Genomic DNA, 54962 nt, shown 5'->3' on the forward strand with positions numbered 1-54962 from the left:
TGCTCGGACACCGACTATTGCGAGAGCCGCCAGGCCGCCGGTCATCACGGCAGCCTCAGCGCCGCGCCGTACAAGGAGAAGGCGCAAGGAGGCACCAATGGTTGATCACGCGGCGCTCGAAAACGATCAGCCGCTGCTGGTCGCGACCTCCCTCAGCAAATCTTTCGGCCGTATCGCCGCGTGCCGTGACGTCTCCTTCGCGCTGTATCCAGGCGAAGTGCTGGCGATCGTCGGCGAATCAGGTTCGGGCAAGTCGACGCTGCTGCAGCTGCTGTCGGGCCAGCTCGCAGCCAGCGGCGGCCATGTGTCCTATCGGATGCGCGACGGTGTCGCCCGCGATCTCGCCACGCTCGGCGAAGCCGAGCGGCGCTTCCTGTATCGTACCGACTGGGGTTTTGTGCATCAGGATCCTGCGCAGGGCCTGCGCATGGCGGTCTCGGCCGGCGCCAATGTCGGCGAGCGGCTGATGGCGGTGGGTTGGAATCACTATGGCCGCATCCGCGAGACCGCGTCCGACTGGCTCACCCGCGTCGAGATCGACACCGCCCGCATCGACGATGCACCGCGGACCTATTCCGGCGGCATGCGCCAGCGTCTCCAGATCGCGCGCAACCTCGTCACCGAGCCGCGGTTGGTGTTCATGGACGAGCCGACCGGCGGCCTCGACGTGTCCGTGCAGGCGCGCCTGCTCGACCTCCTGCGCAGCCTCGTCGCCGAGCTGCACCTCGCGGTCATCATCGTCACCCACGACCTCGCGGTGGCGCGGCTGCTCTCGCACCGCGTGATGGTGATGAAGGGCGGCCGCGTCATCGAGACCGGTCTCACCGACCAGGTTCTCGACGATCCCCGCGAGCCCTATACGCAACTTCTCGTCTCCTCGATCCTGCCGCCATGAACCTTTCAATATGAGCTTTCCAATGACCGCCATGATCGACGTCACCGATGCCAACAAGACCTTCACCATGCACCTGCAGGGCGGCATCGAGTTGCCTGTCGTCAGCGGCGTGACTTTCCAGGTCAACGCGAGCGAATGCGTCGTGCTGTCGGGGCCATCAGGCGCCGGCAAATCGTCGATCCTGAAGATGATCTTCGGCAATTACCGCTGCGATAGCGGTCGCATCGGCATCCGCCACCGCGGCGCGCTGATCGATCTCGCCAGCGCCGAGCCGCGCCAGGTGCTCAACGTCCGTCGCGCCACCATCGGCTATGTCAGCCAGTTCCTGCGCGCGGTGCCGCGGGTGGCCACTATCGACGTCGTCGCCGAGCCGCTGATCGTGAACGGCATGCCACGCGCCGACGCGCAAGCCCGCGCCGGCGATCTGCTGCACCGCCTCAACATCCCCGAGCGGCTGTGGCAGCTTCCGCCCGCGACCTTCTCCGGCGGCGAGCAGCAGCGCGTCAACATCGCGCGCGGCTTCATCTCGGACCTGCCGATACTGCTGCTGGACGAGCCGACCGCCTCGCTGGATGCCGCCAACCGCGCGGTCGTGGTCGAGCTGGTCGCCGAGAAAAAGCGCCAGGGCGTCGCCATGGTTGCCATTGTCCATGACGACGAAATCCGTCATCTGATTGCCGACCGCATCGTCGACGTCACCAGCTTTGCCGCCGCGGCCTGAAGGAAATGGAAATGAACGCCAAGCCGAAGGACATTGTGATCGCCAACGCCAGGATCGTGCTGGCTGACCGGGTGATCGAGCAGGGCTGGCTCGCTCTTGCCGACGGGCGCATCGCCGAGATCGGCGATGGGACTGCGCCTGCGGGCGCCGAGGATGCCGGCGGCGATTTGATCATGCCGGGCCTGATCGAGCTGCACACCGACCATCTCGAAGCCCATTACGTGCCGCGGCCAAAGGTGTTCTGGAATCCGGTTGCGGCCGTGATCTCCTATGACGGCCAGCTCGCGACTTCGGGCATCACCACCGTGTTCGATTCGCTCCGGGTCTGGCGCGAGGACGGCGCCGAAGAGGTCGACGGCCGCGCCGGCGTGCTCGCCGCCGCGATCACGACCGCGCGCGACGCCAGCCTGTTGCGCGCCGACCACTTCCTGCATCTGCGCTGCGAAATTCCGATGCCGAGCGTGGTCGAGGAGGCCAGGGAGCTGATCGACCGTCCCGACGTCAAGCTGATGTCGCTGATGGACCACACGCCCGGTCAGCGCCAGTTCCGCGACGAGGTCAAGCTGCGCGACTATTATCGCGGCAAGGGCGGCGGCAAGACCGATGCCGAACTCGACGAGCTGTTCGCCAAGCGCTTCGAATATCAGAAGCTCTATGCTGCGAGCAACATGCGCGAGATCGTGGCGCTGGCGCATCAGTACAAGATCCCGCTCGCAAGCCACGACGACACCACCGAGGAGAACGTCGCGGATGCCGTGCGCGATCGCGTCTCGGTGGCGGAGTTCCCGACCACGCTCGAGGCCGCGCGCGGCTTGCACGAGGCCGGCATCGACATCCTGATGGGTGCGCCGAACGTCGTGCGCGGCGGCTCGCACTCCGGCAACATCGCCGCGGTCGATCTCGCCCGCGAAGGCCTGCTCGACATCCTGTCGTCGGACTACATCCCGTCGAGCCTCCTGATGGGGGCGCTGCAATTGCCCGATCACGTGCCCGCCATCGGCCTTCCCGCGGCGATCCGCACCGTGACCAAGGCACCTGCGGAGGCAGTTGGCCTCACCGACCGCGGCGAGGTCGCGATCGGCAAGCGCGCCGACCTCATCCGCGTGCATGTCGCAGGCCACGTTCCCGTCGTCCGCAGTGTCTGGCGCGAAGGACATCGTGTCGCATGAGCGAGAGCGCAACCACGGCGGGCGAGCAGACCGGAGCGATCGGACCTGGACGGCTCGTGCTGGTGGTCGGTCCCAGCGGCGCCGGCAAGGACACGCTGCTGCGGCTGGCGCGGGCGGCCTGCGCTGACGATCACGACATTGTCTTCCCGCGCCGAATCGTGACGCGCGAATCCTCCGCCGACGAAGACAATGTCGCGCTCGGTCCCGACGAATTCTGCCGCGCGTGCGAGCATGGCGATTTCGCCGTGCATTGGGACGCGCACGGGCATTCCTATGCGCTGCCGCTCGACATCAACGACGATATCCGCGCCGGCCGCACGGTCGTCGCCAACGTCTCGCGCACCGTGATCGGCGCACTGCGCCAGGCCTATGCTGACATCGTGGTGGTCGCGATCACGGCGCCGCCGGACGTGCTGGCCGCGCGGCTGGCTGCCCGCGCGCGACAAAGCGACGGCAACATCGCCGAGCGTCTCACCCGCAGCGTCGACGACAGGTCGGCGCAGGCTGATGTCACCATCCTCAATGCCGGCGGCGCGGACTATCATGCCCGCCAGCTCGTGCGCGTGATCAGGAATGAAGGCTGGCACGATTAGCCGGTACAGCAAGGAGAACGGAATGTCGGTGATTGAAACGATCGAACAGCTGGAGGCCATCTACGGCGCCACCAACGACGCCTCGACCGTGAAAGTCGCTGACCACGTCACCCCGCTCTACCGCGTCTTCATCGAGAAGGCGCCGTTCGCCGCGCTCGCCACCATCGGCCCCGAGGGCATCGACTGCTCGCCGCGTGGTGACTTGCCCGGCTTCGTCCGTATCCATGATTCCAAGACGCTGATGCTGCCGGATCGTCGCGGCAACAACCGGGTCGATTCCCTGCGCAACATCGTGCGCGACCCGCGCGTGTCGTTGATGTTCCTGATCCCCGGCTCCGGCAATGCGGTTCGCGCCAACGGCCGCGCCCATCTCTCGGTCGATCCCGAGCTGCTGGCCTCGTTCAAGGTCGAGGGCAAGGCGCCGCGCAGCGTCATGGTCATGAGGGTCGACGAGATCTATTTCCAGTGCGCCCGCGCCATCGTCCGCTCCGACCTCTGGAATCCCGACAAGCGCATCGATCCCAAGACGCTGCCGACGCCCGGTCAGATACTCGCCGAGATGAGCGACAACAAGGTCGGCGGCGCGGAGTACGATCGCATCTGGCCCGAGCGCGCCGCTGCGACGATGTGGTGAGACTTTCTTTCCCTCTCCCTTGTGGGAGAGGGTGGCTCGCCGCATAGCGGCGAGACGGGTGAGGGGTTCTCTCCGCGCGCTAGTCTCTCTCATTTGAACCTGCGGAACGAACCCCTCATCCGGCGCTTCGCGCCACCTTCTCCCACAAGGGGAGAAGGAAGAGGAGCGAAGCCGCGCGAGGTAAATCCGGCTGCCACTGCTCACCGCGGGAGAAGCGCTTCAGCGCGCTCACGGCAAATATGGATGGCCATTTCATTGACCAATCGCGGCAATCGCTCGATAGTCGCACATCGAAACTGCTCCTCGAGTCCAAGCCGCACCATGAGAACCGATCGCCAGCGCAATCAGAACGACATGCTCGCATGCATGACGCGGCGCTGTTTCTCGGCGGCGACGGGTGCCTGTTGTTGTTGCTGACCGCGTCCTAGCAACATCCACATCGCAATTGCCAGACAGGAGCGCCGGAATTCCGGCGAACGAGCAGTCATGTCCTACACCCAGTCCAACGCCTATATCATCGAGATCCACGATCGTGCCGCCGGCATCATCACGAGGGATGCCCGCGGCTTCCGCTTCTTCTCCTCCGAGCGCCTGTTCGACAGTCTCGAAGGTCGCCAGTTCCGCTCGGCGCGCGAGGCGGAGCGCGCGGCCCGCGCCGTGTTCTCGGAGCGTCGCAATCGCCTGAGCTGATCAGCTCCGGCGGCGTGCCCTGGTGCGGGCCGCTTTCTTCGCGGCAGCGGAGCGGGTCTTGGCGCCCTTGGTCTGGCTCGCCTTCCGCGCGGCAGCTGAACGCGACGCCGCGGTTCGCCGGCTCGCGGCGCGCTTGCCCTGCTTCGACAGCGCGCTGCGCGATGCGGTCGAGCGCGGCTCCTTCTTCAGGACGTTCTCGACCGCGCGCGACACTTTCGGCCGGCGCTTTGGCGTGCGTTTGCCTTGGCCGACCTCGTAAGCATATTTGGCGCTGCGGCGTGTCGATTTCTTGGTTCGTCCTTTGCGCGGCGGCGGCAGATCGACGCCGGCGCGGCGCGCCTCGGACAGGCCGATCGCAATGGCCTGCTTGGTCGACCGTGCGCCGTGCTTGCCTTTCCGGATCCTGTCGATCTCGTCCTTGACGAATTCGCCGGCCTGCGTGCTTGCCGATTTGCCCGCGCGCTTGTCCCGCTTCGCTTTGCGGATCACTTCTTGTCTTGGCATGGGTGAGTTCCCTCAAGATGTACAGGGATGTCTCACCGCAACGCGCAGAATGATCGATTGATCCTTCTCAGTTCCGCAAGGCCGCAAGCAATTCGTCAGGCCGCTCTGCCATGATCATATGCCCGGCGCCCGGCACCATGACGGTCTTTGCATGCGGGATGGCAGCCGCAAGAGCCTTGCCCGCCTTCGCCGGGGTCATCATGTCCCGTTCGCCGAGAATTAATGTCGTCGGCACCTTCACGCTCGCTGCGGCGGTCAGCGCATTCGCGTAGGCATTGCAGGCCGACAGATCCCTGAACAGCACGCCGGGCTCGCAAGACTTCAGCACCGCCTGCGCGCCGCCATGCATCCACAGGCCCGGCGCGAGGCTGCCGCCAAGCTCGGCGTTGAAGCCGAGGCCCCAGATCGAGACCATGTCGTTGGCATCCTGCGAGTTGGCCTCGGCGGCCTTCAGCAGATCCGGGCCGACCGTCATGGTCGCGGCGGTGCCGATCAGGCTCAGCGCGGAGACCTTGTCGGGGTGACGCGCCGCCGTCTCCAGCGAGATCAGCGATCCCATGGAATGGCCGATCAGATGCGCCTTCGCGGCGCCTGCCGCATCGAGCAGTGCCGCGGTCCAGTCGGCCATCTCGGCGATGCTGCCGAGCGAAGGTCCGCTGGAGCGGCCGTGAGCGGGAAGATCCGGCGCCAGCACGCCAAAACCGTGATGGGCGAACCAGCGCGTATGCAGCGCCCAGGTCGAATGGTCGAAGCCGGCGCCGTGGAGGAAGACGACCGCGGGCAGGGACTTGTCGAAGTCGCGGCCGCCGGTTGCGACGAACACATCAGCGCCGTTGACGGAGAGCTTCATGGTGTCAGACCTTCTGCGAGATGCGCAGCGCCTGCGCGAGATCGTCGATGATGTCGCTGGCGGTCTCGATGCCGACCGACAGCCGCACCAGCTCCTCGCCGATGCCGGCCGCCTTGAGCTGTTCGGCGTCCATCTGCTGATGCGTGGTCGAGGCGGGATGAATGACCAGCGTCTTGGCATCGCCGACATTGGCGAGATGACTGATCATGCGCAGCGATTCGATGAACTTGCGGCCCGCAGGGCGGCCGCCCTTGATGCCGAAGGAGATGATCGAGCCGGCGCCGCGCGGCAGCAGCTGTTTGGCGAGCTGATAGTCCGTGTGCGTCTCCAGCGAGGGATGCAGCACCCAGTCGACGGCCTTGTTGGACTTCAGGGCTTCCAGCACGAGATGCGTGTTCTGCATGTGGCGGTCCATGCGCACGCCGAGCGTTTCGACGCCCTGCAGCAGCTGGAACGCGTTGGTCGGCGACAGGCAGGCGCCGAAATCGCGCAAGCCCTCGGTCCGCGCGCGCATGATGAAGGCGGCAGTGCCAAACTGCTCGTCGAAGACGATGCCGTGATAGCCGCCATAGGGCTCGGTCAGCACGCCGAACTTGCCCGAAGCGCGCCAGTCGAAGCGGCCGCCGTCAATGATCGCGCCGCCGATCGCGATGCCGTGGCCGCCGATCCATTTGGTCGCCGAATGCATGACGATGTCGGCCCCGAGCTCGATCGGGCGACTGAGATAGGGCGTGGCAAAGGTGTTGTCGATAAGCAACGGAATCTTTGCCTCATGGGCGATCTGAGCGACCTTGGGAATGTCGAGCACCTCCAGCCCGGGATTGCCGATGGTCTCGCCGATCACGAGCTTGGTGTTCGGCTTGATCGCCGCGCGGAACGCATCGAGATCGCGCGGCTTCACAAAGCTGGTGGTGATGCCGAAGCGCGGCAGCGTGTGTGCCAGCAGGTTGATGGTGCCGCCATAGAGCGAGCTCGACGCCACGATGTGGTCGCCGGCATTGAGCAGCGTCGCGATGGCCAGGTGCAGCGCGGCCATGCCGCTCGCGGTGCAGATCGCTCCGACGCCGCCCTCTAGCGCGGCCAGCCGCTCCTCCAGCACGCCGGTGGTCGGATTGGAGATGCGCGTATAGATGTGGCCGGCGCGCTCCAGATTGAACAGTGCGGCGGCGTGATCGGAATCCTGGAACACGTACGACGTGGTCTGGTAGATCGGCACCGCGCGGGCCCCGGTCACGGGATCCGGATGCTGGCCCGCATGCAGGCTCAGGGTCTCGAAGGCGGGCGGTTTCGGCGCGGGCATGCGGGGGCCTCGTTGGTCGGTCGGCGGAGGAGGCGTTGTGCCATAAAAATGCACACGAAGTTAGCCCATTGATAGCCGCGATGACGGTGCGCTCCCTCTCCCGCTTGCGGGGGAGGGCTGGGGAGGGGTGTCTCCGCGTCGGGATTGTTGCTGATTGCGGAGAATGTCCCTGCGTGGCGAGAGCCCTCACCCGCCGCGCTTCGCGCGTCGGCCTCTCCCGCAGGCGGGAGAGGCGAAGGACTAGCACCGTCTGCGCTTCATCCCCCGATCGCTTGCTCGATACTCCGCGCCTCCCGTAACAAGATCTCCGCGACCTCCTGCTCGCGGCGGGGGCCAAGCCTCGTTCGCACCGCGGAGACGGTGATGGCTGCGGCCGGCCGCCCATCCGGGGTCTTGATCCAGGTCGAGATCGATTTCGTGCCCTGCACGAGGCCGATCTCCCTCAGGCCGTATCCCAACCGTCGCGCGGCGGTGACCTCGCCGAGGACCGTCGCCACATCGGTCTTGTAAGCCTCGAACCGCTTCTCGTTCGCCGCGACGATCTTTCGCGCCTCCGGCGCCGGCATCGCCGCGAGGATGGCGACGCCGGCACTGGAGACGCCGAGCGGCCGGCGCGCGCCGATCTCGATCGACAACACCTGGATCGGATAGATTCCGATCCTGCGGTCGACGCATAGCGTGTCGTTGCCGGTGCGCACCGTCAGGAACATCGTGTCGCCGATTTCGGTGGATGCGCGTTGCAGCGATGGATTGGCGGCGATCAGCAGCCGCGACGGCCGTGGCCGTGCCAGCGCCAACTCCGGAACCTGGTTGCCGATCGCGTAGCGGCCGGTCCGCTCGTGCCGCTCGACGATGCCTTCCTCGATCAGCACGTGGACGATGCGGTGCACGGTCGGACGGGTGAGGCCGGTCGCCCGGATCACTTCGGCCAATGGCACACCGTCCTCGCGGCCTGCGGCAAGAATGCGCAGCACTGCGAGCGCGCGCCGGATCGCCTGCGCGCCCTGCCGCGGGGATATCGCGTTGCGGGCGATTTTCGTCTTGTCCATAATATGGACAAGAACGCCACAATTCGCTCGACAGGACAAGCGCGCGTCTGGAGATTGCGCCCCGGTCGATCTGCCGCGCGCATCGCCGCACTCGACGTGAATTTGGAAGCGCTGCCGGGAGGTTAACATGAGATTAATCTGGATTGCCATAGCTGCCGCCACCGCGATGCTGGCAGGGCCCGCGTCGGGCCAGCAATGGCCAGCCCGCAGCGTCAAGCTGATCGTGCCTTATCCGGCCGGCGGCAACGTCGACAGCGCCGCGCGCATCGTCGCCGACAAGCTTCAGGAAAAGCTCGGCCAGCCCTTCATCATCGAGAACAAGGCCGGCGCCGGCGGCATGATCGCGGGCGAAGCCTTCGCGAAGTCCGCGCCCGACGGCTACACGCTGTTCGTCGGCGCCAACGGTCCGGTGCTGTTCGCAACCGAGATCAACAAGCGTGAAGCCTATAACTGGAAAAAGGACTTCATGCCGATCTCGACCATCTCGATGACGCCGCTGGTGCTCGAGGTGCATCCGTCGGTGCAGGCGACGACGCTGAAGGAATTCCTCGATCTCGCCAAGCGCGAGCCCGGCAAGCTGACGATGGCCTCGCCTGGCCCCGGCACCACCAACCATCTGCTCAGCGAGCTGATGCAGTCGAACCTCGAGCTGCAATGGGTCACCGCGCATTACCGCGGCAACGCGCCGGCGATCAACGATCTGCTCGGCGGCCAGGTGCAGTTCGCATTCGACCAGCTCACGGTCAGCCTCCAGCACATCAAGGCCGGCCTGTTCCGCGCGCTCGCCGTGACCAGCCCGCACCGGCTGAAATCGCTGCCCGACGTGCCGACCTTCGCCGAGCTCGGCTACAAGGATTTTGACGGCCAAACCTTCACCGGCCTGTTCGCGCCTGCCGGCACGCCGGCGCCGATCGTGGACAAGCTGCACGAGACGCTGGTTGCGATCCTGAAGGATCCTGCCGTGGTCGACAAATTCGAAAAGCTCGGCGGCGAAGCCACGCCGATGACGCCGGACGAGTTCAAGGCCTACCTCGAGCGCGAGGACGCCAAGTGGATTCCGGTGGTGCGCAAGGCCAACATCAGGGCGGATTGATCGATGCGGATCGATCCGACCGAGCTCGGCGCCGAGCGCATCTACCGCCTGATGACCGGCATCGTGGTGCCGCGTCCGATCGCCTGGGTCACCAGCCTGTCGAGCAAGGGCGTGCTCAACCTCGCGCCGTTCAGCGCCTTCACCTTCGTCTCGCAGAAGCCGCCGATGCTCGCCATCAGCGTCGGCCGCAAGGGCGCCGACTACAAGGACACCGCGCACAACATCCTCGATACCGAGGAATACGTCATCCACATCGCCGATACCCCGCTGATGTCGGCGGTGCACGACTCATCGGTCGAGCATCCGCCTGAAATCAGTGAGGTCGAGCATCTCGGCCTGGAGACGATTCCGAGCGAGCGCATCAGGGTGCCGCGGCTCGCCGCCGCGCCTGTGGCGATGGAATGCCGCTTCCGGCAGTGCCTCGAATTCGGTGAGGCCAAGAGCCGGCTGATCGTCGGTGAGGTCGTGATGTTCCATTTGCGCGACGGCCTCGTGAACGACGGCAAGGTCGAGACCAAGGCGCTCGACCCGATCGCCCGCATCGGCGGGCCCCGTTACGCCCGCCTCGGCGAGATCGTGACGCTGAACACCGTATTTCAGACGCCCAAATCGAAAGACTGAGCGCGCCGCCCGCCGCGCTGCTCGACACAAATTGGAGAACGACCATGCGACTGGTAAGCTATCTCGTGGACGGAGAGCCGCGCTACGGCGCGGCCGTCGCTGACGGCGTGATCGATCTGACCAGGCGGATCGGCCGCGACTTCTCCGACGTCAAGGCGCTGATCGCGGCCAACGCGCTGTCCGACGCGCAGGAAGCCATCGCGGGCGCGAAGCCGGACTATTCGCTCGACGATCTCGTCCTGTTGCCGCCGGTGCTGACGCCGGAAAAGCTCTGGTGCATCGGCGTCAACTACGCCGAGCGCAATGCGGAATATAAGGACAATTCGGACCTGCCCAAATATCCGAGCCTGTTCGTGCGCAGCATGTCGTCGATGACAGGCTCCGGCCAGCCGCTCGAGAAGCCCAAAGTTTCGGAGCAGCTCGACTATGAGGGCGAGCTCGTCATCGTGATCGGGCAGGGCGGCCGTCACATTCCGCGCGAAAAAGCATGGTCGCACATCTTCGGCATGACGTTGTGCAACGAGGGCACCATTCGCGACTGGCTGCGTCACGGCAAGTTCAACGTCACGCAGGGCAAGAATTTCGATCGCTCCGGCAGCATCGGCCCGTGGATCGTCACGTCGGACGAGCTCGACCCGCGCGGCCCTCATGACATCACCACGCGTGTCAACGGCGAGGTGCGGCAGCAGGACACGACCGAGCGGCTGATGTTCCCGTTCGATTATCTGATCTCCTATCTCTCGACTTTCGCGACGCTGAAGCCCGGCGACATGATCGTCACGGGCACGCCGACGGGGGCGGGCGTTCGCTTCGATCCGCCGCGCTGGCTGAAGGTCGGCGACGTCGTCGAGGTCGAGTCGCGCCGCATCGGCGTGCTGCGCAACACAGTCGCCGCGGAGCAGTAACCATGCTGGATGCCGCCACGATCGAGCGCCTCGCCGCGCGCCTGGATGAAGCCGAGCGCACCAAGTCGCTGATTCCGATGTTCACGAAGGAATATCCCGATTTCAGCATCGAGGATGCCTACGCCGTCCAGCGCGCCTGGACCAAGCTCCAGCTTGGCCGCGGCCGAATCATCAAGGGCCACAAGATCGGCCTGACCTCGAAGGCGATGCAGAACGCGGTCGGCATCAACGAGCCGGATTACGGCGTGCTGTTCGCCGACATGTTCTATGCCGACGCCACGCCTGTTCCGTTCGATCGTTTCCACGCACCGCGGATCGAGGTCGAGCTCGCCTTCGTGCTGAAGGCGCCGCTGCGCGGGCCCGATTGCACCATCTTCGACGTGCTCAACGCCACCGATTACGTCACGCCGGCGCTGGAGATTCTGGAGACGCGCATGCACCGCGTCGATCCCGAGACCGGCAAGACGCGAAAAGTGATGGACACGATCTCGGACAATGCGGCCAATGCCGCGCTGGTGCTCGGCGGCCGGCCGTTCCGCCCGCTCGATGCGGATTTGCGCTGGATCGGCGCGCTCTTGTTCCGCAACGGCGAGGTCGAGGAGACCGGGCTCGCGGCCGGCGTGCTCAATCACCCCGCCAACGGCATCGCCTGGCTCGCCAACCGCCTCGCGCCGCATGACGAGCATCTGAAGGCCGGCGAAGTCGTGCTGGCGGGCTCGTTCACGCGCCCCGTGGACATCCGCCGCGGCGACACGTTCCATGCCGACTATGGCGCCTTCGGCTCGGTGTCGTGCCAGTTCGTCTGAACCAATAACAAAGAGGGAGCGCACCATGAGTGGTCACACGCGGCGCAGGAGCATTCATATCGGCGGCTTCAAGCACGCCAATCCGATTCCGAACGCCTGCCGCATCGGCAATCTCGTGATGTCGGGCGTCATCCTCGGCCGCGATAACGCCGGCGTCATGCCGGAAAGTCTCGATGCGCAATGCGCCAACATGTTCGCGCACATGAAGGCGACGGTGGAAGCCGCCGGCGGCACCACCGACGACATCATCAAGATGACGGTATGGCTGAAGGACCGCACGCAGCGCGGCCCGGTCAATGTCGAGTGGCTGAAAATGTTTCCGGACGAGCATTCGCGCCCGGCGCGCCATGCGCTGCCGATGGACAATATGGACGGCGGCGCGCTGGTGCAGTGCGACTTCACTGCCGTGATCGACTGAAGGAGTTCTAGCGCATGCCGACCTATCTGCCGTTCGATCCCAATCCGCGCCGCCCCATCAAGGCGCCGCCGCCGAAGACGGTCGACAGCCAGTTTCACGTGCTGGGTCCGATCGACAAATATCCGGAACGACCCGGCGCGGCCTACCGCATGCCGACCGCGACCTGGGAGGCCGCGCTGCGCGTCCACAAGGCGCTCGGCATCGAGCGCGGCATCATCGTGCAGACCACGACCTACGGCGCCGACCATGCCGTCGTGCTCGACGGCCTCGCCGCGATGGGCCCGAACTATCGCGGCTGCGCCAACGCACTGGTGTTCGCGGAGGCGAACGACGCCTATCTCGCCAAGCTGCATGACGCCGGCGTGCGCGGCGCGCGCTTCAGCTTCCGCCAGGAGCTCGGCGCGGTGTTGTCGGATGCCGATTTCGCCCGCGCCATCGCCCGCATCCGTGAGCTCGGCTGGTACGTCAAGATCCAGCCGGAGAAGGACGGCATCATATCGAGCGTCGCCAAATACGAGAATCTCGACGTCCCCGTGCTGATCGATCACATGGCGCGCCCCGATCCGGAAGCCGGCAAGAGCGATCCGAATTTGCGCAAGATGCTCGAGCTGCTCAAGAAGGGCAATTTCTGGGTGATGCTCTCGCTCGGCGAGAAGACCTCGAAGGCCGGCGCGCCCTATGACGACGTGATCCCGATCGCGCGCGCCTATATCGAGGCCGCCGTCGACCGCTGTGTCTGGGCCAGCGACTGGCCGCACCCGGTCTCCGTCAAGCAGCCGCCCAACGACGCCGATCTGCTCGAGCTGATGTACCGCTACGCCCCGGACCAGGCGGAGCTGGAGAAGATTCTCGTCCACAATCCGGCCAAGCTGTTCGGCTTTCCGGACTAGTCGGAGCATTCACGGTCGGGGGACCGCATGTTGATCGTTTCGGCACGTAGGCTGCGTCGTCCGGTTTGGCAGGCCGCGCTTGCTTGCATCGCAAGTGTTGCCTCCACCGCAATCGCAGCAGCAAGCGACACCGTCCCGCCCGTGACCGCATGCGATCGGCTCCACCAGGAGTCCGGTCCGACGATGCGCGTCAGCGAGGCGCAGTCACGTCCGGCGGCCGGCGGCCTCGCCGCGCATTGCGAGGTGATCGCTTATCTCGACGAGCGAACCGGCGCCGACGGCCAGAAGTTTGCGATTGGCCTGCATCTCCGATTGCCGGACGCATGGAACGGCCGCTTCGTGTTCCAGGGACAGGGCGGCACCGATGGTGTTCTCGGCAGCGGCGATGCGCAGCCCGGCGGCGGACAGCCGAGCGCGCTCAATCAGGGCTACGCGACGGTTACGACCGACGCCGGCCACGCCAACGCGCCGGGCCCTCTCGGCGGCGCCAGCTTCGGCCTCGATCCGCAGGCGCGGATCGATTTCGGCTATCGCGCCGACGATGTCGTGACGCGGCAGGCGAAGCACTTCATCCAGGCTTACTACGGCCGCTTGCCAAAATACTCCTATTTCCTGGGCTGCTCCAATGGCGGACGGCACGGCATGGCGATCACGCAGCGCTTCCCCGACCATTTCGATGGCGTGGCGGCCGGTGCACCGGCATTTCGAATGCCCGAGAAGGGGCTCTCGGGCGCCGCCGTGACGCAAGCCTTTGCGGCGATCGCACCGAAGGCGCCGGACGGCCGCCCCATCCTGGCGCAGGCCTTGTCCCAGGCCGATATGGACTTGCTCTCCAAGGCGATCGTTCAGTCCTGCGATGCAGCCGACGGGCTTGCCGACGGCATCATCGACAATGTGTCGGCCTGTCGTTTTTCTCCGCGCACGCTGCAATGTCCCGCCGAGAAGACCGCGAGTTGTCTCTCCGCCGCGCAGGTCACAGCGGTCGAGAACTATTTCGAGGGACCGACCACGGCCCAGGGCCGCAGGATCTATGCGCCCTATCCCTATGATTCCGGCATCGCCATGGAGGGATGGCGGCGCTGGATTCTCGGCACCGCACCCGACAGCCGCGTCAACGCCTTCAACGTCTCCTTTGGCGCGACGCTGGCCTATCTCTATATGACGCCGCCCCACGCGCCCTTGGCGGACGAAGCTGAGGCCGTCTACGATTTCTATCGCTCCGTCGATGTGACGGAAGCCCACGCGAAAATCTTCGGCACGAGCGCGGCGATGCCGGAAAGCTCCGTGCAGACGATCTCGGCGAACGCGGTCGATCTCTCGGGTTTCCGTGCGCGGCGCGGCAAGCTGCTGCTCTATCACGGCGTCAGCGATCCCACGTTCTCCGCGCTGGATACGCTCGATTGGTACAATCGCCTCACGAATGCGGTGGGCGGAGAAAAAGAAACGGCCGACTTCGCCCGCCTCTTCCTCGTGCCCGGCATGAACCATTGTTCGGGAGGGCCTGCCACCGACAGCTTCGACGTGCTGACCCCGCTGGTGAACTGGGTCGAGCAGGGCCGCGCGCCTGAGCGCATCCAAGCTCGTGCGGGTGCGAAGACGCCCTGGCCGGAGCGCAGCCGGCCGCTGTGCCCCTATCCGCGCCAGGCGCGCTATCTCGGCCAAGGCAGCATCGAGCAGGCCGATAACTTCACCTGCGCCGTCCCTTAAGCCGCCGCGACGCTCGCGGCGCGCAGGGCTCACGCCGCCGGCTGCTTCGCCAGCCGGTCCCGCACCTCGGCCGCGATCTCGAACGAGCGCAGCCGCGCGGTGTGGTCGTAGATCTGCCCGGTGGTGATCAGCTCGTCCGCGCCGGTATCAGTGATCAACGCCTTCAGCTTCGCCTCAATCACATCGGGTGAGCCGACCGCGGAGCAGGACAGCGACTGGCCGACCATGGCCTTTTCCGCCGGCGACCACAGCGCGTCCATGTCGTCCACCGGCGGCGGCAGCGGCCCCGGCGTGCCGCGGCGCAAGTTGATGAATGCCTGCTGCAGCGAGGAGAACATCCGCTGCGCCTCGGCGTCGCTATCGGCCGCGAACAAATTGACGCCGATCATCGCATAGGGCTTGTCGAGCTGCGCCGATGGCTCGAAGCGCGCGCGATATTCGCGCAGCGCCGGCATCATCATCTGCGGCGCGAAATGCGAGGCGAACGCGAACGGCAGGCCCAGCATCGCGGCAAGCTGCGCGCCAAAGGTGCTCGATCCCAAAATCCAGAGCGGCACCCTGGTCCCCATGCCGGGCACGGCGCGGATCGCCTGGTTCGGTTGCACGTCGCCAAGCAGCGCCTGCAGCTCCAGCACGTCATGCGGAAAGTTCTCGGAGCTGGTGGCGAGGTCGCGCCGCAGCGCCCGCGCGGTGAACTGGTCGGTGCCGGGCGCGCGCCCAAGCCCGAGATCGATCCGCTCGGGATAGAGCGATTCCAGCGTGCCGAACTGCTCGGCAATGACCAGCGGCGAGTGGTTCGGCAGCATGATCCCGCCAGAGCCGACGCGGATCGTCTTCGTTCCGCCCGCGATATGCCCGATCACCACCGACGTCGCCGCGCTCGCGATGCCCGTCATGTTGTGATGCTCGGCCAGCCAGAACCGCTTGAAGCCCCAGCCTTCCGCGTGCCGGGCGAGATCCAGCGAGTTGCGGAACGCCTGCGCGGCGTCGCCGCCCTGGCAAATCGGCGCGAGGTCGAGCACGGAGAAGGGGATCATGGGGAGGGTACCGGCGAGAAGGAGCTGTGCCACCACATGTAGTGTCCGTGCGCAGGAAGGGTAGAGCACTTGCGAACCCATCATCCTTCGCCGCCGAACGAGCCAGATGAGTTTCGCTCCGCTTGACCCATGCTACGAAGCTGTTCGAGCGGCCGCGCACCCGTTCACAACACTGTTATTGCGACCCGTTGCGCCCTGCGTCGTAACTGGGCGTTTCAGGCCTGTTGTTGTATCGTTGAAGCAGCAATTGCCCGCTAGTCGCGTGTCCCGGACGCGGTGCAGCGTGAAACGCTGCTCCGCAGAGCCGGAACCCATCAGGCTAGGCCCCGGCTCTGCAGCGCATCACTGCGTGCTGCACCGCGTCCGGGGCACGAGAAATCATCGTACGGCGCGCCATCGCGCCGACCGCCCGGAGGAACTGACATGACCACGGTCGTATTCAACCGCCGCAATCTTCTCGCCGCCGGCGGCGCCGTTCTGGCAACCGGCGTGTCCGGCCTCCTGCTGCCGGCCCGTGCGGCAGGCCTCGCGCCGACCGAAACGATGTCGGGTGGTGCGAACAACTACCGCAAGGGCGCGGCGATCGTGGATCGCATCGGCAAGGGCGGTTTCTGGATGAGCGGCACCGTCCGCCGCGCCGGCGACGGCGCGCCGCTCGGCGGGCAGCGTATCCAGATCTGGGCGCATACGGTCGAAGGCCAGGAGCACGAGCCGCAGAGCCACGGCGCCACCCTCACCGACAAGGACGGCAAGTTCCGGCTCGAGATGCCGCAGATCATTCCGATCTTCGGCCAGCCGCATGGACACCTTGCCTATGACAGCGGCGAATTCAAAACCGTCTTCCTGCGGCCGGTGATGCGGAGCGCCAAGGAAACCAGCCTCGAAGCGCATTTCGTCCTGCAGCCGGCCTGATCGGGCCAGCGAATGACGGGGTGGAGATTGGCCCGGGCGATCCTGATCTGGGTTGCCCTCGCCCTGGCCATCGGCGTTCCGATCGCAGCTGCTGCGACGAGCGAGCAGCTCGCATGGCGTGGACCGGTTTATATCCTCGCAGGATTCGCCGGGATTATCGCGCTCGGTCTCGTGCTGGTTCAGCCGCTGCTGATCGGCGGATATCTGGCGCCGCTGTCGGCCTATCGCGGGCGGCGTGCCCATCACTGGATCGGCGGCACGCTCGCCTTCGCGGTGGTGATCCACGTTGCCGGCCTCTGGATCACCAGCCCGCCCGACATGATCGACGCTCTCACCTTCTCATCGCCGACGCCTTTCTCCCCCTTCGGCGTGGTCGCCATGTGGGCCATCTTCATTGTTGCGCTGCTGGCGTCCCTGCGCCGGCGGTTGGAACTGCGACCGCGAACCTGGCGCATCATTCATATTCCGCTGGCGATCGTCATCGTCGCGGGCAGCGTGGTCCATTGCCTCCTGATCGAGGGCACGATGGAGACGATCTCGAAGGTCGTGCTGTGCATGTTGGTCCTTGCGGTGACGGTGAAAGTCATGATCGACCTGCAGGTCTGGCGAAAGCGACGGACGCTGCGCGGGGAGAGTGGCGCGCGGTCCGCGGCCGAGGGCCCCGGATTACTCTAACGCTCTATTCGGCTACGGCGCTCTGCTTGCCGCTGATGGCGACGGGGCGTATCCTTGCGCAATGGCTGTCAGTGCTCCCGATCTGGAAGCGTTCCTGCTCGCGACGCCGTTCTTCGGCGGTCTTCTGGAGCCAGGTCTCGACCTCCTGATGTCCATGCTGGTCGAGCGCAGCTTCGACGCCGGCGCAACCGTCGTGGCGGAAGGCGAGCCGGGGCGCTCGATGTTCATCGTCAAATCCGGCCGGCTCGCGGTGAGCAAGCGGGCGAATGCGGGCAGCGTCATCCCGATTTCGATACTGGAGCGCGGCGACTTCTTCGGTGAGATGACGCTGATCGAAATGCAAAACCGCTCGGCAACGGTGGTCGCGGAGGTGCCGACGGTGCTGTACGAGCTGACCGCCCAAAATCTCTACGCCTGCTACAAGGCCGACATCCACGCCTATGTGATCGTCCTGCAGAACATCAATCGCGAGCTGTGCCGGCGCTTGCGCCGTGCGGATGAGCGGTTTGCCCGACGCGCGGCGGGTAACGACAATTGATGGTGCGTCGGATGAGTAGAGCACTCGCGAAACCCACATGCTTAGTCAGCGCCTCGAAAGGATTTGACGGGTTTCGCTTCCGACTTCGCTCATTGAGCTACGGCGGACAAGTCGCTTGACCCATTCTACGGACTTAGGCCGCCCGTCGGCCCGAGTCGTTGAGCCCAGCCCCTAGAAGCGGCTGTGGCGTGCCGTACATGAGCGTTCGCCATAACCATTCGACGGGACCATATCGGTGCCGACCTAACCACCATCCGCTGAAGATGACCTGGGCGACATAGACCACGAGCCCGATCGCGAGCGCTTCGGCGGCGCCGAGAAGACCGAAGAGCCCAAGGCCGTAGCCATAGAAGATCCACCCGAAGATTACGGATTGGGCGAGATAGTTCGTGAACGCCATGCGGCCCAGCGGCGCGGCCCAGCCCAGCAACGCTTTCCCCCTGGCCGAGCTGGCGATAGCGATAATGATGGCACCGTAGCCGAGCGCAAGCAGGATCGTGCCTGCGGGAGTGGCCAGTACGCCGAAACTCGTGCCGGCCATCGCGTTCCCTGCTCTCAGCAGGATAATGGCTGCACCGAGACCAACGCAGCCGGCCCCAGCCGTGAACAGGAGGATGTGATTCGGCTTTTGCAGGACGCCGCTGCGCCACACAAATGCACCCAATAGAAACAGGCCCAGGGTGCGAGGGAAGACATAGATGTGCAGCGGGAGGATCAAAGCGATTTCGCGAAGCCGGAACGCCAGCACCTCACCGAAGTTTCCAGTTGCATAGACGCGGTTCGCCTCTTCCACAATGCCTTGGATCGACGCGAGGCTGGGGAACAGCCCGGGCGGCGACCATACCTGCATCGTCAGGTAAAGCCCGAGAAACGCGGCCGCGCCTGCCAGCAAGAGCCAGCGGGGACCAAACAGGAACGGCAGAACGACGAGACCCGCTATCGCATATTCGGTGAGAATGTCGCCATTCCAGATCAGGCACAGGTGAATCAATCCGAATATCAGCAAGACAAGCACACGGCGAAACAACAGAAGCACGCGACGCGAGTTCGCCGCAAGATGCTCGAACTGGATTGCGAGTCCCACGCCGAACAGGAGCGAGAACAGCGCAAACGCCTTCATGTCCACGGCCAGCATCAAGACCGTCTCGACAGCTCGATCCAGGGACGATGCAGGCTGTTTAGCCGGCAGGAACTGCTGGAAGATCGAGACGCGGAATTCGGTAACCAGGTTGATCGCCAGAACGCCAAGCAGAGCCACGCCACGAAGTGCATCGATGCTTTCAATGCGGTCGGAAGGGCTTATGGGGCCGGGGAGGCTTTCGTGGATCGGAGCCAAGACCATTGTGCCACGACTATAGATTGTAGCACGAATTTGGGTAGCCTCATTTCGCCTATGGACCCCTGCACCGGCACTCTAAGCGCAGAACTCTTCGCGCGTGGGATGGGTAGAGCCCTTGCGAAACCCATCACGTTTCGTCACCGCCTCGAAAGGATTTGATGGGTTTCGCTTCCGCCTTCGCTCATTGAGCTAAGGCGGACAGGTCGACACCCATCCTGCGAGCCCGCGCCCTGATACGGTTACAGCAACGCCATCGCGTGCAGTGAGTTTCTATGAAAGCCGAAGGCAACGACGCCGGAGAGAAGCAACGCAATCCCGGTCACGATCAGGCAACACGCAAACACTATCGGAGCCCCTGGTTCATCATCCACGACAAAGACGATAATAGATAAAATTTTACCGACAATCGAAAGGAAGAATTAACCTTACCTGCGCAGCCAAACCGGCCGGAGCTCGGTATCAGCGCGTAGGATGGGCGGAGCGCAGCGATCGTGCCTTGGCCTGAACAAACGGCTGCGCGGGCGGATGAGCGGTTCGCGGCACTGCAGATGAATGGCCGAAAATTGATGGTGCGCAGGGGACAGAGCCGTGCGAAACCATCATGTTTTGCCGCTGAGATCGGCCTCGAGGATCTTGGCAGTCACGACTTGTCGTGCGCGTACTTCTCCAAGACCAGTCGATTATACTCGTCCCTGACGGCTCTGCGGGAAATATGTCCCTTCCGGTCCTTGGCGATTTTCAGAAGATCAGGGTCGGTCGGTGCCTTCGATTTCCGCCGAAATCTCGCAAAGAGAGGGGTCGTCGGCTCCGACATCCTTACAAACAGGCGGTCGAACCATCCCATTGTGTCCTCCCGGACAGGCTGCGAGCCAAAGATTATCACCATGAAACGAGGGGTCAACGTGCAGTGCAACGGCATCTTATAAGCCGCCCGGTTCACCCCGAGCGGCCGCGCCCAATCGGACGGAGAGCCATCAGTTCTTGTGGCTCGCTTGATGAGATGCGAACCAACTGGCGCCATTGTTCCGAAGCATTCGGCAAATGAATTTGGTCTATGGCTGAGGCGCAGGAATTGGAAGGATGCTTGTTATCTTCCAACCGTCGCCCGTTTTCACCAGCACTTGATTCATCAGGAACCGTGTCGGCTGCGCAGTCTGCCCAGGCGGTGAAATCATAAAGGTTATTGGCACATAGAGTTGCGCCACCCCCGTCTGCAATTCGATGACCTTCAGTTCGTCCATTTTCGGGTCGAGGGACCAAGTGCCTTGATACAGGGTCTCAAAGCGCTTGATGGCTGCGGCGTGACCCCAGACGGGGGCGCCACGGGTGATCCACAAGAACTGAGCTGAATCTTGCAAAAGCTCACCAACCTCCTTGAGGTCATGAGCGTTTTGTGCGGCAACAAATCTTGCGAAAAGAGCCTTCACCTCGTCCTCGCTGCCCGCGCGAACCGCGTCAGCCGTAGTCAGGAGCAGGAATGAAGCGAAGAGAGCCAGATGGCTTCGTGCGCGGAAGGTCATGATCGTCCTCCCTCGATGTCGCGGCGAAGAACCGCTCGCGGTTATCCGTCGCAACAGAAAATTACCCCAACGATGGTCCAAATACCACGTGATTTAGGACGCCATGGCCGGTGGGTAGGAGTCCTGCATCGGGCCAAAACCCGATATTGACCGCAACGCTTCTGACCCGTCGGGCAAAACACCCAAATCCCGTCAACCCCTTCCCGTAAATATATTCCACTTTACCGAAATTCGGAATTGCGGCATATTCCCGCCATCCCGGCCCGAGGAGAGGGGCGATCGTACGTCGCAACGAACGTGGGCCGGGGTGCGATGGACGCGGCTGCGTCGGGCACGGGAAGGCGGGACCAGGGCGGGTGAACCTCGTGAGGTCCTTCTCCGTGTGACGAACGAAGCAGTCGCGTACGGCTAAACCATGTGGTCCTGGCTGTCGTTGCTACAGCCAAGCTTTCGCGAAGATGCATCGGCCGACCGGACGCGGTGCATCGGTTTTCGCGAGGTGACGGAGGCCAGAAGGAATTCGGCTCCGGGGAGAGCAGGCATAGGCCGTCAACCCATCGCGCAGGGAAGGCCGGGTGTTTTCCGGCCCACCTGTTGTCCGCTTGCGCATTTGCGTGTGCAAATTCTTCGCGCAGCGGGTCATGGGTGCCAGCCGGCACCCGGTCTTCCCTGCGCCCTCTTCAAGGAAGAGGGTCAAGGAAAACAGCAAAACTCGGACGCTTCGCGCCGCGAGAACGTTGCTTGATGTGTGAACACTGGAATGACCGCGCGCTCTCGCCTCGCCCGTGTCGCTCCAGTCAGCGGCGGGCGGCGATCGCCGTCAGCTCCAGCTTGATGCCCGGGCCGAGATCCGCAACGCCAACGGCCGCACGCGCCGGCAGATGGTCCGCGGGGAAATAGCGCTTCCACACCTGGTTGAACGCCGCCTTGTCGGCGAGATCAGCCACAAAGATCGTCACCTGCAGAACGCGGGAGAGATCGGAGCCGGCCCCCTCGAGCAGGGTCTTCATCTGGCGCAGCACATCGTCGGCCTGGCCCGTCATATCGAGCCCCGCATCCTCGGGGACGATGCCGCCGAGATAAAGCACGCCATTATGCTCGACGATCTCGTGGAGCAGTCCTTCATAGGGCAGGGAACGTGTGATCACGATCGCATCCGGGTGTTGCGGGCTCGCTGGCCAGGCGCAAGGCTTGTTCAACAGGGCTCGCTGCAATGGGGAAAATGGTGCTGCCAGACAGGATTGAACTGTCGACCTCTCCATTACCAATGGAGTGCTCTACCACTGAGCTACGGCAGCATGTGCTGGTGAAGAATCGAGCGCCCGAGGGGCGCTACCAAGCGGGCCGATATCTGCCACAAGCCCCCCTCCTGTGCAAGCTTGCTAGGCCCGTCAAACCGAGAAAATCGGGCCGATATCGCGGCCAAAATGCCCATTTTGACGCAAAATCACCGACTTCCCGCCGAATCGGGCCCCGATATCCCCCGCCAACTGGCCAGTTGCCCCAGGCCTCGGATTCGATCCATTTCGCGTTTCGCACGAATGGATCGCGCTCGCCTCTTGAGCTGTCGCCATTCGGTGGCATCCTGCCGCCGATCGATGTGATGGACCCGTGATGGCTAACGAGACCGACAAGAGCACGAACGAGGCGAGGACGTCCCGGGATGACCGCCTGAAAGCGGCGCTGCGCGAAAACCTGAAGCGGCGGAAGCTGCAGGCGCGCGAACGCGCCGCAAGCACGGACCCCTCGCAGAATGACGATGGTTCCCTAAATGAGGGGACCGCCGGGAAAGCCGGCACCTAAGAATTTTGGAATGAGTGAGAATGACGATGGGGCAGAACGGACAGCAACCAACCGGTGATGAAGCGCTGATGTCGCGCTTCACCCGCCCCGAGCAGACCTTTCCGACGCTGACTCCGGCCGAGATCGAGCGGATCAGGCATTTCGGCGAGGTCCGCAGCTATGCGGACGGTGAGTTCCTGTTCGAGACCGGCAAGCCCGGGCCCGGCATGTTCGTCGTGCTGAAGGGCCACGTTGCCATCACGCAGCGCGATGGCCTCGGCCACGTCACCCCTGTCATCGACCAGGGGCCGGGGCAATTTCTGGCCGAGCTCAGCCAGCTCTCGGGCCAGCCGGCGCTGGTCGACGGCCGTGCCGAGGGTGATGTCGAGACGCTGTTGTTGCCGCCGGACCGGCTGCGCGCGCTGCTGGTCGCCGAGGCCGATCTCGGCGAGCGCATCATGCGTGCGCTGATCCTGCGCCGGGTCAATCTGATCCAGGGCGGCATCGGCGGCCCCGTGCTGATCGGGCCGTCGAACTCCGCCGGCGTGGTGCGGTTGCAGGGCTTTCTCACTCGCAACGGTCAGCCGCATCATCTGCTCGATCCCGATCGTGATCCCGACGCGGGCGAATTGATCGCGCGCTATTCGCCCAAACCCGAAGACTGGCCGCTGGTCGTCGCCGCAAGCGGTGCGGTGCTGCGCAACCCCAGCGAAACCGATCTTGCCCGCGCCATCGGCATGATCGGCGGCGCCAAGGACGGCCGCATCTACGACGTTGCGGTCGTCGGCTGCGGACCGGCCGGGCTTGCCACCGCAGTGTATGCGGCGTCCGAAGGGTTGTCCGTCGCGGTGCTCGACATCCGCGCCTTCGGCGGCCAGGCCGGCGCCAGTGCGCGCATCGAAAATTATCTGGGCTTTCCGACCGGCATCTCGGGCCAGGCCCTGACAGCGCGCGCCTTCACCCAGGCGCAGAAGTTCGGCGCCGACATCATGATTCCCGTGACGGTGAAGTCGCTCGACTGCACGCGCAAGGACGGCGCATTCGCGGTGGCGCTCGACGGCTGCGATCCCTTGCGCTCGCGCGCGGTGGTGGTCGCGAGCGGCGCGCGCTATCGCCGGCCAGAGATCGCAAACCTCGACAAGTTCGAGGGACGCGGCGTCTGGTACTGGGCCTCACCGGTCGAGGCGCGGCTCTGCGCCGGCGAGGAGGTGGCGCTGGTCGGTGCCGGCAATTCGGCAGGCCAGGCGGCGGTGTTCCTGTCGGGGCACGCCAAGAAAGTCTTGATGATCATCCGCGGCGGCGGCCTAGGGGCCAGCATGTCGCGCTATCTCATCGAGCGCATCGAAGCGACGCCGAACATCGAATTGATGTTCAACACCGAGATCACCGCGCTCGAGGGCGACGAGGCCGCGCTGCTGCGGCGCATCCGCTGGAAGAGCCGGCTGTCCGATGACGAGGATTCTGCCGACATCCGCAATCTGTTTCTGTTCGTCGGCGCCGATCCCGCCACCGCCTGGCTCGACGGCTGCGGCGTGACGCTCGATCGCGGCGGCTTCGTCGTCACGGGCGCGCAGTCCGAGCAGAACCAGGGCAAGCTGGTGGCGCCGCTGGAGACCTCCGTGCCCGGCGTCTATGCCGTCGGTGACGTCCGCTCCGGCTCGGTCAAGCGCGTCGGCGGCGCGATCGGCGAGGGCGCTCAGGTGGTGGCCTCCCTGCACGGCTATCTCGGCGACGCCGCAAAACCGGCGCTTTAGTCAAGGACAAGACAAGCGAATGGCAAGTCGAATGAGGCTTGCCATCGTGCCGCGTCCTGCGGACTATCGCGGCACCCGCGAGGCGTATCGCCCGCGGAACGAACAAGAGATCAATCGGGAGGACTAAATGGCTGAAATCGTCGTGCTCTATAAGACACCCAAGGATGCTGCGGCCTTCGACAAGTACTACGCCGAGACGCACATTCCGCTCGCCAAGAAACTTCCCGGCCTGAAGAAATACGCCGTCAGCAAGGGACCGGTCGCATCTCCCGCAGGTCCTTCCGGAATCCATCTCGTTGCCATTCTCACCTTCGACAGCGTGGGCGACGTCCAGGCAGCCTTCGGCAGTCCGGAAGGCAAGGCCACCGGCGCCGACGTGCCGAAATTCGCCAGCGGCGGTGCCGATTTGCTGATCTTCGACACCAAGGAAGTGTGAGGCTCGATTCAACTTTCGTTGAAGATCTCGTAGCCCGGATGGAGCGAAGCGTAATCCGGGACCTGCTTTCCTGTGGCACGATTCCCGGATTACGCTGCGCTCCATCCGGGCTACAAAATTCGCGCTACGAACCACAAACTGCCGCCGTTTGTGACAGCGGTGCAAAAAATTCAGCCATGCGTTTGTCGATTCGCACGATGACGCATGGCTTCGCACATGCATGTGACGACAACGCAGGTGGCAATCCCATGAGGGTCGTAATACTACTCTCCTGAATCTTGACGCCAGACGAGTAGGAGAGATGTCATGGTCCTCGGCTTGAGCTTGCCCGCCCTCACGTTGGTCCATGTCGTCATCAGCCTGATCGCCATCGCCGCCGGCCTCGTCGTGATGTTCGGCCTGCTCGGGTCGAAGTCGATGCCGGGCCTCACCGCGATCTTCCTGTTGTTCACGATCCTGACCAGCGCCACCGGCTTCCTGTTTCCGTTCGAGAAGCTGCTGCCCTCGCACATCATCGGCATCATCTCGCTGGTGCTGCTCGCCATCGCCTGCATCGCGCTGTACGGCATGAAGCTCGCCGGCGTCTGGCGTCCGGTCTATGTCGTGACCGCGATGATCTCGCTCTACTTCAACGTTTTCGTGCTGGTCATCCAGTCGTTCCTCAAGGTCCCGGCGCTTGCCGCGCTCGCGCCGGCCGTGGCGCCGGCGCCGCCGTCGGGTCCCGTGTTCGCGGCGGTGCAGGGCATCGTGCTGGTGTTCTTCATCGTGCTCACCATCGGCGCCTGGCGCCGCTTCAAGCCGATGGCGTTTGCCTGATCACACGATTCTCAACATTCCCTGTTGATGCCCGGCATCGCATTCGCGGTCTCGCGCGACTATCTGCGCATCACCGGCGCCTGCTTGCGCACGTGCAGCGTCACTGATCCTCACCGAAAGAGAGTAATCCATGCCCACCATCACCACCAAAGACGGCGTCGAGATCTTCTACAAGGATTGGGGAAGTGGCCAGCCGATCGTGTTCAGCCATGGTTGGCCGTTGTCGGCGGACGACTGGGACGCGCAGATGATTTTTTTCGTCAACAACGGCTATCGCGTCATCGCCCATGACCGCCGCGGCCATGGCCGCTCGTCGCAGGTTTCCGACGGCCACGACATGGATCACTATGCCGACGATCTCGCGGCCGTCACCGCGCATCTCGACCTCAAGAACGCCATCCATGTCGGCCATTCCACCGGCGGCGGCGAAGTCGTGCACTACATCGCGCGCCATGGCGAGAGCCGGGTGGCGAAGGCTGCGATCCTGTCCGCGGTGCCGCCGCTGATGGTGCAGACCGCGGCCAATCCCGGCGGCCTGCCCAAGAGCGTGTTCGACGATCTCCAGAAGCAGCTCGCGGCCAGCCGCACGCAGTTCTATCGCGACCTCCCCGCCGGCCCGTTCTACGGCTACAACCGTCCCGGCGCAAAACCCTCGGAAGCGGTGATCCAGAACTGGTGGCGCCAGGGCATGATGGGCGGCGCCAAGGCCCACTACGACGGCATCGTGGCGTTCTCGCAGACCGACTTCACCGAGGACCTGAAGAAGATCAACGTGCCCGTGCTGGTGATGCACGGCGACGATGACCAGATCGTGCCCTATGCCGATTCTGCGCCGCTGTCGGCCAAGCTGCTCAAGAAGGGCATCCTGAAGACCTACAAGGGTTTCCCGCACGGCATGCCGACCACGCACGCCGAAACCATCAACGCGGACCTGCTGGCGTTTTTCAAGGAGTGAGCAGGATGACTCCTACCCCCTCTCCTTGCGGAGACGGGTGAGGGGTCTCTCTTCGCAAGTCCGAAATCGTAGGATGGGCAAAGGCGCAATTGCGCCGTGCCCACCACCCGCCATAAATTCCGAAGAAGACGTGGGCACGCTTCCGCCTTCGCTCTACGAGCTACGGCGGACAAGTCGCTTTGCCCACGCTACGATACTGGAGGGTGAACGCACCACTCATTTCAAGATCGCCCTGATCGCATCGAAGGTGCGCTTGACGAAAGCCTCCGGCTTCTCCCGCGCGCCTTCGCCGATCCAGCTCTCGCCGCCGACGCGCATCGCGCCGGTGGCGATCATGGCGACGAGCCGCGCCTGCAGCCGGTCGGATTTGGTTCGCCCGCGCTGGGCAAGGCCCTCGGCCAGCGCGCGCTCGAGCTTGTCGTATTTGAGCTGGTCGCGCGCCTGCAGTGCCGGATTGTCGCGCTTGAGTCGCGACATCGCCGCTGCTTCCGCCGGATCGAGCCGCTTGACCGCCGCCGCGATCGCATTCTCCGCCGCCGTCAGCATGGATTCGTCCGCGGGCCGTGCGACGACCTCGGCGACCAGCGCGCTGGCGGCATTCTCCTGCCAGGCGGCCACCACGTCCTCCTTGGACGCGAAATAGTGGAAGAAGCTCCGGCGCGACACGTCCGCCGCCGCCGCGATATCGTCGATGGTCGTGGCCTCGAAGCCGCGCTCCAGGAACAGCGCCATCGCCGCGCGGGTCAACCGCTCGCGGGTCTGTTGCCGCTTGCGCTGGCGCAGGCCGGGCGCGGCCGGGGATTTTCCGTCCCCGGACAATGACTTGACGCGTTTCCGGACCACCTTCGAAGCCTTCAAATTGGTTCACCTCTTGCAAAATTGCACTAAGTGCACATTTAGACCGGTCGCGGGCCTCGTTCCAGCCCCGAACGGAGACATGGCATGACCGACTGGACCACGGCAGACATCCCCTCTCTCGCCGGCAAGACGGCCGTCGTGACGGGGGCGACGGGTGGCCTCGGTTACGAGACGGCGATGGCGCTGGCAGGCGCCGGTGCCATTGTCATACTCACCGGACGCAACGACGCAAAGGGCCTGCGGGCGATCGAAGGCATCTGCGAGCGGTTTCCCAATGCGCTGATCGCCTTTGAGCCTCTCGATCTCGCCAGCCTCGCCTCCGTCGCCGATTTCGCCAGGCGCTTTGCCGCCGGCAACGAGCAGCTCGACCTCCTCGTCAACAATGCCGGCGTGATGGCGCTGCCGAAGCGGCAGCAGACCGAGGATGGTTTCGAGATGCAGCTCGGCACCAATTATCTCGGTCACTACGCGTTGACGGCGCAACTGTTGCCGCAGCTTCGCCGCGCGAAGGCGCCTCGTGTCGTCAATCTCTCGAGCCTTGCGCACCGCTCCGGCGCGATCAATTTCGACGATCTGCAGAGCAAGCATTCCTATCGTCCGTGGCGCGCCTATTGCCAGTCCAAGCTGGCGATGCTGATGTTTTCGCTCGAATTGCAACGTCGCAGCGACGCGGCCGGCTGGGGTGTGGGCAGCATTGCCGCGCATCCCGGCTTTGCGCGCACCGACCTGATTGCGAACGGGCCGGGCGCCAACACGTTCCAGTGGCGGATCGGCCGGCTGCTCCAGCCGCTGTTCAGCCAGTCCGCCGCCGAGGGCGCGCGGCCGACGCTGCTCGCCGCGACTTCGCCCACGGCAGAGCCTGGCGGCTATTACGGCCCGAACGGATTCTACGAAATGAAGGGGGCGCCAGCGCCAGCGCGGATCATGCCACACGCGAAGGATTTCGCCACCGCTGCCATGCTGCGGGATGTCTCGGCGACGTTGACCGGTGTATCCTTCGACGAGATCGCGGCCGCGGCATGAGCCGCGAGCCCGCCAGGAACATCCCGATGCAAGTCATCATCTTCGGTGCGACCGGCATGGTCGGGCAGGGCGTTCTGCGCGAATGCCTGGTCGACACCGGCATCGACCGTGTGCTCGTGGTCGGCCGCAGCCCAACCGGCGTGCGCAACGCCAAGCTCACCGAGATCATGCACGACAATTTTCTGGACTATTCGACGATCGAGGCCCAGCTCACCGGCTTCGATGCCTGCTTTTTCTGCCTCGGCGTGTCCTCGATCGGCATGAGCGAAGATCGCTACCGCCATCTCACCTATGACCTCACGCTTGCGGCTGCGACGACGCTGGCGCGCCTCAATCCGCAGATGGTCTTCACCTACGTCACCGGCGCCGGCACCGATTCCACCGAGCAGGGCTCGCGGATGTGGGCACGGATCAAGGGCAAGACCGAGAACGATCTCTTGAAGCTGCCGTTCCGGGCCGCCTACATGTTCCGGCCCGGCGCGATCCAGCCGCTGCACGGCGCCCGTTCCAAGACCGCTTGGGTGCAGGCGGTCTATACCGCAACCTGGCCGCTCTGGTCGGTGCTGCGCCGACTCTCGCCGCGGCTCGTCACCTCGACCGAGCAGATCGGCCGCGCCATGATCCGCGTCGCCCGGGAGGGGTATCCGCGGAAGGTGCTCGAGATGGAGGATATCAATAGCCTCTAGCCTGCCGGCCCGTTAGTTTGAGCGGAAATTTCGGGGCCTGTGCGCGTTAAACCCTGTCCATTCCGAAGGAGAAGCGTCGGCGATGTCGCCCCAGCTCAAACTGATCGCACTCGACGCCGACGATCTCGCCGTGATCTCGACCCATGTCCAGGACGCCCGTGTCCAGGCCTCTGACATCATCTGGCGGCAGAGCGAGAAGCGGCTTGTGGTCGGGATGAGCCGGCTGGACTGGGAGCAGACGCTGGAGGGCGAGGCCGAGCCGCGCCGGCTGGTCGCCGCGCTCCGCTTCGACCGCGTGCTCGCCTGCAAGTCGCGCAATATCGAGCTCGCCGCTCCCGACAAGGTCCTGGACCTCGTCGGCATCGAATTTCATCCCCGGGACGGGCGCGACGAGGAGCCCGGCGGCAGCGCCCTGCTCTTGTTCGCCGAGGGCGGCGCCATCCGGCTCGACGTCGAATGCCTGGAATGTGAGCTGACCGACCTCGGCGCCGACACGCTGGGAACGGGGTTGGAGATCGAAGGGGAGGGATGAGGTGACCTGTATACCAGCCGCACCGGCTCAGGCCTGCGCCAGAACGGCGGCTTGCGAGGGTTGACGCCGCTTCCCCGCCGCGCCATTGAGCAGGGGACCTGGTGCGCCAATCCGCCCCAAAGACCAGCCAGAAGCCAAGCCAGACATGCCCGTTCGCCTCGACCGCAGCAGCGCCGATTTTGACCAGCGATTCGCGGCCTTCCTCGCCGCCAAACGCGAGGTCTCGGCCGACGTCGAAGCCGCCGCGCGCGCCATCGTCGACGACGTGGCAAAGCGGGGCGATGCCGCGCTGCTCGAGGCCACCGCAAAGTTCGACCGCTTGACGCTGGATGCGGCCTCCTTGCGCGTCTCGGCCGCCGAAGTCGAGGCCGCGAACAAGGCCTGCGAGCCTGCGACGCTGGATGCGCTCAAGCTCGCGCGGGACCGCATCGAAATCTATCATCGCCGGCAGTTGCCGAAGGACGAGCGCTTCACCGACCCGCTCGGCGTCGAGCTCGGCTGGCGCTATACCGCGATCGAATCGGCCGGCCTCTACGTGCCCGGCGGCACTGCGGCCTATCCGTCCTCGGTGCTGATGAACGCGGTGCCTGCAAAAGTCGCCGGCGTCTCGCGCCTGGTGATGGTGGTGCCGTCGCCGGACGGCAAGCTCAATCCGCTGGTGCTGGCGGCGGCCTCGCTGGGCGGCGTCACCGAGATCTACCGCGTCGGCGGCGCGCAGGCCGTGGCGGCGCTGGCGCACGGCACCGCGACGATCGCGCCGGTCGCAAAGATCGTCGGCCCCGGCAATGCCTATGTCGCCGCCGCCAAGCGGCTGGTGTTCGGCAAGGTCGGCATCGACATGATCGCCGGCCCCTCCGAGGTGCTGGTGATCGCCGACGACACCGGCAATGCCGACTGGATCGCCGCCGATCTCCTGGCGCAGGCCGAGCACGATGCCAGCGCGCAGTCGATCCTGATCACCGATTCGGCGCGCCTTGCCGCCGACGTCGAAAAGGCGGTCGAGGCGCAGTTGAAGACGCTGCCGCGCGCCGCGATTGCCGGCGCGTCCTGGGCCGATTTCGGCGCCATCATCATGGTGAAGAACTTAAGCGACAGTATTCCGCTCGCGGACGCGATTGCCGCGGAGCATCTCGAGATCATGACGGCTGATCCCGATGCGCTCGCTGCGAAGATCCGCAATGCCGGCGCGGTGTTCCTCGGGCCCCACACGCCGGAGGCGATCGGCGACTATGTCGGCGGCTCCAATCATGTGCTGCCGACGGCGCGCTCGGCGCGATTCTCCTCAGGGCTGTCGGTGCACGACTTCATGAAGCGCACCTCGATCCTGAGGTGCGGCCCGGATCAGCTGCGCGCGCTCGGTCCTGCCGCGATGACGCTCGGACAAGCGGAGGGGCTGGATGCCCATTCGCGTTCGATTGGATTGCGTCTCAATCTGTCATGACAGTGCTGCCCGAACAGGACGACTCGACCAATCGCATCGTCGGCGTCACGCTCGACGAAGAATCGATCGGCCGTTCCGGGCCTGATATCGAGCATGAGCGTGCGATCGCGATCTACGACCTGATCGAGCAGAACCTGTTCGCGCCCGATGGCGCCGACGGGAAGGGCCCGTTCACACTGCATATCGGCATCACCGGCAACCGGCTGATGTTCGACATCCGCCGCGACGACGGCACGCCCGTCGTCGCGCATCTGTTGTCGCTGACGCCGTTCCGGCGGATCGTGAAGGACTATTTCATGATCTGCGACAGCTACTACCAGGCGATCCGCACCGCGACCCCCGACAAGATCGAGGCCATCGACATGGGTCGGCGCGGCATCCATGACGAGGGGTCGCGTACGCTGCAGGAGCGGCTGAAGGGCAAGGTGCGGGTTGACTTCGAGACCTCGCGCCGGCTGTTCACGCTCATTACTGTCCTTCATTGGAAGGGGTAAGCGCGATGGCGGGTCCGCCACGCGCACGCGATCCGCAATCGGTGCTGTTCGCCTGCGCGATGAACAGCGTGCGCTCGCCGATGGCCGAGAGCCTGTTGCAGCACATGTTTCCGCAGGGCCTCTACGTGAAATCGGCCGGCGCGAGGCGCGGCGAGCTCGATCCGTTCGCGGTGTCCGTGATGGCCGAGCTCGGCCAGGACATCTCCGCTCACAAGCCGCAGACCTTCGAGGAGCTGGAGGATTGGGAGGGGCTGAATTTCGATCTCATCATCACGCTCTCGCCCGAGGCGCACCACAAGGCGCTGGAGCTGACGCGGACGCTGGCGGCCGACGTCGAATATTGGCCGACGCAGGATCCCACCACCATCGAGGGCAGCCGCGACCAGAAGCTGGCAGCCTATCGCGACGTCTGCGACCAGCTGTTGATGCGCATCCGCCGGCGTTTTGCCAAGGTGGGCGCGGCGAGCGGGTAGCATTCGGCACCCGTAACACCGCCGTCACACACCGTGGGCACATGCTGTCGGAAGCCTCGAATCACCAAAGCTCGGGTTCCCGGGTTGTGAAATCAGCCCCCTTCCGATAGGTTCCGCGCGCAATTCACCCCCTGCTCATCCCCCAAATCACTGATGCTTGGCCGCCCCAAATTCGTACTTGCCTCCGGTTCGCCGCGGCGCCTGTCGCTGCTCAACCAGGCCGGCATCGAGCCGGACGCGCTCCGGCCGGCCGACGTCGACGAGACGCCGAAGCGGGGCGAGCTGCCGCGCGCCTGTGCCAATCGGCTCGCAAGGGCCAAGGCGGACGCGGCGCTCAAATCGGTGCAGCTGGATGACGAGCTGCGCGGCGCCTTCATCCTCTCCGCCGACACGGTGGTGGCGGTTGGCCGCCGCATCCTGCCCAAGGCGAATCTCGTGGACGAGGCGGCGCAGTGCCTGCGGCTGCTGTCGGGCCGCAACCACCGCGTCTACACCGCGATCACCCTGGTGACGCCGCGCGAGGCGTTCCGCCAGCGGTTGGTCGAGACCCGCGTCCGCTTCAAGCGCCTCTCGGAAGACGACATCCAGGCCTATATCGGCTCCGGCGAATGGCGCGGCAAAGCCGGCGGCTACGCCGTGCAGGGCATCGCCGGCTCCTTCGTGGTGAAGATGGTGGGGTCCTACAGCAACGTCGTCGGCCTGCCGCTCTACGAGACCACCACGCTGCTCGGCGGCGAGGGCTTTCCGATCCGCTTCGGCTGGCTCAACGCCACCGCGGTGTGAGCCGGCCAGCCGCGGCCCAACAAAATCGCGAAAACAACCCCATGCACAGTAGAATGGCCTGACGGGGCGCACGCGCCGCCGGTACGAGGAACCTGTTTGCCGACAGGCTCTTGAACCCCTTCACCCCGTGCAAGCCGCCGACATCATGGACGACCACGTCAAAAAGCCCGCCAGCCCGCTCAAAACCTGCCCGATCTGCGGCAAGCCGCAGTCCGAGGCCACCCGTCCGTTCTGCTCGTCGCGCTGCCGCGACGTCGACCTGAACCGCTGGCTGAAAGGCTCCTACGTCATCCCCGGCCGCGACGACGACGTGGACGATGTAGAATAAGCAAATAGTTTCATAGACTTATTCGGCCGGTCGACGCGCCGCGCGCCAGCGGCGGCAGCTTGTGCACAGCCGGGCCGCGCCCGGCGAAGCCTCTTGGCGAAGCCGGGTGGACAGGCCGCTTCCGGCCCACTATAAACCGCCCGCTCGATGGGCTTTGGCCCCTCTCTTGGAGTACGCCCAGGTAGCTCAGTTGGTAGAGCATGCGACTGAAAATCGCAGTGTCGGTGGTTCGATTCCGCCCCTGGGCACCATTTCTACGCTTTTCCACGCTGGAGCACGATCTTGTACGATTGCGCCTCGCCAGATGATCGGCGCGAAGCGCGCTCGCGTATTTCTCTTCCTAGGGCTCGCTAAGTCTATGTACGTCAAATCCAGCGTTCAGAACCACGCTTCCGCACGCCCTTCCACGCCGGCCTCCGCGATCGACACTATCTGTTGACCGTCGACCAGCTCGAAACGGCATCGTACCGGCGCCTTCAAAGCAGCGACGCGTGGAAGAGGCATTTGGAAAACCGCGGCTCGCGGCGGTGTCTGGAATCAAGGCATCTAAGTCGTTCGGCAGGCTTGGCCGAGCGCCTAGGCTCCCGCCACAAAGGCCGCGCGATCCCGCGCGGCTTCCGCAGGAGCGCAATAATGAAGCAACTCAAGGATATTGCCATCGAAGCTCATGGAGGCCTCGATCGGTGGCGGCAGTTCGAGCAGGTGTCGGCGGATCTCGTGCAGGGCGGCGTCCTGTCCTTGAAGGGACAGGCTGTCACCCTCGAGCGGACCAAGGTCACCGCGGGTCTGAAGAGGGAGTGGGCGTCACACGCTCCGTTCGGCGCTGACAATCGGCGCTCGCGCTTTGAGCCGAGCCGGGTGGCTCTGGAAGCTGACGACGGAACGGTGCTCGAAGAGCTGCTTGAACCGCGGGCGAGCTTTGCCGGCCATGAGTTGCAAACGCCGTGGACGGAACTGCAACTCGCCTACTTCCCCGGCTGCGCCATGTGGACCTATCTGAACATGCCGTTCCTGCTCGCCTGGCCGAGAGTTGAGACCGAGGAACTGGAGCCCTGGCCGACCGATAGCGGCGACTGGCGCCGCCTTGCGGTGCGATTTCCGGCAGAGATCGCGACCCTGGACGAGTGAGGGAGGGGACAGACGCGTGATCTTCAGCAGCAGGCAATCGAGGCCCATGGCGGCCTCGTTGGCGTCGACATCACAGACTATCGCTTCGAGTGAGGTCGGCCGTCGGGACTCAGGCCTGGACGAGGTCTCCCAGCAAATTGGCTGCCACCGTCAGCTTGGCGAGCGTCAAGCCGCTGGCCGCGATCTCCTCGACCAAGCGGCGAACGCGCATCGCCTCAGGATGAGCCGCAAGCCAGTCGCCGGTGGCCTGCTGGCCGGATTCGCCGTTTGCCAGCATGTTGGCGACCAGTGCTCTTTCCGCGGCCGCGATCTGGCCAACGGCACGATCGATGGCGAGACGTTCGTAATTATCGTTGGCCGGCACGCTGCGCGCGGCGGCGATGATCCGATCGAGTCTGAATTCGGCCTCGGCGGCGAAGAAGGTCGTGGCGGCGTCACCGATGGCCCGGTTGGTGCGCTCCGCGACGGTGACGATATCCGGTGCGGAGAGGAGCGCATCGAGATCGGCGAGTTCTGCGGCAAGGCCCGCCGGGACACCGGCATCGATCAGATCCTGCCGCCGCCTGGTGCGCCCAGCCTGCGAATCCTGCGGCAGGGTCTTGTCGAGCCCGGCGGCGATCTCTTGGATTCCGGGGCCGAAGCGTGCGATCACGGCGTCCAGACCGGCCTTGAAATCAGCATTGCGCACATACCAGACCATGCGTGAGAGCAGGAGATCCTGGATCGCTGCGTAGAGGCCGAGTTGCAATTGCCCGTCGATGCGGGTGTCGAGTGCATCGATCCCGGCATTGAGCCGCTTGAGGCCGTAGGATTCGTCCACCGCCACGAAGGCCATGACGATGGTGGCGATATCGGCGTCGGTCTCGTCGGTCAGGCGCACGACACAGGCCGGGCCGCCCCGGTTGATCACGGCATTGGCGAGACTGGTGGCGATGATCTCCCGCCGGAGCCGATGCAATTGTACCGCTGTCGGGAATTGCTCCTGCACCTGGCGCGGAAAATATTGGGATAGTTCGCGGGCGAGATAGGGATCGTCGGGTACGCCAGTTGCAAGCAGGTCGTCGTACAGCGTCAGCTTGGCGTAAGCGAGCAACACGGCAAGCTCGGGCCGCGTCAGGAGCTGGCTGCGTCTCGTACGCTCAGTGATCGCCGCATCGTCGGGCAAGAACTCCACGGCGCGGCTGAGCAGGCCGCGCTGCTCTAGCGACTGCATCAGTCGGGTGAGGAAGCTGATCTCGGCCACCCCTTTCCGTTCGGCCAGCGAAAGCGCCAGCGTCTGAAGATAATTGTTGCGCAGCACCAGCGCGCCGACCTCCTCGGTCATCGCGGCGAGCAGGCTGTTGCGGTCGCCTGGACTGAGGCGCCCCTCGCGCTCGGGGCGCGCCAGCGCGATCTTGATATTGACCTCGACGTCGGACGTGTTCACGCCGGCCGAATTGTCGATGGCGTCGGTGTTGAGCTTCACGCCCTTCTGTGCCGCCTCGATACGGCCGCGCTGGGTGACGCCGAGATTGGCGCCTTCGCCGATCACCCGGGCGCGGACATCGGCGCCTGTGATGCGGATCGGATCGTTGGCGCGATCGCCGGCCTGATCATCGCTTTCCGAGGACGAGCGGATATACGTGCCGATGCCGCCAAACCACAGGAGGTCCACGCGGGCCTTGAGGATCGCTGTCATCACCTCGAAAGGCGTGGCCTGCGGCTTGTCGAGATCAAGCAGTGTGCGCATTTCCGGCGCAAGCGGGATCGCCTTGAGCGAGCGCGAGAACACGCCGCCGCCTTGCGAGATCAGGGACTTGTCGTAGTCCTGCCAGCTCGATCGCGACAGGCTGAACAGGCGCTTGCGTTCGGCGAGGCTGACCGCCGGATCAGGCGAGGGATCGATGAAGATGTCGCGGTGATCGAACGCCGCGACGAGCTTCGTCGCCGGCGATAGCAGCATGCCGTTGCCGAAGACATCGCCCGACATATCGCCTACGCCGGCAACCGTGAACGGCTTGGTCTGGATGTCGGCGCCAAGCTCGCGGAAGTGACGCTTGACCGCCTCCCAGGCGCCTCGCGCCGTGATCCCCATCTTCTTGTGGTCATAGCCCTGACTGCCGCCGGAGGCGAAGGCATCGGCGAGCCAATGGTGCTTCTCGGCCGAGATCGCATTAGCGATGTCGGAGAAGGTGGCGGTGCCCTTGTCGGCGGCGACGACCAGGTAGGGGTCGTCGCCGTCATGCCGCACAGTCGAGTCGGGCGGCACGATGGTGTCGCCGTCGAGATTGTCGGTGAGTTCGAGCAGCGTGCGAACGAAGATACGATAGGCTTCGGTGCCTTCCGCCATGAAGTGGTCGCGACCCGAGGGTGACGGCAGGCGCTTGGGCACGAAGCCGCCCTTCGCGCCGACCGGCACGATCACGGCATTCTTCACCTGTTGTGCCTTCACGAGGCCCAGGATCTCGGTACGGAAATCCTGCGGCCGGTCGGACCAGCGCAGACCGCCGCGCGCGACCTTGCCAAAGCGCAGATGAATGCCTTCGACGCGGGGCGAGTAGACGAAAATCTCGTACAGTGGTCGCGGTGCCGGCAGGGCCTCGATCTTGCGGGCGTCGAACTTGAAGGAGATCACCGGATGCGGATGTCCATCCTGACCGACCTGCCACAAATTGGTGCGGATGGTTGCCTGCACGAGATTGGTGAAGCGGCGTAGGATGCGATCTTCATCGAGCGAGGCGACGGATTTGAGCTGCTCCTCGACCTCGGCGACGAGAGCCATCTCGCGCGCCGAGCGCTCCGCAATCGTGAGTCCAAGGCGCGGATCGAGGCGGCCCTGGAACAGGGCGACGACGTTGGCGGTAATCGCGGCGTTCCTGCGCAGGGTCTCCCACATATAGTCCTGGGTGAACGGAGCGCGGATCTGATGGAGGTAGCGCGACAACGCGCGGATCGTCGATACTTCCCGCCAACTCAGGGCTGTGCGCAGGATCAGTGCGTTGAACCCGTCGGATTCGGCGCGATCGTGGACCACCGCCATGATCGAGGCTTCCAGACGGTGGTTGAATTCACGGCTGATTGCGATCGGCTTGCCGTCGCTGGTCTCGATTGTCATATCGTGCAGCCATACCGGCGCCTGACTGGTGCGCGGCACGATCTGATAGGTGCGTTCGTTGACCACGTTCAAACCGTGATTTTCAATCACCGGTACGCGATAGGATAGCGACAGCGGTGCGGCATCCGAGAAGACCTTCAGGCCGAATCGTCTGGGATCGTCGTCCCCCGCGAGGCGGTAAACCGAAATCGTCACCGGTCGGGCTGAGGTGAGCTTTTCGATGGTGGTGATGTCGGCGATCGCCTGTTCGGCGCTGAATATCTCGGTGTAGCCGCCGGAAAAGGCCTGGGCATAGCGGCTTGCGAGCATGCGCGCCCGCATGCCGTCGGCAGACGCTGCGAGCGCGACCTTCAACTTGTCGGCCCAGGTCTCGGCAATGGCGCTGATCCCGGCTTCGAGTGTCTCGCGCTCGACGACCGGGGTCTTACCTTCATATCGTCCGATGATGTAGTGGACGCGCGCCAGTGATCCTTCGGGGAAGGACACGTAGGAGGCCGACAGGGTCCCCTTGTAGACCTGCGAGAGGAAGGCGCCGACGCGCGTGCGCACGTCGGTATCGTATTTGTCGCGCGGAATGAAGCAGAGGATGGAGACGAAGCGATCGAACTTGTCCACGCGTGCCAGCGCCCGGACCCGGGGGCGCTCATAGAGGATCAGGATCTCCATGACGAAATTGTAGAGCGTGTCGACGTCGATCTGGAACAGATCGTCGCGCGGATAATCTTCGAGAATATGCGTCAGCGCCTTGCCCGAATGGCTGTTCGGGTCGAAGCCGGCGCGCTGTAGCACCTGCGCCACCTTGTGGCGGGCGTAAGGGATTTGCTTGACCGATCGGGTATAGGCGCCGGACGTGAACAGACCGACGAGGCGCAATTCTCCTTCGAGCCGGCCGTCGGGGCTATAGAGCTTGATGCCCACATAATCCATCCGGATGCGGCGATGAACGCGGCTGGACACGTTGGCCTTGATCACGATGAGAAGGCTCGGCTCCCGCATGAACTCGCGAATTTCCGACGTCATCACCACCATTTCGCGACCGCGGCGCAGGACCTTCACCTCGGGATCGCGCAGGATGCCGAGGCCCTCGCCGGTCGTGATGTCATCCGACGCATCGCCGTCGGGGGAGAAGCGATATTCGCGCACGCCCAGGAAGGTGAAATTGTCCAGGCATAGCCAATGCAGGAACTGGCTGGCTTCGGCGATCTCGTCGATCGGCAGCGGCGGCGGATTGGTGGAGAAGATCTTGATCGCCTCCTCGATGCGGGCGCGCATGGGCTTCCAGTCGGTGACGCAGGCACGCGCGTCGTTCAACGTCATGGTCAACCCATCGACCAGCTTTTGGCGGTCGGCGTCGACGTCCATGCGGGCGATGTGGAGATGGATGAGGCTTTCGCGCGTGCCCCTTGCTCCCGCCGGCAGGGTTTCGCCATGGAAGCGCATCAGCTTGCCTTGCTCGTCGCGCTCCACGGCGATGATCGGATGGGCGACCAGGGCGACCTCGATGCCCTGCTCGGCTAGCTCGGCCAAAGTGGAGTCGAACAGGAAGGGCATGTTGTCGTTGAGAATTTCGAGCACGGAGATCTCGCGGCCATCCGGCATCGTTGGATTGACGATGCGGATATCGGCGTGCCCCGCCGTGCGCCGCTGTACATGTTCCCAGGCCTGCTCGGCCAGGAAGGCCAGCGAAGCGGCGTCGTGGTTGGCGAGATCCTCGCTATTGGTGTGGCCGAACAGGAGTTCGGCAAAAGTCCGGGGCGCGTTGCCTAGCTGCACGTTGGCCGCAGCATTGCGAATCAGGGTCGACCGGGCCTTGTCGTCACGCCACGCTTCCATAACGTCCTCCATCTCTCGCATCGTCCGACCGCAACCGCGATCATCAGTTTGCTTCTGGAGTTCATCGCTTCGAGCGCCGTTATCTTGACCGAGATCCGGCGCCGCGAAATCTGCCCTCGGCACCTGATCTTACCACTCCGGCGGCCAAGGCGCGCGGAACCGCGGCAAAAAGGCCTACGACACGGCCGGGTCGCAGATGCCACGAGAAATCATAAGTGTATTCAATGGCATACGAGTTCTCAGTTTTGTTCGGAGTGGCGCACCATCCCTCTCAGTTTCGGACGACCCCTAGCTTCGCCGCATGCGTTCGCTGTACGCGTAGGGCTACAGCTGATATGCTTTTCGCCATTGGGTGAACGGCAGCTCGCCAGCCGACTTTTTTGCGAGGCCGGCCTTCGGATCGGATTTCGATCCCGCTCGCGGCTCTACGTTTCGCTTCGACATAACGCTGAACAAATTCGTCAACGGCTGCCGCGTCCCCGCTCATTGGGAGATGTGCCATGGCTGCATCGGACTGGCGTCTCGAAGGCGAATGGATGAAGAACTGCACCTGCGCGTTTGGCTGCCCCTGCGATTTCAACGCACGGCCGACCCAAGGCTATTGCAAGGGAATGGTCGCCATGCGGATCGCCAAGGGACATTTCGAAGGGACCAGGCTCGATGGTCTCTGCTTTGCCATCACGGTCGATTTCCCTGGGCCACTTCATGAGGGCAACGGGACAATCCAGCCCATCATCGACGAACGCGCCACGGCGGAGCAGCGGCAGGCGTTGTTCGATATCTTTTCCGGCAAGCATTCGGCCGAAGGCACGCTTTTTCAGATCGTCAGCATGATCGTGACCAAGATCCACGATCCGGTATTTGCGCCGTTCGAGTTTTCCTTCGACAAAGAAGGACGCGTCGCAAAACTCGTCGCCAGGGGCGTGCTCGAGACCGATGTCGAGCCGATCAAGAATCCGGTGACCGGTGATCCGCACCGCATCCAGGTGGTCATGCCCGAGGGGTTCGAACATCGGGCGGCCGAGGTCGCATCCGCCAACATCCGCTCGACCGGCGCGATTCCGTTCGAGACCCGCGGTACGCATAGCTCGCTCGCCAATGTCGTGCAGACGCCCGAGGGCGTAGCGGCATGATGCGGCGCTGACACCGAGACAAAACCTCGGTGTCAGCTCCTCATCGCCATGGACAAGTCGATGCAGGGGCGCTCGATACTGGAACACCTGCTCCACCGCGACCGGCTGATCGTCGCGATCGGGACCGCCGCAGTGGTGGCGCTCGCCTGGGCCTATCTCGCCGCGGGCGCCGGCATGGACACCGAGATGATGGCCGACATGCCGGACATGGCGCCGATGCCGTGGACGCCATTCTATGGCGTGCTGCTGTTCGTGATGTGGTGGGTGATGATGGTCGCGATGATGGCGCCGAGCGCGGTGCCCACCGTTCTCCTGTATGCGACCGTCAAGCGCAAGCAGGAGACTGCCTCCCGCGCCGCAATCGATACCTGGATCTTTCTCGCCGGCTATCTCGTGACGTGGGCGGGGTTCAGTCTCGCGGCGGTGGTGGTGCAGGGAGCGTTCGAACGCTTCGGATTGCTGTCGATGGCGATGGCAAGCACCAGCGCGATTCTGGGTGGCGGCATTCTGATTGCAGCAGGGGTATATCAGTTCACACCTCTCAAACAGGCGTGCCTGCGCTACTGCGAGAGCCCGCTGTTGTTTCTCAGCCGACATTGGCGGCCCGGCACGCGCGGCGCATTGCGAATGGGACTTCGCCACGGCAGCTACTGCGTCGGCTGCTGCTGGTTTCTGATGGTATTGCTGTTCGTCGGCGGCGTGATGAACCCGGCCTGGATCATCGGCATCGCGCTCTATGTCGCCGGCGAGAAGCTGCTGCCGTTCGGCCGAAGATTGAGCTATGCGGCAGGCGGGGTCCTCATCCTGTCCGGCGCGATCGTTCTTGCGCGCGCAATCTGAAAAGCCGGCCCAAAGGCGGCTAAAAATGTGCGGCTTTCGACATGCCCATGTACCTGATTGCTCAAGGCCAGCCGACCTCCGTGATGATACGGATGTTTTAATCTGAAGAATTGAGCTTTACCCAAACACAAACTTAAGGCTGTTTCAGCTACCTTTGCGCTATGAACAGCACCCGCGCGCCGCTTTCGGCCGCGGGTGTCCCTGTGCAGTCGAGGCGGAGACAAGGCGATGCCAATACTGCGGGCGAGCGCAGTTCTGCCCTGGCGGCCGAAGCGGGGGTGCGCGTCGTGATTCCCGCAGGGGCAGTCCGCAAAGCCGGAAGAACGATCCTGCGGAATGGTCCGCTGCAGATTGCGTTGTTCTTTCTGCCCCTGGTCTGGATCGGCTATTTCGCAATCACCGCGTCGGAGCGGATGGACGCGGTCGAGCAGGCGCGGTCGCACGGCAACAGCGTCGCCGAACTGTTCGAGGAAAACACCGAACGCATCTTCGAGCGCGTCGATCAGTCATTGCTGGTGGTGCGAGCGCTCTACGCCCAGGATCCGCTCACCTTCAGCTTGAAGTCATGGTCGGACACGGCCCGCATTGCGACCGGCGACGTGGTTCAGTTCGCACTGATCGGATCGAACGGCTACATGACCGAGACGACCGCGGGCTATTCCGGCCCGCCGCTTTATCTTGGCGATCGCGAGCACTTCATCAATGTCATGGCGCAAGCCGACGATCGCCTCTACGTCGCCAAGCCGGTGCTGGGAAGGGCCTCGAACAAATGGACGATCCAGCTCGCAAGAAAGGTGTTCGACCTCGCGCGGAATCCGGCCGGAGTGGTCGTCGGCTCGATCAGCGTCGACGTGGTCGGCAGGTTCTACGACACGGCAAAGCTCGGCGTCGGCGGAACGCTGGTGCTCAGAAATGCCAATTACGTCGTGCTCGCCGCCCGGGGCGTGGACCAGGGCTCTGTGCTGGGACAACACGCACCCAGCCGCGTCGAGGGCGAGCTGGGTGACGGCTTCTATGTGCAATATTGGAACGAGAACCGACCAAACCGCAGCGACCGGTTGACCACGGCGCGCAGGTCGCGTGCGTTTCCGCTCATCTTCACCGTCGGCATTTCGGGGCAGGAGATTTATTCCCGCTCCGCCGTCAGGCAGAAGGTTTATCTCGGCGGCGCGCTGCTGCTTACGTTCATTATCCTCGCCGCGACGACATTCCATTGGCGACGGCAGCAGGCGCTGGATCGCGCTCACCGCGAGCGGCGCGATTTTGCCAGCAAGTTTGAGGATGCGCTCCGGAACCTTCCCCAGGGCTTGAGCATGTTCGATGGCCGCGACCGCTTGATCGCATTCAACCCGCAATGGCTCGAACTCTATGGCCTCCTGCCGGAAGACATTCGGATCGGCATGCATTTCCGGGATATATTCGCAAAACAGACCGCCGTGCTCGACGTCGAGGCCTATCTCGTCGATTTGAAGAACCGGCTCGCCCGGTCGGAGCAGATCTCGAACACCGTGCAGTTTCCCGATGGACGGGTCGTCTACATCTCCTACGGCCGGCGCGAGGGTGGCGGCTGGGTCGCCACTCATGAGGACATCACCGAGCGCAAGGCGTCGGCGGACCGCATCGAGCGGCTGGCGCATTACGACAGCCTGACCGGCCTTGCCAACCGCAACCTGTTCAAGGAGCGCATCGACGAGGCGCTGGCCAGCTCGCGCCGGCTGGAGCCTGGGTTCGCCGTACTCCTGCTCGATCTCGACAAGTTCAAGTCCGTCAATGATGCGCTCGGCCATCAATGCGGCGACGCGTTGCTGAAGCAGGTCGCCGACCGGATCAAGGCGCAGATTCGTGATGCCGATACGGCGGCGCGGATTGGCGGCGACGAGTTTGCCGTGATCGTGGCCGCGATGCGCGACGGCGCTGCAAGCCTGGCCGAGCGGCTGGTCCAGGCCATTGCCGAGCCCTATCACATCGATGGCCATCCCGTCGTGATCGGCTGTAGCATTGGCCTTGCGCTCGTGCCCGAGCACGGCACGCGGGTCGATGAGATCCTTCGCAACGCCGATCTTGCGCTCTACAGGTCGAAGAATGCCGGCCGAAGCTGCTTTCACCTTTATTCAGCGGAGCTCAAGGCGGAAGCGGATCAGCGCAACGTGCTCGAGATCGAGCTGCGCGAAGCGATCTGGCGCGAGGAGCTGGAGGTGTTTTATCAGCCCGTGATCGAGCTCGGCACCGGTCGGGTAAAGTCGGTCGAAGCCCTGGCGCGCTGGCATCACGGCACCAGGGGCTACATTCCTCCGGCTGAGTTCATTGCGGTTGCGGAGGCGGGGGGCTTGATCGTCGAGCTCGGCAATCAGGTGCTGGCCCGGGCCTGTCGCGATGCGATGAGCATGCCGGCCGACGTCAAGGTCGCTGTCAATCTCTCTGCCCTGCAATTTGCCGGCACCAATCTCGTCGACACCGTGACGTTTGCGTTGTCGCAAAGCGGCCTTCCGCAAACCCGGCTCGAGCTCGAGATCACCGAGAGCGTATTTCTCGCCGACACCGAGGAGAACCTCAAGACGCTCCAGCGCCTCAAGGCGCTCGGCGTCTCCATTGCCCTCGACGATTTCGGTGTCGGATACTCGTCTTTGTCCTATTTGACGGCCTTTCCTTTCGACAAGGTCAAGATCGACAAATCGTTCATCGACAGGATCGATCGCTGCGAGACCGTCGCCGTGCTGAAGTCCATCGTGCAGCTCGCGAAGACGTTGAAGCTCTCGATCGTCGCCGAGGGGGTCGAGTCCTTCGAGCAGGTCAAACGGCTCCAGTCACTCGGCATCCCGCTCGGCCAGGGATTTCACTTCAGCAAGCCCGTGCCGTTCGCCGGCCTCTCGTGGCAAAGCCCCCCGGCGCGACGGAAACGGCGAGCGGCGTGAGCTGAATGCCTCCGGCGTTTGTCATCATCGCCCGCCGCCCAAGAGCAGGAAAGCTGAGCAGGTGAAGGCTCCCTTTGAATAGCTTGGAAGGGGGAAGATTTGGTGGTTCGCTGGCACGTTAAGCTTCCGCTGAGAGCCGAAGGACCGCACCGCGCGGAGCCAATTCCCGAGCCAAATCGCACCCGCCGATCCTGGCACTCCACTTGCTGAGTCGTGACCAAAGCCGGGCCTCGGCAGGGAGGCCCGTTTCAGGTTGAGGCATGCGATGCAAGAAATGTCCCGTTCTGGTACTGCCGGAGAACTCCGGCTCGATGCGCTGATCGCCGATTTGTGGTGGCGCGTTCGGCTGTTGAATACCGACATTCTCGAGGAGGAAGCCAAAGCCGGGGTGTTTGACGTGCAGCAGCCGACCTATCCGCTGCTTGCACTCAACCTCCGAGCGCGGCGCGACAATCTGGTCTCCACGATCGGCGTGCTCGAGCAGCGTGCGAAGTCGGTGTCGGAAGCGGCTTGAGAGCGGCCGCAAATTGATGGCGGCGATCGATCGCGACGGCATCAGCCGGGCGATCGACACCTCCTCGCCATCGTAATGATGGGGCGAGGCGCTTCCGCCGTTCTCCGCCGCAAGCTCATCGCGACGGCCGTGCTAAAGCGCGATGAGATTAGGATGAAACATCATCGCGCTTCAGTTTATTGTTTGAGCATGATCTTTTTGGAAAACCGCTGCACATTTTTCCGGATCATGCTCTAGAATTCGCACACGTCAGGATGCAATAGCGGTCCCCGCTTGATCCAAACGCGGGCGCCCTCAGCGCCAACCTGCGCATGCAGATTGACGCCCGCCGGCAGACGCCCCCAATCCTGCGGGCTCATCGCCTCGCCGTCGACCGTGAGGCCGCCCGACACCAACAGAAACTCCAGGCCGCCCGAATTCTCCACTGTGACGGTCGCGGTCGCCCGCCAGTCCTCCAGCAAAACCGTCTCATGGCCATCATCGAACAACACTGTTGCGGCGCTTGCGCCGGGGCGCGGCTCCGCGGGCTGACCTTCGCCCGGCAGGCGGACGGTCTGCGCTCTGTCGTCAGCGCGGAACTGCCATAGCCGCACAAAGATCGTGCAGCCGCCCTGTGATGCGGGTGCATGCGAGGTGCCCGGCGGATTGCGCACATAGGTCCCGGTTGGATAATCGCCCTCGTCGTCCTGGAAGACGCCTTCCAGCACCAGAAACTCCTCCCCGCCGCTATGCACATGGCGCGCAAAGGCGCTGCCGGGCGCATAGCGGACGATCGAGGTGGCGCGTGCCTTCTCCTCGCCGATCCGAAACAGCATGCGGCGGTCGACGCCGGGCGCCGGACTCGGGATCCAGTCCTCCTGCGAGGCGTGGGCGATGACAGGGCGAGAAAGGTCGTCATTGATGCGCATGATCAGATCTCCGCAAATCCGCCGTCGACATTGATCTCGGCTCCAAGCAGGTAGCGCGAATCGTCGCCGGCCAGGAATGTCACCGCCGCCGCGATCTCCTCCGGCTTACCCATGCGGCCGGCTGGAACCTTGGAGCCGACCTTATCAGCATAGGCCCTGAACTCCTCTTCGGTCTGCCCGGGTGCGCGATGGATCGGCGTGTCGATCGGACCTGGGCTGACTGCATTGACGCGGATTTTTCGGGCGACAAGCTCCGCCGCCAACACGCGTGTGAAGGACCGTACGGCCGCTTTAGAGGCAGACAAGACCGCCCGGCCCGGCGTGCCGACCTGACCCAGCCATGAGGTGTTGAGAATGATCGAGCCGCCATCGGCCATGATCGGAAGCACTGCCTGGACCGTGAAGAATACGCCCTTCACATTGATGTCCATCAGGCGGTCGAAGCTCTCTTCGTCGGTCGTTTCAATCGGCGTTCCATAGGCGACGCCGGCATTGGCGAAGAGGATGTCGAGCTTGCCGAAGGCGTGGCCGACGATCTGCACCATCGCCTTCAGATCGGCAAGGGAGCGCACGTCGGCGCTGATCGTGAGCGTATCGCCGCCGACTTCCTGACGCGCGGCCTCCAGCTTGGCCGCATCAGTGCCGGTGATGGCGATGCGGACGCCCTCAGCGCGAAGCCGCTTGGCCGTGGCAAGGCCGATGCCACTATTGCCGCCGGTGATGAGCGCGGTCTTTCCGTTCAGCATGTGATGGTCTCCTGTGCATCGATCAATCGGGCGAGGACTTCGGCGACGGCGCGAGCCGCAGCATCGATCGCGCCGGCGAGATAGCCGGGTTCGGTCGCACTGGTCTCGCTACCGCCGAGCGAGATCCGGTCGGCCCAGGCGCCGCTCACCCAGGACGCTCGGCCGGGAGGCAAATGCGCTCCGCCGATGCGGTCGGCGTCGGTTGCGGTCAGCGGATCGGTGGCCCAATCCTTGAACAAGGTGGCACGAGGCTGCGCCGCTTCAGGTCCAAACAGACGCTCGAGCTGGGTAATGCAGGCCTGCACCAGCACATCCTCGCCAACGGCGAGGCGCTGATCCGCGGCGACACCGAGAAAGCCGAACAGCGCGGCCGATCCGAACGCGGTCGTCGCATCATGGATCTCCGCCATCGGGCCGACCATGCTCTGCACGGTGCCGGAGAGACTCCTCTCTCGCCAGAATGGTCGATCGTACAGCGCGAAGAATTTGGCGTGCGGCGCCATCCAGGTCGCGGTACTCTGCCAAAGTAATGCGGTCGCAGGCTCGAGGCCTGGCTGAAACGAAACCGTCCGTGCCAAGAGACGGGGCGGCAGCGCGAGGATCACCTGATCGGCAACCAGTATGGCAGAAGACGCATCCGCCGCTTTCATCGCCAAGGTCACCCCGTCGCGCGTCAGCGCGATACTGGTCACTGCCGATCGAAGCTGGAGGCGCTGCGGCGGCAGGGCCGCGACCAGCGCACGGATCAGCGCTCCGGTGCCGCCGGTCAGCCGCATCGATTGCGGCTCCTGTCTCATCGCGCGGAAGCGCTGGACTGTCTCCTTCGACATGCGTTCGAACAGAGCGTCGCCGTCGCCGTTTTGCGGAAAAGAGCTCAGTCCAAGCTCATGGATCAGCTCTCCCATCGCCGGCTGCAAGCCGGGCCAGAACCAGGACGGGCCGAGATCGAAGCCATCGTCAGAGATCGCTCCCGCACTGTCGACGGAGAGGATGCGCCCGCCAAAGCGATCTCTCGCCTCCAGCAGATGGAAGTCGATGCCGGCCGCATCGAGCAGACGCGCGGCGTAAAGGCCGGCAAGTCCGCCGCCCACAATGGCTACCTTGGTTCGCATGCTCATTTTTCGCAACTCGTGCGCCAGTCCACGTGTGTCGCTGTGACGATCATGTCGAAGGGTGCTCCCGAGAGCACCCTTCGATGATTCAGGCGAGGCGGTTCGCGAGAGCTTCCGCAAGCGGCACGGCGGAGGCGGGGCTCTGACCTGTCATAAGCACGCCATCGACGACCACGTTCGGCTCCCAATTGGCCTTGCTCTGATATTTGGCTCCGCGATTCCTGAGCTCGTCCTCGAGCGAGAACAGAAGATGGTGCAACAGCTCGATTTCGGTGTCTTCCGCGTTCTTGAAGCCGGTCAGGTTCAGGCCGTTGACGAGATATTGGCCGTCGTCCTTCTTGACGTCGCGCAGGATAGCGGGCGCGTGGCAGACCATCGCGATGGGACGCTGCGCATTATGGAAGTCACGGATCAGCTTGATCGCGTAGGAATCCGACGCGAGATCCCAGAGCAGGCCATAGCCACCGGGGAAGAACACGGCATCGTACGTGCGGTAGTCGATATTGCGCAGCTTCCGGGTGTTGCGGGCAGCGAACATTGCGACCGGATCAGCGAGGAAGCGCTCGGTATATTCGGTGGTGAACGGCGACTTCATGCTGAGGAGGTCGATCGGCGCTTCGCCGCCCCGTGGGGAAGCAAAGACGACCTCAAAGCCGGCCTTGGTGAGGATGTAATAGGGGGCCGCCAGTTCGTGGAACCAGGTGCCCGTCTGCTTGCCGCTGATCCCCATCTCGTCGACCGACGACATGATGAGGAGGATGCGCTTTTGCCGATTGCCAGTGCCCATAAATTTTCCTTCAGGTGATCAGAGCTTTGCGGATATCTACCTGTCGGCAGGTAGATAATGATGACGCACATACAACTTGTCAGGCGCGATAGCAAGATCTACCTGTTAACAGGTAAGTGAACGACTTGGCAGACTGGAAGGCTATGACCGACACGGTGGAAGCGATCATGGACGCGACGGAGCGTCGAATCCGGGAGGCTGGCTATAGCGGCTTCAGTTTTCGAGAGGTCGCCGCCGACGTCGGGGTGAAGAGCGCGAGCATCTACTATCATTTCCCGACCAAGAGCGCGCTCGCGGCCGCTGTGGCTCGACGTTACAACCAACGCGTGGTCGCGGCCGCCGATGCCGGGGTCGCCGCCGGACAGAATGTGGTCCAGGCCTGGCGGGCGGTGTTTCGCAGCGCCCTCGATGATGGCGCCAAGATGTGCCTCTGCGGATCGCTCGGCGCTACCGTCCCCGACCTGGCGCCGGACGTGGCCCATGAGGTGCGGCAGTTTTTCCAGGCGGGCATCGCCAGCCTCGTCGCCGGCGGCCTCACCGAACAGCGTGCGACCCAGGTGCTCGCGACGCTCGAAGGCGCGATCCTGATGGCCAGCGCACAGGGCGATCCGACACTCTTCGACCGTGCAACCGAAGCGCTGGGTTGAGGCGGAGACGCGCCGACATCGAGGAGGGGGAAGCTCCATAGCGGCCTCCGACAAGGATTCGCGCTACACCGGAAACGTCAGCGAGTTCGCCAGCCTCACCCGGTCGACCGAGCGCCGGCAGCCGGTCTCTTTGAAGACATGAAAAGGTGGCTCTTCACGGTGCAGACGGACACGCCCAGCGTATTGCAGCAGCGTGGCACTCGCTGCGGGCTGGCGTTGAAGTCGCGGCGGCTCCTCTCGTGCCTCTTCCTCCGATCGAACGACGCACGGTCACCAGCAGGAGCGATGATCATCGCGTGACCGCTGACACATATCTTCCTCGCGGGTCGATCTAGCTTGCGGTCAGGTGGTTCGCAGTGATCCACCGGGAAGAGGACAAGACTTATGCGCAATACCATCCTTGTGGCCTTCGCAGCGATCACCTTGGCAAGCGTGGTGACACCCGCGAGCGCGCTGACCATCGTCCGCGATCATCGCGACCCGCCCATCGTGCGCGACCATCGCAATCAGACCATCGTCAGGGACCACCGCACGCAGCCCGAGGTCCGCGATCATCGCCACTAAACGTCCCGGCGGCGGAGCCGAACCGATCGGGTTCGGCTTCGTCGTCTTGTCGAAAAGCCCGACAATCGTCCCGCGCACAACGCCGGTGTCCATTCGCGATTGTGAGGCCTGAGCACGCGCCAGATTCCCGCCGCCATGCTATTGCTGCCTCCGCAACTTTCCCGCGAGGCCGCCATGCTTCCCATTCCCGCCGATATCTTCACCGAGCCCGAGGACGTCTCGCCCGACGGCCTTGCCAATCTCGGCCCGCTTCGCCGTCTCGCAGGGCATTGGCAGGCGGACAAGGGCATCGACATCAATCCGAAGGCGGAGGGGCCGGAGCGGCGGACCTTCATCGAGCGCATCCGCATGGATCCGATCGATCCGCAGGCCAACGGGCCGCAGCTGTTGTACGGGCTGCGCTATCACATCCACATCAACACGCCTGAGGAAGACATCACCTTCCACGACCAGGTCGGCTATTGGCTGTGGGAGCCCGCGACCGGCCTGATCATGCAGACGCTGGCGATTCCGCGCGGGCAGGTGCTGCTGGCCTCGGGCAACGCCGGGCCCGACGACAAGACGATCTCGGTCACCGCAAAGCGCGGCGACACCGCCTACGGGATCTGCTCGACCGACTTTCTGGAACAGGCCTTCCGCACCGACTCCTATCGCTGCGACATCACCTTCAACGACGACGGCAGCTGGACCTATCTGATCCAGACCGAGTTGTTCGTCCGCGGCGCGCCGTTCGACCATCGCGACACCAACACGCTGCAGCTCGTCGCGCCACCGAAGCTCAATCCGCTCGCGGTGATCGTGAACGATCGCGCCAGGAGCGATGAGAAGGGCGATGGGTCGGCAGTGTGAAGCGCGGCGTCGGAGAATCGCATGAAGCCCTATGTCATCTGTCTGATGCACTCCAGCCTCGACGGCCGCACGCATCCCAGCCGCTGGCGCCCGAAGGGGGCGGGCACGGACTGGTTCGAGAAGATCCATGACGAGCTCGGCGGCGATGCCTGGGTGATTGGCCGCGTTACCGGGTCGGAGTTCGCCAAGGGCCAGCCCTATCCCGCGACGACGAATGCGAAGCTGCCGCGTGAAAACTGGTTCGCGCGGCGTGATGCGAAAACCTATGGCGTCGTTCTCGATGCGCAGGGCAAGATCGGCTGGGGGCGCTCGGACATCGGCGGTGATCCGATCGTCGTCGTGCTGACCGAGAGCGTGCCGGATTCGCATCTCGCCGGCCTGCGCGGCGAGGGCGTATCCTACATCTTTGCCGGCAAGTCCGAGCTCGATCTGGCGCTGGCGCTGGACGTTCTCAGCCGTGAGTTGGGGGTGAAGCGGCTGCTGGTGGAGGGCGGCGGCGTCGCCAATGGCGCGTTCCTGCGTGCCGGTCTGATCGACGAGTTCAACCTGATTCTCAGCCCAGCGATCGATGGCGCAGAGGGCGCGCCCTTCGTGTTCTCTTCGACGGAGGCGGACAGCGACAAGCGCGCGCCGATCACGGCGATGACGCTGGAGAGTACGCGCCAGCTCGGCGGCGGTGTTCTGCTGCTGCGCTATCTGATCACGAACGATCCGCAAGCCGCGAGCCGGTAACGCGCGGCCATGCCCGAGACAACAGAGCATATCGTCATCGTCGGCGCCGGCGCGGCCGGCCTGATGGCGGCGCGCGAGCTGGCGCGGGCCGGCCGCAGGGTGACGGTGCTGGAGGCGCGCGAGCGCTGCGGCGGCCGCATCCTTCCGCTGCCGGTCTCGGAGTTCGGCTACCCCGCCGCGGGCGGCGCCGAATTTGTCCATGGCGAGGCGCCGGTCACGCGCGGATTGCTGCGCGAGGCCGGACTGTCCCTTCTCGAGATCGCAGGCGAGCAGTGGAGCTTTGACGGCACGGCGCTCTTGCGCGAGGAGCGCGACGATCCGCACGAGGCGGAGCTTCAGGCCGTGCTGAAGGACTTGAAGGACGATCTCTCCGTCGCCGAATTCCTGCGCCGGCATTTCGCCGGGGACGACTATGCGCCGATGCGCCAATCGATCGAACGGATGGTCGAGGGCTATGACGCGGCCGACCCCGAGCGCGCCTCGACGCTGGCGCTGCGCGAGGAATGGATGGATGGCGGACACGCGCCGCAGGCGCGCATCGATGGCGGCTATGGCGCACTGATCGACTTTCTGGCCGCCGATTGCCGCAAGTCTGGCGTGACCATCCATCTCGGCGCCGTAGTGTCGGCGATCGAGGAGGACGGTGACACGGCGGCGGTTCACTGCGGCGGCAGCGATGTCCACGCCTGCGATCGCGTGATTCTCACCGTGCCCCTGCCGCTGCTGCGCGAGATGGCTCTGCCGGCGAGTGCGCGCGCGAAGCTTGCTGCTGCTGATGACATCGGCTTCGGCAACGTCATCAAGATCCTGCTGCGGTTTGCGCGGCCGTGGTGGCGCGAGCGGCACCAGGATCTCGCAGCCATGACCTTTCTGTTGTCCGACCGGACCATCCCGGTGTGGTGGACGCAATATCCGAGCGGGCAGGCCGTGCTCACCGGCTGGTTGGGCGGCCCGCGCACGGCGGAGCTGGAAAGCCTCGATCCACAAGGACTGATCGCCGCCGGGCTCGATTCGCTCGCTGCCATCTTCAAGTTGCCGCGCGAGGACGTCGCGCGCGAGCTTGTGGCGGCCACGGCGACCAACTGGGCGCATGATCCCTTTGCCCGCGGCGCCTATTCCTGGGCGACGCCGCGGACGCGCGCGGCACAAGCGGTCCTCGCGCGTGCCGATGGCCTGGTGCTGTTCTCCGGCGAAGCTCTCTATCGCGGCCGTGACATGGGCACGGTGGAAGCGGCACTGGCGAGCGGTCAGGAGACGGCAGAGATGATTTTGCGGGGGTAAGAAAAAGGCCCGCATCGCGGGCCTTTCCTTTTACCAGCGTCCGCCGCCGAAGCTGAACGTCACGCCCGGACCGCCGCCGCCGTAATATCCGTACGGCCCGCCGCCGTAATAGCCGTGGTGCCGCGGGTAATAACCGTAGCTCCGGTAGTGCGGACGATAGTAGCCGTGATGGTGGTGATGATGGCGCCAGTGATGGTGATGGCGGTGGCCATGGTGCCGGTGCTGCGCGCTGATGTCGGTCGACTGGCCGGCTGGCGCGTTCTGCTTCGCGCCTGAATTATTGGCCGCGTTCGCCGCCGATCCGCCGGCAAGCGCCGCAGCACCGACCGCCATCGCGACAATGAGATACTTCATGGTGTCATCACTCCAGTTGAATGTCGTGTGACAACAGATGGGCGTCGGCTGCGTTCCGGCCAGTGCGGGCGTCGAAACGACGCAGTATCGCGACGTCCGATTCGCGCGCGTGAACGCACATCGTGAGATTTATTGTCGCATCATCCGCATTGATCGCATTGCTGCCATCACTTGGCCGCGAACGAGGCGAGCACGTCGTCGCTGGTGACGATGCGCGCGAACTCGCCGTTGAGGTTCGACAGCGTCATTGCATGGATCTCCTCGGCGGAATGCTTGTCGCCGTCGGGCCCGACGCGGTCGAACGTCCATGTCGCATCGCGCACGAGGTGCGCGTCGAACCCGAGATTACCGGCCATCCGCGTCGTCGTCTCCACGCAATGATTGGTGGTGGCGCCGCAGATCACGAGCGTACCGATGCCGGCCGCGCGCAGGCGCTTTTCCAGGTCGGTGCCGATGAAGGCGCTGTTGACGCGTTTGACGATGACAGTCTCTCCCGGCTGCTCGCGCGCCTCGTCCTTGACGGCGTAGCCGGAACGCGATGGCAGAAACGATGAATTCGGCTTCGTGCCTTCATGGCGGATATGAAAGATCGGCGCGCCGCGCGCTCTGAATGCCTGCAACAGACCGGCGATCCGCGCCACCGCATCCGGATTGTTGCGCCGCTGTCCCGCCGCCTCCCATTCGTCGAACGCGCGCTGGACGTCGACGACGATGAGAGCGGGGAGGGAGCGAGGCATGGAGGTGCTTTCGGTTTCTATTGCTGAGTCAATTATGCGAGGCGAAGATGACGACGGGCAATGTCAATCTTCCCTCGTTTCGAGCCCCCTAGCCCGGATGTGGATTGGGAAAGCCGTGGCGTTCGGAGAGCGCCGCGAGGAACGCGTCCTTGCATGGCCGCCTTGCTGAGGATCAAGGCGGCAAGGGCTGGCCGGCCTAGTGTCGAGGCACCAAATGGTTGGGAATCGATGAGATGCGAGAGGACGCCATGCCGGGGCCGACGATTCAACCGGACGGACTTGCCGGGATCAGGACGCTGCCGCAGCTGCTGCGCTGGCGCGCCAAGGCGACGCCGGCGGCGGAGGCTTACCGCCATTTCGATGCGACCGCGCAGCGCTGGGTCAGCCAGTCCTGGCGCGAGATCGATGCGCGATTCGAGCTGTGGCGGCGCGCGCTCGCCGCGGAGGAGTTCGCGCCGGGCGAACGCGTCGCCATCCTGATGCCGAACGGCATTGCGCATATCGCCATGGATCAGGCGGCGCTGTCGCGCGGCCTCGTGCCGGTGCCGATGCATGCCGTCGACAACCCCGACAGCATCGCCTACGTCCTCGTCGATTCCGGCGCGCTGCTCCTGTTCGTCGATACACTGGAGCGCTGGCAGGCGATCGTGGCGACCGGCCAGCCGCTCGACCATCTCAAGCGCGTCGTCTGCGCGGACGCAGGCGGGCTCATCACGCCGGACGCGCGCATCGTCGGGCTCGACCACTGGCTCGCACAAGCAGCAGGCGCGACCGCGCCGCTGCCCGATGTCGTGATCCAGCCGGACGATCTCGCCGCCATCGTCTACACCTCGGGCACGACCGGGCGGCCAAAGGGCGTGATGCTGTCGCACGGCAATGTCGTCGCCAATGTGAAGGCGATCGCGCGCCGCATCAAAGCCGAACCGCACGACGTCTTCCTGTCCTTCCTGCCGCTCTCGCACACCTTCGAGCGCACCGGCGGCTATTACTATCCGATCGCGGCCGGCGCCTGCGTCGCCTATGCCCGCTCGGTGCCGCAACTCTCGGAGGATCTGAAGCGTGTGCGGCCGACGGTGCTGGTCTCGGTGCCGCGGATCTACGAGCGCATCTACGCGCTGATCATGCAGCATCGCGCATCAGCTGGAAGTATCGAACGCGCGCTGCTCGACCTCACCATCGCCGTCGGCGGGCGCCGTTTCGATGCACGGCAGCGGCATGGCGTGCCGTCGCCGCTGGACCGGCTGGCCTGGCCGCTGCTCAAGCGGCTCGTCGCCGATAAGGTGCTGGCGCGACTCGGCGGCCGCCTGCGCGTCGCGGTCTCGGGCGGGGCGCCGATCGCGCAGCCCGTCATTCGCCTGTTTCTCGCGCTCGGGCTCGACGTCCTCCAGGGCTACGGCATGACCGAGACCTCGCCGGTGGTCTCGGTCAACACCATCGACGACAATGATCCGCACTCGGTCGGCCACGTCCTCGACGGCGTCGAGGTGAGGCTAGGCGAGAACGACGAATTGCTGGTGCGCGGCCCAAGCGTGATGCTCGGCTATTGGCACAAGCCGGACGAGAC

58 protein-coding genes and 2 tRNA genes (2 of these 60 running past the window's edge) are annotated in these 54962 nt (G+C 64.6%); 42 read left to right on the forward strand and 18 right to left on the reverse strand.

The window, feature by feature from the left end:
* The 6 genes in view from GGD67_RS31620 to GGD67_RS31645 are tightly spaced (at most 22 nt apart) and all read left to right on the forward strand, a layout consistent with a single transcriptional unit that may run on beyond the window.
* A protein-coding gene (locus tag GGD67_RS31620) for an alpha-D-ribose 1-methylphosphonate 5-phosphate C-P-lyase PhnJ (protein ID WP_018321227.1) crosses the window boundary here: on the forward strand, positions 1-105 show its final stretch. 792 nt of this gene lie to the left of the window's left edge; the window shows 105 of its 897 coding nt (coding positions 793-897); its start codon lies beyond the left edge, outside the window; its stop codon occupies positions 103-105.
* Positions 98-895 (forward strand): phosphonate C-P lyase system protein PhnK, encoded by a 798-nt coding sequence (gene phnK / locus GGD67_RS31625; RefSeq protein WP_179738305.1) that lies wholly within the window; start codon positions 98-100, stop codon positions 893-895. Before GGD67_RS31620 ends, phnK begins: the two co-directional genes overlap by 8 nt.
* A gap of 22 nt (positions 896-917) precedes the next feature.
* Complete coding sequence (phnL, locus tag GGD67_RS31630) at positions 918-1616, forward strand: phosphonate C-P lyase system protein PhnL (protein ID WP_179738307.1); 699 nt, start codon at positions 918-920, stop codon at positions 1614-1616.
* Between the two features lie 11 nt (positions 1617-1627).
* On the forward strand, positions 1628-2785 hold the full coding sequence (locus GGD67_RS31635) for an alpha-D-ribose 1-methylphosphonate 5-triphosphate diphosphatase (protein WP_179738310.1): 1158 nt from the start codon (positions 1628-1630) through the stop codon (positions 2783-2785).
* Positions 2782-3378 carry a phosphonate metabolism protein/1,5-bisphosphokinase (PRPP-forming) PhnN gene (phnN, locus tag GGD67_RS31640; RefSeq protein ID WP_179738312.1) on the forward strand — a complete coding sequence of 199 codons (597 nt, stop codon included), beginning with the start codon at positions 2782-2784 and terminating at the stop codon, positions 3376-3378. Before GGD67_RS31635 ends, phnN begins: the two co-directional genes overlap by 4 nt.
* A 22-nt stretch (positions 3379-3400) precedes the next feature.
* Positions 3401-4012: a pyridoxamine 5'-phosphate oxidase family protein gene (locus tag GGD67_RS31645; RefSeq protein ID WP_179738314.1), complete on the forward strand. Its 612-nt coding sequence runs from the start codon at positions 3401-3403 to the stop codon at positions 4010-4012.
* A gap of 344 nt (positions 4013-4356) precedes the next feature.
* On the opposite strand, the gene GGD67_RS31650 is transcribed toward GGD67_RS31645, so the two are convergent.
* On the reverse strand, positions 4357-4500 hold the full coding sequence (locus GGD67_RS31650) for a hypothetical protein (protein WP_157644432.1): 144 nt from the start codon (positions 4498-4500) through the stop codon (positions 4357-4359).
* Between GGD67_RS31650 and GGD67_RS31655 the strand changes: the two genes are divergently transcribed.
* Positions 4499-4702, forward strand: coding sequence for a hypothetical protein (locus tag GGD67_RS31655; protein WP_179738316.1), 204 nt, complete (start codon positions 4499-4501; stop codon positions 4700-4702). The genes GGD67_RS31650 and GGD67_RS31655 overlap by 2 nt on opposite strands.
* Here the strand turns inward: GGD67_RS31655 and GGD67_RS31660 are convergent, their stop codons facing one another.
* The 4 genes from GGD67_RS31660 to GGD67_RS31675 all read right to left on the reverse strand — a co-directional run bounded on the left by GGD67_RS31660 (position 4703) and on the right by GGD67_RS31675 (position 8405).
* Positions 4703-5206, reverse strand: coding sequence for a DUF6496 domain-containing protein (locus GGD67_RS31660; protein WP_179738318.1), 504 nt, complete (start codon positions 5204-5206; stop codon positions 4703-4705). It abuts the gene before it with no gap.
* A 67-nt stretch (positions 5207-5273) separates the two neighbouring features.
* Entirely contained in the window at positions 5274-6056 is a 783-nt protein-coding gene (locus GGD67_RS31665; protein WP_018321236.1) for an alpha/beta fold hydrolase, read from the reverse strand.
* 4 nt (positions 6057-6060) lie between these two features.
* On the reverse strand, positions 6061-7356 hold the full coding sequence (locus tag GGD67_RS31670; RefSeq protein WP_179738320.1) for an O-acetylhomoserine aminocarboxypropyltransferase: 1296 nt from the start codon (positions 7354-7356) through the stop codon (positions 6061-6063).
* 257 nt (positions 7357-7613) lie between these two features.
* A complete protein-coding gene (locus GGD67_RS31675; protein ID WP_179738322.1) occupies positions 7614-8405 on the reverse strand; it encodes an IclR family transcriptional regulator in 792 nt (263 codons plus the stop codon).
* Positions 8406-8532: 127 nt separating this feature from the next.
* Between GGD67_RS31675 and GGD67_RS31680 the strand changes: the two genes are divergently transcribed.
* The 7 genes from GGD67_RS31680 (at position 8533) to GGD67_RS31710 (ending at position 14845) form a co-directional block, all read left to right on the forward strand.
* A complete protein-coding gene (locus tag GGD67_RS31680; RefSeq protein ID WP_179738324.1) occupies positions 8533-9498 on the forward strand; it encodes a tripartite tricarboxylate transporter substrate binding protein in 966 nt (321 codons plus the stop codon).
* Between the two features lie 3 nt (positions 9499-9501).
* Positions 9502-10119: a flavin reductase family protein gene (locus GGD67_RS31685; protein ID WP_179738325.1), complete on the forward strand. Its 618-nt coding sequence runs from the start codon at positions 9502-9504 to the stop codon at positions 10117-10119.
* 44 nt (positions 10120-10163) lie between these two features.
* Complete coding sequence (locus GGD67_RS31690; protein WP_179738327.1) at positions 10164-11024, forward strand: fumarylacetoacetate hydrolase family protein; 861 nt, start codon at positions 10164-10166, stop codon at positions 11022-11024.
* A gap of 2 nt (positions 11025-11026) precedes the next feature.
* Positions 11027-11830: a 2-oxo-hept-4-ene-1,7-dioate hydratase gene (gene hpaH / locus GGD67_RS31695; protein WP_018321242.1), complete on the forward strand. Its 804-nt coding sequence runs from the start codon at positions 11027-11029 to the stop codon at positions 11828-11830.
* A 25-nt stretch (positions 11831-11855) separates the two neighbouring features.
* Entirely contained in the window at positions 11856-12248 is a 393-nt protein-coding gene (locus GGD67_RS31700) for a RidA family protein (RefSeq protein ID WP_179738329.1), read from the forward strand.
* Positions 12249-12262: 14 nt separating this feature from the next.
* A complete protein-coding gene (locus GGD67_RS31705; RefSeq protein WP_179738331.1) occupies positions 12263-13138 on the forward strand; it encodes an amidohydrolase in 876 nt (291 codons plus the stop codon).
* Positions 13139-13321: 183 nt separating this feature from the next.
* Complete coding sequence (locus GGD67_RS31710) at positions 13322-14845, forward strand: tannase/feruloyl esterase family alpha/beta hydrolase (protein WP_246784474.1); 1524 nt, start codon at positions 13322-13324, stop codon at positions 14843-14845.
* Between the two features lie 29 nt (positions 14846-14874).
* Here GGD67_RS31710 and GGD67_RS31715 read toward each other — a convergent pair whose 3' ends face one another.
* Positions 14875-15882: an LLM class flavin-dependent oxidoreductase gene (locus GGD67_RS31715; RefSeq protein ID WP_179738335.1), complete on the reverse strand. Its 1008-nt coding sequence runs from the start codon at positions 15880-15882 to the stop codon at positions 14875-14877.
* Between the two features lie 423 nt (positions 15883-16305).
* Between GGD67_RS31715 and GGD67_RS31720 the strand changes: the two genes are divergently transcribed.
* From GGD67_RS31720 to GGD67_RS31730, 3 genes are all read left to right on the forward strand, one after another.
* On the forward strand, positions 16306-16794 hold the full coding sequence (locus GGD67_RS31720) for a Twin-arginine translocation pathway signal (RefSeq protein ID WP_179738337.1): 489 nt from the start codon (positions 16306-16308) through the stop codon (positions 16792-16794).
* A 12-nt stretch (positions 16795-16806) separates the two neighbouring features.
* Positions 16807-17469: a ferric reductase-like transmembrane domain-containing protein gene (locus tag GGD67_RS31725; protein WP_179738346.1), complete on the forward strand. Its 663-nt coding sequence runs from the start codon at positions 16807-16809 to the stop codon at positions 17467-17469.
* Positions 17470-17530: 61 nt separating this feature from the next.
* Positions 17531-18007 (forward strand): cyclic nucleotide-binding domain-containing protein, encoded by a 477-nt coding sequence (locus tag GGD67_RS31730; RefSeq protein ID WP_179738348.1) that lies wholly within the window; start codon positions 17531-17533, stop codon positions 18005-18007.
* Between the two features lie 133 nt (positions 18008-18140).
* Here the strand turns inward: GGD67_RS31730 and GGD67_RS31735 are convergent, their stop codons facing one another.
* The 4 genes from GGD67_RS31735 to GGD67_RS31750 all read right to left on the reverse strand — a co-directional run bounded on the left by GGD67_RS31735 (position 18141) and on the right by GGD67_RS31750 (position 22164).
* Positions 18141-19349: a DUF418 domain-containing protein gene (locus GGD67_RS31735; protein ID WP_179738350.1), complete on the reverse strand. Its 1209-nt coding sequence runs from the start codon at positions 19347-19349 to the stop codon at positions 18141-18143.
* A gap of 1049 nt (positions 19350-20398) precedes the next feature.
* The gene (locus GGD67_RS31740; protein ID WP_179738352.1) at positions 20399-20866 is read right to left on the reverse strand and encodes a DUF4440 domain-containing protein; all 468 of its coding nucleotides are present in this window, start codon (positions 20864-20866) and stop codon (positions 20399-20401) included.
* Between the two features lie 797 nt (positions 20867-21663).
* Positions 21664-22014 (reverse strand): RidA family protein, encoded by a 351-nt coding sequence (locus GGD67_RS31745; RefSeq protein ID WP_018321254.1) that lies wholly within the window; start codon positions 22012-22014, stop codon positions 21664-21666.
* Between the two features lie 75 nt (positions 22015-22089).
* A tRNA-Thr gene (locus tag GGD67_RS31750) sits at positions 22090-22164 on the reverse strand.
* A 316-nt stretch (positions 22165-22480) separates the two neighbouring features.
* Between GGD67_RS31750 and GGD67_RS31755 the strand changes: the two genes are divergently transcribed.
* The 5 genes from GGD67_RS31755 (at position 22481) to GGD67_RS31775 (ending at position 26609) form a co-directional block, all read left to right on the forward strand.
* The gene (locus GGD67_RS31755; RefSeq protein ID WP_018321256.1) at positions 22481-22669 is read left to right on the forward strand and encodes a hypothetical protein; all 189 of its coding nucleotides are present in this window, start codon (positions 22481-22483) and stop codon (positions 22667-22669) included.
* Between the two features lie 26 nt (positions 22670-22695).
* Complete coding sequence (locus GGD67_RS31760) at positions 22696-24402, forward strand: cyclic nucleotide-binding domain-containing thioredoxin-disulfide reductase (protein WP_246784479.1); 1707 nt, start codon at positions 22696-22698, stop codon at positions 24400-24402.
* A 127-nt stretch (positions 24403-24529) separates the two neighbouring features.
* On the forward strand, positions 24530-24838 hold the full coding sequence (locus GGD67_RS31765) for an EthD family reductase (protein ID WP_179738356.1): 309 nt from the start codon (positions 24530-24532) through the stop codon (positions 24836-24838).
* Between the two features lie 306 nt (positions 24839-25144).
* Positions 25145-25654: a hypothetical protein gene (locus GGD67_RS31770; protein ID WP_179738358.1), complete on the forward strand. Its 510-nt coding sequence runs from the start codon at positions 25145-25147 to the stop codon at positions 25652-25654.
* A gap of 130 nt (positions 25655-25784) precedes the next feature.
* Positions 25785-26609, forward strand: coding sequence for an alpha/beta fold hydrolase (locus tag GGD67_RS31775; RefSeq protein WP_179738361.1), 825 nt, complete (start codon positions 25785-25787; stop codon positions 26607-26609).
* 216 nt (positions 26610-26825) lie between these two features.
* Here the strand turns inward: GGD67_RS31775 and GGD67_RS31780 are convergent, their stop codons facing one another.
* Positions 26826-27467, reverse strand: a complete 642-nt coding sequence (locus GGD67_RS31780) for a TetR/AcrR family transcriptional regulator (protein ID WP_018321261.1) — start codon at positions 27465-27467, stop codon at positions 26826-26828.
* A gap of 84 nt (positions 27468-27551) precedes the next feature.
* Here GGD67_RS31780 and GGD67_RS31785 point away from each other — a divergent pair, with 84 nt between their 5' ends.
* The 10 genes from GGD67_RS31785 to GGD67_RS31830 all read left to right on the forward strand — a co-directional run bounded on the left by GGD67_RS31785 (position 27552) and on the right by GGD67_RS31830 (position 34355).
* On the forward strand, positions 27552-28490 hold the full coding sequence (locus GGD67_RS31785; RefSeq protein ID WP_179738363.1) for an SDR family oxidoreductase: 939 nt from the start codon (positions 27552-27554) through the stop codon (positions 28488-28490).
* Between the two features lie 26 nt (positions 28491-28516).
* Positions 28517-29176, forward strand: coding sequence for an epimerase (locus GGD67_RS31790; RefSeq protein WP_179738365.1), 660 nt, complete (start codon positions 28517-28519; stop codon positions 29174-29176).
* 82 nt (positions 29177-29258) lie between these two features.
* On the forward strand, positions 29259-29708 hold the full coding sequence (locus GGD67_RS31795) for a DUF2948 family protein (RefSeq protein WP_104463564.1): 450 nt from the start codon (positions 29259-29261) through the stop codon (positions 29706-29708).
* A gap of 145 nt (positions 29709-29853) precedes the next feature.
* Positions 29854-31149, forward strand: coding sequence for a histidinol dehydrogenase (gene hisD / locus GGD67_RS31800; protein WP_179738367.1), 1296 nt, complete (start codon positions 29854-29856; stop codon positions 31147-31149).
* Positions 31146-31643, forward strand: a complete 498-nt coding sequence (locus GGD67_RS31805) for a UPF0262 family protein (protein WP_018321266.1) — start codon at positions 31146-31148, stop codon at positions 31641-31643. The genes hisD and GGD67_RS31805 overlap by 4 nt, the downstream gene beginning before the upstream one ends.
* A 5-nt stretch (positions 31644-31648) precedes the next feature.
* Positions 31649-32116, forward strand: a complete 468-nt coding sequence (locus tag GGD67_RS31810) for a low molecular weight phosphatase family protein (RefSeq protein ID WP_018321267.1) — start codon at positions 31649-31651, stop codon at positions 32114-32116.
* A gap of 153 nt (positions 32117-32269) precedes the next feature.
* Positions 32270-32899, forward strand: coding sequence for a Maf-like protein (locus GGD67_RS31815; RefSeq protein WP_018321268.1), 630 nt, complete (start codon positions 32270-32272; stop codon positions 32897-32899).
* Between the two features lie 145 nt (positions 32900-33044).
* Positions 33045-33227 carry a DNA gyrase inhibitor YacG gene (gene yacG / locus GGD67_RS31820; protein ID WP_026202520.1) on the forward strand — a complete coding sequence of 61 codons (183 nt, stop codon included), beginning with the start codon at positions 33045-33047 and terminating at the stop codon, positions 33225-33227.
* A gap of 175 nt (positions 33228-33402) precedes the next feature.
* Positions 33403-33478, forward strand: a tRNA-Phe gene (locus GGD67_RS31825).
* 382 nt (positions 33479-33860) lie between these two features.
* A complete protein-coding gene (locus GGD67_RS31830) occupies positions 33861-34355 on the forward strand; it encodes a hypothetical protein (RefSeq protein ID WP_246784475.1) in 495 nt (164 codons plus the stop codon).
* 109 nt (positions 34356-34464) lie between these two features.
* On the opposite strand, the gene GGD67_RS31835 is transcribed toward GGD67_RS31830, so the two are convergent.
* Positions 34465-39294, reverse strand: a complete 4830-nt coding sequence (locus GGD67_RS31835) for an NAD-glutamate dehydrogenase (protein WP_179738369.1) — start codon at positions 39292-39294, stop codon at positions 34465-34467.
* Between the two features lie 488 nt (positions 39295-39782).
* Between GGD67_RS31835 and GGD67_RS31840 the strand changes: the two genes are divergently transcribed.
* The 4 genes from GGD67_RS31840 (at position 39783) to GGD67_RS31855 (ending at position 44681) form a co-directional block, all read left to right on the forward strand.
* The gene (locus GGD67_RS31840; RefSeq protein ID WP_092254084.1) at positions 39783-40415 is read left to right on the forward strand and encodes a DUF1326 domain-containing protein; all 633 of its coding nucleotides are present in this window, start codon (positions 39783-39785) and stop codon (positions 40413-40415) included.
* A 60-nt stretch (positions 40416-40475) separates the two neighbouring features.
* Positions 40476-41255 carry a DUF2182 domain-containing protein gene (locus GGD67_RS31845; RefSeq protein WP_244550632.1) on the forward strand — a complete coding sequence of 260 codons (780 nt, stop codon included), beginning with the start codon at positions 40476-40478 and terminating at the stop codon, positions 41253-41255.
* A gap of 356 nt (positions 41256-41611) precedes the next feature.
* Positions 41612-44167 (forward strand): EAL domain-containing protein, encoded by a 2556-nt coding sequence (locus GGD67_RS31850; RefSeq protein ID WP_179738371.1) that lies wholly within the window; start codon positions 41612-41614, stop codon positions 44165-44167.
* A 265-nt stretch (positions 44168-44432) separates the two neighbouring features.
* A complete protein-coding gene (locus GGD67_RS31855; protein WP_026202521.1) occupies positions 44433-44681 on the forward strand; it encodes a hypothetical protein in 249 nt (82 codons plus the stop codon).
* Positions 44682-44914: 233 nt separating this feature from the next.
* On the opposite strand, the gene GGD67_RS31860 is transcribed toward GGD67_RS31855, so the two are convergent.
* From GGD67_RS31860 to GGD67_RS31875, 4 genes are all read right to left on the reverse strand, one after another.
* The gene (locus GGD67_RS31860) at positions 44915-45589 is read right to left on the reverse strand and encodes a cupin domain-containing protein (RefSeq protein ID WP_179738373.1); all 675 of its coding nucleotides are present in this window, start codon (positions 45587-45589) and stop codon (positions 44915-44917) included.
* Positions 45590-45591: 2 nt separating this feature from the next.
* The gene (locus tag GGD67_RS31865) at positions 45592-46335 is read right to left on the reverse strand and encodes an SDR family oxidoreductase (RefSeq protein WP_092254092.1); all 744 of its coding nucleotides are present in this window, start codon (positions 46333-46335) and stop codon (positions 45592-45594) included.
* Positions 46329-47447, reverse strand: a complete 1119-nt coding sequence (locus GGD67_RS31870; protein ID WP_179738453.1) for an FAD-dependent oxidoreductase — start codon at positions 47445-47447, stop codon at positions 46329-46331. The genes GGD67_RS31865 and GGD67_RS31870 overlap by 7 nt, the downstream gene beginning before the upstream one ends.
* A gap of 88 nt (positions 47448-47535) precedes the next feature.
* A complete protein-coding gene (locus tag GGD67_RS31875) occupies positions 47536-48234 on the reverse strand; it encodes a type 1 glutamine amidotransferase domain-containing protein (protein ID WP_018321280.1) in 699 nt (232 codons plus the stop codon).
* 143 nt (positions 48235-48377) lie between these two features.
* Between GGD67_RS31875 and GGD67_RS31880 the strand changes: the two genes are divergently transcribed.
* The 5 genes from GGD67_RS31880 to GGD67_RS31900 all read left to right on the forward strand — a co-directional run bounded on the left by GGD67_RS31880 (position 48378) and on the right by GGD67_RS31900 (position 52307).
* On the forward strand, positions 48378-48881 hold the full coding sequence (locus GGD67_RS31880) for a TetR/AcrR family transcriptional regulator (RefSeq protein WP_018321281.1): 504 nt from the start codon (positions 48378-48380) through the stop codon (positions 48879-48881).
* A gap of 384 nt (positions 48882-49265) precedes the next feature.
* Positions 49266-49445, forward strand: a complete 180-nt coding sequence (locus tag GGD67_RS31885; protein ID WP_018321282.1) for a hypothetical protein — start codon at positions 49266-49268, stop codon at positions 49443-49445.
* A 174-nt stretch (positions 49446-49619) separates the two neighbouring features.
* Positions 49620-50294: an FABP family protein gene (locus GGD67_RS31890; protein ID WP_179738375.1), complete on the forward strand. Its 675-nt coding sequence runs from the start codon at positions 49620-49622 to the stop codon at positions 50292-50294.
* Between the two features lie 21 nt (positions 50295-50315).
* Entirely contained in the window at positions 50316-51026 is a 711-nt protein-coding gene (locus GGD67_RS31895) for a dihydrofolate reductase family protein (protein ID WP_179738377.1), read from the forward strand.
* Positions 51027-51035: 9 nt separating this feature from the next.
* On the forward strand, positions 51036-52307 hold the full coding sequence (locus GGD67_RS31900) for an NAD(P)/FAD-dependent oxidoreductase (RefSeq protein WP_018321285.1): 1272 nt from the start codon (positions 51036-51038) through the stop codon (positions 52305-52307).
* Between the two features lie 30 nt (positions 52308-52337).
* Here the strand turns inward: GGD67_RS31900 and GGD67_RS31905 are convergent, their stop codons facing one another.
* Both GGD67_RS31905 and GGD67_RS31910 read right to left on the reverse strand, forming a co-directional pair.
* On the reverse strand, positions 52338-52661 hold the full coding sequence (locus tag GGD67_RS31905) for a hypothetical protein (protein ID WP_018321286.1): 324 nt from the start codon (positions 52659-52661) through the stop codon (positions 52338-52340).
* Between the two features lie 167 nt (positions 52662-52828).
* Positions 52829-53398, reverse strand: a complete 570-nt coding sequence (locus tag GGD67_RS31910) for a cysteine hydrolase family protein (RefSeq protein ID WP_179738379.1) — start codon at positions 53396-53398, stop codon at positions 52829-52831.
* A gap of 248 nt (positions 53399-53646) precedes the next feature.
* On the opposite strand from GGD67_RS31910, the gene GGD67_RS31915 reads away from it, so the two are divergent.
* Positions 53647-54962, forward strand: partial view of a long-chain fatty acid--CoA ligase gene (locus GGD67_RS31915; RefSeq protein WP_179738381.1) — the 5' portion only. Its footprint extends 511 nt past the window's final position; the window shows 1316 of its 1827 coding nt (coding positions 1-1316); its start codon is at positions 53647-53649; its stop codon lies beyond the right edge, outside the window.

The sequence above is a fragment of the Bradyrhizobium sp. IAR9 genome, assembly GCF_013408065.1.
In the GTDB taxonomy this organism is placed as follows: domain Bacteria; phylum Pseudomonadota; class Alphaproteobacteria; order Rhizobiales; family Xanthobacteraceae; genus Bradyrhizobium.

What these genes read in the sequence shown, in the direction of transcription:
- GGD67_RS31690 (WP_179738327.1), top strand. Translation starts at nt 10,164, where the DNA reads ATGCGACTGGTAAGCTATCTCGTGGACGGAGAGCCGCGCTACGGCGCG.
- GGD67_RS31670 (WP_179738320.1), bottom strand. Translation starts at nt 7,356, where the DNA reads ATGCCCGCGCCGAAACCGCCCGCCTTCGAGACCCTGAGCCTGCATGCG.
- GGD67_RS31845 (WP_244550632.1), top strand. Translation starts at nt 40,476, where the DNA reads ATGCAGGGGCGCTCGATACTGGAACACCTGCTCCACCGCGACCGGCTG.
- GGD67_RS31795 (WP_104463564.1), top strand. Translation starts at nt 29,259, where the DNA reads ATGTCGCCCCAGCTCAAACTGATCGCACTCGACGCCGACGATCTCGCC.
- GGD67_RS31770 (WP_179738358.1), top strand. Translation starts at nt 25,145, where the DNA reads ATGGTCCTCGGCTTGAGCTTGCCCGCCCTCACGTTGGTCCATGTCGTC.
- GGD67_RS31885 (WP_018321282.1), top strand. Translation starts at nt 49,266, where the DNA reads ATGCGCAATACCATCCTTGTGGCCTTCGCAGCGATCACCTTGGCAAGC.
- GGD67_RS31790 (WP_179738365.1), top strand. Translation starts at nt 28,517, where the DNA reads ATGCAAGTCATCATCTTCGGTGCGACCGGCATGGTCGGGCAGGGCGTT.
- GGD67_RS31860 (WP_179738373.1), bottom strand. Translation starts at nt 45,589, where the DNA reads ATGCGCATCAATGACGACCTTTCTCGCCCTGTCATCGCCCACGCCTCG.
- GGD67_RS31665 (WP_018321236.1), bottom strand. Translation starts at nt 6,056, where the DNA reads ATGAAGCTCTCCGTCAACGGCGCTGATGTGTTCGTCGCAACCGGCGGC.
- GGD67_RS31755 (WP_018321256.1), top strand. Translation starts at nt 22,481, where the DNA reads ATGGCTAACGAGACCGACAAGAGCACGAACGAGGCGAGGACGTCCCGG.
- GGD67_RS31900 (WP_018321285.1), top strand. Translation starts at nt 51,036, where the DNA reads ATGCCCGAGACAACAGAGCATATCGTCATCGTCGGCGCCGGCGCGGCC.
- GGD67_RS31880 (WP_018321281.1), top strand. Translation starts at nt 48,378, where the DNA reads ATGACCGACACGGTGGAAGCGATCATGGACGCGACGGAGCGTCGAATC.
- GGD67_RS31760 (WP_246784479.1), top strand. Translation starts at nt 22,696, where the DNA reads ATGGGGCAGAACGGACAGCAACCAACCGGTGATGAAGCGCTGATGTCG.
- GGD67_RS31865 (WP_092254092.1), bottom strand. Translation starts at nt 46,335, where the DNA reads ATGCTGAACGGAAAGACCGCGCTCATCACCGGCGGCAATAGTGGCATC.
- GGD67_RS31700 (WP_179738329.1), top strand. Translation starts at nt 11,856, where the DNA reads ATGAGTGGTCACACGCGGCGCAGGAGCATTCATATCGGCGGCTTCAAG.
- GGD67_RS31810 (WP_018321267.1), top strand. Translation starts at nt 31,649, where the DNA reads ATGGCGGGTCCGCCACGCGCACGCGATCCGCAATCGGTGCTGTTCGCC.
- GGD67_RS31910 (WP_179738379.1), bottom strand. Translation starts at nt 53,398, where the DNA reads ATGCCTCGCTCCCTCCCCGCTCTCATCGTCGTCGACGTCCAGCGCGCG.
- GGD67_RS31830 (WP_246784475.1), top strand. Translation starts at nt 33,861, where the DNA reads ATGAAGCAACTCAAGGATATTGCCATCGAAGCTCATGGAGGCCTCGAT.
- phnK (WP_179738305.1), top strand. Translation starts at nt 98, where the DNA reads ATGGTTGATCACGCGGCGCTCGAAAACGATCAGCCGCTGCTGGTCGCG.
- GGD67_RS31675 (WP_179738322.1), bottom strand. Translation starts at nt 8,405, where the DNA reads ATGGACAAGACGAAAATCGCCCGCAACGCGATATCCCCGCGGCAGGGC.
- GGD67_RS31875 (WP_018321280.1), bottom strand. Translation starts at nt 48,234, where the DNA reads ATGGGCACTGGCAATCGGCAAAAGCGCATCCTCCTCATCATGTCGTCG.
- GGD67_RS31890 (WP_179738375.1), top strand. Translation starts at nt 49,620, where the DNA reads ATGCTTCCCATTCCCGCCGATATCTTCACCGAGCCCGAGGACGTCTCG.
- GGD67_RS31840 (WP_092254084.1), top strand. Translation starts at nt 39,783, where the DNA reads ATGGCTGCATCGGACTGGCGTCTCGAAGGCGAATGGATGAAGAACTGC.
- GGD67_RS31870 (WP_179738453.1), bottom strand. Translation starts at nt 47,447, where the DNA reads ATGCGAACCAAGGTAGCCATTGTGGGCGGCGGACTTGCCGGCCTTTAC.
- GGD67_RS31765 (WP_179738356.1), top strand. Translation starts at nt 24,530, where the DNA reads ATGGCTGAAATCGTCGTGCTCTATAAGACACCCAAGGATGCTGCGGCC.
- GGD67_RS31685 (WP_179738325.1), top strand. Translation starts at nt 9,502, where the DNA reads ATGCGGATCGATCCGACCGAGCTCGGCGCCGAGCGCATCTACCGCCTG.
- GGD67_RS31775 (WP_179738361.1), top strand. Translation starts at nt 25,785, where the DNA reads ATGCCCACCATCACCACCAAAGACGGCGTCGAGATCTTCTACAAGGAT.
- GGD67_RS31710 (WP_246784474.1), top strand. Translation starts at nt 13,322, where the DNA reads ATGCGCGTCAGCGAGGCGCAGTCACGTCCGGCGGCCGGCGGCCTCGCC.
- GGD67_RS31645 (WP_179738314.1), top strand. Translation starts at nt 3,401, where the DNA reads ATGTCGGTGATTGAAACGATCGAACAGCTGGAGGCCATCTACGGCGCC.
- GGD67_RS31680 (WP_179738324.1), top strand. Translation starts at nt 8,533, where the DNA reads ATGAGATTAATCTGGATTGCCATAGCTGCCGCCACCGCGATGCTGGCA.
- hisD (WP_179738367.1), top strand. Translation starts at nt 29,854, where the DNA reads ATGCCCGTTCGCCTCGACCGCAGCAGCGCCGATTTTGACCAGCGATTC.
- GGD67_RS31785 (WP_179738363.1), top strand. Translation starts at nt 27,552, where the DNA reads ATGACCGACTGGACCACGGCAGACATCCCCTCTCTCGCCGGCAAGACG.
- GGD67_RS31895 (WP_179738377.1), top strand. Translation starts at nt 50,316, where the DNA reads ATGAAGCCCTATGTCATCTGTCTGATGCACTCCAGCCTCGACGGCCGC.
- GGD67_RS31660 (WP_179738318.1), bottom strand. Translation starts at nt 5,206, where the DNA reads ATGCCAAGACAAGAAGTGATCCGCAAAGCGAAGCGGGACAAGCGCGCG.
- hpaH (WP_018321242.1), top strand. Translation starts at nt 11,027, where the DNA reads ATGCTGGATGCCGCCACGATCGAGCGCCTCGCCGCGCGCCTGGATGAA.
- GGD67_RS31905 (WP_018321286.1), bottom strand. Translation starts at nt 52,661, where the DNA reads ATGAAGTATCTCATTGTCGCGATGGCGGTCGGTGCTGCGGCGCTTGCC.
- GGD67_RS31720 (WP_179738337.1), top strand. Translation starts at nt 16,306, where the DNA reads ATGACCACGGTCGTATTCAACCGCCGCAATCTTCTCGCCGCCGGCGGC.
- GGD67_RS31715 (WP_179738335.1), bottom strand. Translation starts at nt 15,882, where the DNA reads ATGATCCCCTTCTCCGTGCTCGACCTCGCGCCGATTTGCCAGGGCGGC.
- GGD67_RS31815 (WP_018321268.1), top strand. Translation starts at nt 32,270, where the DNA reads ATGCTTGGCCGCCCCAAATTCGTACTTGCCTCCGGTTCGCCGCGGCGC.
- GGD67_RS31655 (WP_179738316.1), top strand. Translation starts at nt 4,499, where the DNA reads ATGTCCTACACCCAGTCCAACGCCTATATCATCGAGATCCACGATCGT.
- phnL (WP_179738307.1), top strand. Translation starts at nt 918, where the DNA reads ATGACCGCCATGATCGACGTCACCGATGCCAACAAGACCTTCACCATG.
- GGD67_RS31805 (WP_018321266.1), top strand. Translation starts at nt 31,146, where the DNA reads ATGACAGTGCTGCCCGAACAGGACGACTCGACCAATCGCATCGTCGGC.
- GGD67_RS31735 (WP_179738350.1), bottom strand. Translation starts at nt 19,349, where the DNA reads ATGGTCTTGGCTCCGATCCACGAAAGCCTCCCCGGCCCCATAAGCCCT.
- GGD67_RS31725 (WP_179738346.1), top strand. Translation starts at nt 16,807, where the DNA reads ATGACGGGGTGGAGATTGGCCCGGGCGATCCTGATCTGGGTTGCCCTC.
- yacG (WP_026202520.1), top strand. Translation starts at nt 33,045, where the DNA reads ATGGACGACCACGTCAAAAAGCCCGCCAGCCCGCTCAAAACCTGCCCG.
- GGD67_RS31740 (WP_179738352.1), bottom strand. Translation starts at nt 20,866, where the DNA reads ATGACCTTCCGCGCACGAAGCCATCTGGCTCTCTTCGCTTCATTCCTG.
- GGD67_RS31705 (WP_179738331.1), top strand. Translation starts at nt 12,263, where the DNA reads ATGCCGACCTATCTGCCGTTCGATCCCAATCCGCGCCGCCCCATCAAG.
- phnN (WP_179738312.1), top strand. Translation starts at nt 2,782, where the DNA reads ATGAGCGAGAGCGCAACCACGGCGGGCGAGCAGACCGGAGCGATCGGA.
- GGD67_RS31650 (WP_157644432.1), bottom strand. Translation starts at nt 4,500, where the DNA reads ATGACTGCTCGTTCGCCGGAATTCCGGCGCTCCTGTCTGGCAATTGCG.
- GGD67_RS31855 (WP_026202521.1), top strand. Translation starts at nt 44,433, where the DNA reads ATGCAAGAAATGTCCCGTTCTGGTACTGCCGGAGAACTCCGGCTCGAT.
- GGD67_RS31835 (WP_179738369.1), bottom strand. Translation starts at nt 39,294, where the DNA reads ATGGAGGACGTTATGGAAGCGTGGCGTGACGACAAGGCCCGGTCGACC.
- GGD67_RS31730 (WP_179738348.1), top strand. Translation starts at nt 17,531, where the DNA reads ATGGCTGTCAGTGCTCCCGATCTGGAAGCGTTCCTGCTCGCGACGCCG.
- GGD67_RS31635 (WP_179738310.1), top strand. Translation starts at nt 1,628, where the DNA reads ATGAACGCCAAGCCGAAGGACATTGTGATCGCCAACGCCAGGATCGTG.